The sequence below is a fragment of the Actinomadura rupiterrae genome (assembly GCF_024172125.1).
Classification (GTDB): domain Bacteria; phylum Actinomycetota; class Actinomycetes; order Streptosporangiales; family Streptosporangiaceae; genus Spirillospora; species Spirillospora rupiterrae.
In genome coordinates, this window is the sequence record NZ_JAMZEA010000018.1 from 169236 (window position 1) to 213733 (window position 44498).

The window sequence follows — 44498 nt, forward strand, 5'->3', positions numbered from 1 at the left end:
TCCCCGCCTGGGGTTCCTGATGCGGGGCGGCGCCGCGGCGTCCGCCAAAGACATGTGGACCGTCGGGATCGACCACGCGGGCACCTCGGCCAAGTCGGTCGTCGCGCGCTGGAACGGCAGATCGTGGACTCGGGTGAAGCTCCCCGCGCTGCCCGTGGTGAAGCAGCGCGGAAGCACGCTGTCGGCGATCGCGGCGCGGTCGTCCTCGGACGTGTGGGTCGCCGGGACGCGGTACGCGCAGGTCGGCGCCGATCTGCTGCCCCGCCCGGTCGCGCTGCACTGGAACGGCCGTGCCTGGAAGCGGATCGACCCGCCGGGCGGGAACCCGGTCGTCTCGCTCGCCTCGGACGGGAAGGGCGGCGTCTGGGCGTCCACGACGTTCCGCGTGTACCACTTCGCCGACGGACGCTGGACGGAGGCGAAGCTGCCCGCGCGCAAGGGCAAGGCGCTGCGCGTCGCGCAGCTCTCGCGGGTGCCGGGCGGCGCGTCCGTTTGGGGCTCGGGCGACTACATCTGGGGCGGACGGCCCGATTCGGCCGGGGCCGTCATCCGGTACTGACGGTCTCCCAGGTGTGGCGGTCGAGGTAGCCGCGGTCGTCGTTGGCGTACTCGGTGAAGGCCCGCTGGACGTCGACCAGGAAGGGGATGCGCGTGCGGTAGAGGGCGCCGCGCGCGCCGTCCTTGTACTCCAGCTCGTAGCCGCCGTCCTCCGGGGACACCTGGATGAAGTGGTGGCCGAAGACGACGAGGGCGGCGAACGGGTTGGCGAGGTCCAGCCGGGCCAGGACGTCCCGGACGAGCCCGAGGTCCGGGTCGATCACGATCATGCCGTCGCCGGTGTGCAGCTGCATGCCCTGGTAGACGCCCACCGGCGCGAGGTTGTGGACGAGCTCGCGGACCGGATCCCAGACGACCAGGCCCTGGCCCTGCGCGATGGCGTAGACGTCCGTGGACACCTGGTCGGCGCGGTCGTCGGCCATCGTGACCCGGGCGAACCGGTCGGTCGCGGCGATCCCGACGTCCGGGTGGAGGCGGCCCAGCTCGGTGGCGAACTCGGCGACCGCCGGGGTCGGCTCCGGCTCGGTCTCCTGGATCTGCGCCGCGTCCTCCCGGGTCAGCAGCCGGTCGGAGCGCCAGATCAGCAGCTCGTAGGTCATACGATCATCATCCCAGCTCAGCGCTTCGAGGCGGCGACCGCACGGGCGATCCGCGCGCGGATCCCTTCCAGCGTGGACGGCGAGAACGGCTTCTTGGCGGCGGCGCCCGCGCCGGCGACGTAGTAGGTCAGCGCGGCGGTGCAGATGTCGGCCTTCGCGAGCGGCTGGACGCAGGTGATCGAGCCGCCCTTCAGGAGCGCGAGCACCACCGACACGTACGGCGACGGCGGGCGGTCCGCGGCTGCGACGGCGTTCGGCGCGGTGACCGCCTGGACGCCCGGATCGCCGGTGTCCAGCGGGGTCAGGCCCTTGATGTCGGACGTGCACGGCTCCGTGCGGCGGATCTTCGCGGCGTCCGGCGAGTCCGGGAAGTACAGGCAGACGTGGATCTTGCTCGTGCCGAGGCTGTAGGCCTCGAACGTCTGGACCGATCCCGCGCGGCCCGAGCCGACGCCGGACCCGCCGCCGCCGTTGCCGCTCGACGCCGAGCAGTCCTGCCCGGACGGCCCGATCACGTAGGTGTCCTTCTGGAACCGGTACAGGGCCGCGCCGACCGGCAGCCGGACAGGAACCTTGACCGCCGGAGCCGCGTCCTTCGGGGTCTGGTCGTCGCCGAGCGGCCCGGTGACCTTGCACTGCTTCGACGCGACGAGCTGGACGGTCGGAGTCGGTGTCGGCGTCGGGCGCGGTTTCGGCGCCGGCGAGGACGCGTACTGCCGGACGGCCGCCGCGCCGCCTCCCGCGACCAGGACGGTCGCGACGACGCCCAGCGCGATCTTCGTCGTGGTGGACGCCAGCAGCCCTTGGGACGCCGCGCCCGCCACCGAAGTCCCCGCAGCGGACGCCCCGACCCCAGCACCGGCCGCTCCCCCACCTGAGCCGAGCAGCGCGGCGATCGGGAAAAGCGACGCCAGGGCCGCCGCGGACGCCGCGAGCGCCCGGACGCCCCGTCCCTCCCAATCCGGCCCGTACACGGCGGAGGCGACGGCCTCAAGCTCGCCGACGAAGGCCGAGGCGCTCGGCGGGCGGCGCGCCGGGTCCTTGGCCATGCCGTGCGCGACCAGGTTCCGCAGCGGCTCCGGGACGGCCTCGACGGGCGGCGGCTCGTTCACGTGCGCGTGCTCAAGGACGGTCTGGCCGCCGGCGAAAGGACGACGTCCCGTCACGCACTCGAAGAACACGCAGGTCGCGGCGTACACGTCGGTCGCCGGTGTCGCGACGCCGTGCCGCCACTGCTCGGGCGCCATGTATGCGGGCGTTCCCGCGCCGCCGCTCGCGCGCCCGGCGGTGACCGCGATGCCGAAGTCGATCAGCTTGCTGCGCCCGTCCGGCGGGACGACGACGTTGGCGGGCTTGTAGTCGCGGTGGACGACGCCGAGCCCGTGCGCCGCGGCCAGCCCGAGCAGCGAGCCCTTGAGCACGGTCAGCGCGGCCTCGGGGGCGAGCGCGCCGTGCCGTTCGAGGACGGTCCGCAGCGGGACGCCGTCCACGGCCTCCATCACGATCGCCGCGCCCTCGGCGGTCTCCACGAGCTGGAACAGGCGCGCGACGTGCGGGCTCGCGGCGCGTCCGAGCATGGCGGCCTCGCGCCGGAGCAGCGCGCGGTCCGCGCGGTCGTCGACGTACTTGATCGCGACGAGCGTGCCGCTCGCGTCGTGCCGGGCGAGCACGACCGAGCCCTGCCCGCCCTGTCCCAGCGTCCGGACGGTCGTGAACCCCGGGACGCGCCACCCGTCCATCGCCCGCACACACCCCCGGATCCGATCAATCCGGGCGAATGTAGCGGAACGCGGGCCCGACCCGCCCCGCATCCGCCCAAGCCGTCCCGGCGACCGGGGAATCAGGCCGGGAAGGACAGGTCAGGCGGGCCCGGGACAGCGCGTCCAGGGCAGCCAGGCGGGCCCGGGAAGGTCAGGCGGGGATGGGAAGGTCAGGCGGGGATGGGGACGTCGGAGGGGACGGCCTTGCGGAAGGCGTCCAGGGCGGCGCGGATGGCGGGGCGGCGGGCGGCCTCCTCGCGCCAGACGGCGTAGACGCGCCGGGTGAGCGGCGCCTTGAGGGTGACGACCTCGACCTCGGGCGGGACGTCGCAGCGCCCGAGCCGGGGCAGGATCGCGATGCCGAGCCCGGCCGCGACCAGCGAGAGCTGGGTCGCGAACTCGTAGGCGTGGTGGTCGATGTGCGGCTCGCAGTCGATCGAGCGGAGCGTCCGGTTCAGCCAGTCGCAGCAGATCGAGCCGGGCGTGGAGCTGATCCAGATCTCGCCCGCCAGCTCCTCCAGGTCGATCCCGTTGCAGCCCGCCAGCCGGTGGCCGGGCGGGAGCGCGACGTCCGCGACGTCCGCGCAGATCGCGCCCTTCACCAGGCCCTCGGGCAGCGGGAGCGGCTCGTTGTTCCAGTCCTGGACGACGGCCATGTCGAGGTCGCCGCGCAGGACGAGCGGCATGCTCTCCAGCGGGTCCAGCTCGCTGAGCAAAACGCGGAGGTCGGGATGCTCGGCGCGGAGCGCGCGCATGGCGGCCGGGAACAGCCCGCGGATCGCGGTCGGGAACGCGCCGACCGACAGCTGGCCGACGACCGCGCCGCGGTGCGCCTCCAGGTCGGCCTGGGCCTGCTCGACCAGGGACAGGATGCGCCCGGCGTGCCCGACGAGCAGCTGCGCGGCGTCGGTCAGCCGGACCCCGCGGCCGTTGCGCTCCAGCAGCTTCTGGCCGGTCTCCCGCTCCAGCTTGGCGAGCTGCTGGGAGACGGCGGAGGTGGTGACGTGCAGCACGTCGGCGGCCGCGCTGACCGACCCGTAGGTCGCCACGGAGTGCAGCGCGCGCAGCCTTTCCAGATCAAGCATGAAGCAATGCTAAATCCATCTGTCAAGAAGATCTAGCTTGTCCTAAACACTGAGGTGGCGAACGATCGGGGGATGCGTTCCCGCCACGTCCTGCTCGCCGTCCTGATCGCCGCGGTGTGGGGGTTCAACTTCGTCCCGATCAAGATCGGCCTCGAACACTACCCGCCGCTGTTCTTCGCCGCGCTGCGTTTCACCGTGGCCGCGCTGCCGGCCGTGTTCGTCGTCCGGCGCCCGCCGGTCCCGGCGCGCTGGCTGCTGCTGGTCGGCCTGCCGCTCGGCGTCGGGCAGTTCGGGCTGCTGTTCATCGCGATGCGGATCGGCATGCCCGCCGGGCTGTCGTCGGTGGTGCTGCAACTGTCCGCGCTGTTCACCGCGCTGGTCGCCTGGGCGACGCTACGAGAGCGGCTGAGCGCGGGCCAGATCGCCGGGATGGCGGTCGCGTTCGGCGGGGTCGCGTGGCTCGGCGTGCTCCAGTCCGACGGGACGAGCGGACCGCTCGGCGCGTTCCTGCTGTGCATCGTCGCGGCGTTCATGTGGGGCCTGGCGAACGTGGCGATGCGCCGGATGAACGCGCACGCCACCGCGCCGGTCGACTCGTTCGGCTTCATGGTGTGGGTGTCGCTGGTGCCGCCGCTGCCCATGCTCGCCCTGTCGCTGGCCTTCGAGGGGCCGCACGCGATCGGGCACTCTCTGGCGCACCCGTCCGCGGCCGGGCTGGGCGCGCTGGCCTACATCGCCTACCTGTCCACGCTGGGCGGCTACGGCCTCTGGGGCTTGCTCATGCGCCGGTACGAGGCCAGCACGGTCGGCATGTACTCCCTGCTCGTCCCGCCGTTCGGCCTGGCGGCGGCCGTGGTCGTGCTGCACGAGCACGTGAGCCCCGCGCGGCTGGGCGCGGCGGCGCTGATCGTCGGCGGGGTCGCGCTCGGCGCGGTCCGCATCCGCCCGCGGCGGACGCCGGTGCTCGACCGGACACCCGATCCCGTACCCACGAGGTGACTTCGATGCACGCAACCCATGTCCCGCTGGTCACACCTTTCACACCCGAAGGCGAGGTGGACGTCGCCTCGCTCGAACGGCTCGCGAAGCACGTGCTCGACGGCGGCGCGTCCGGCCTGGTCGCGCTCGGCACCACCGGCGAGCCCGCCACGCTCTCCCCGGACGAGCTGGAGACCGTCCTGCGCGTCGCCCGGAACGTCTGCGACGCCTACGGCGCGCCGCTGACCGTCGGAGCCGGGACGATGGGCACGGACGCCACCATCGCGCAGGCGCGCGAGCGCGCCTCGTACGCGGACCGGCTGCTCGTCGTCGCCCCGTACTACCTGCGCCCGACCGAAGAGGGCGTCGTGCGGCACTTCGCCGCCGTCGCGTCCGCAGTGGACGTCCCGGTGCTCATCTACAACATCCCCTACCGGACGGGCCGGGCCCTCTCCGCCGAAACCATCCTGCGCATCCTCGACCTGGACGGCGTTGTTGGGATGAAGCACTGTCCGGGAGGAATCGACGCCGACACGCTCGTCCTGCTGGCCGAGGCAGGCGAGAAGGTCCTGTGCGGGGACGACGCATACGCCTACCCCATGCTCGCCCTAGGCGCAGGCGGCGTGATCGCGGCTACGGCCAACCTCGTGCCGTCCGCCTACGCGAACCTGGATCTCGCCATGCACGACCGGCTCGTCCCTCTGGTGGACGCGCTGTTCTCCGAGCCGTCCCCGACCGTCCTCAAGGCGTGCCTCGCCGCGCGCGGGATCATCGACGACCCGTCCGTCCGGGCGCCCTTCCTACCCCCGGCCCCCGAAACCGTCGAACGCGCCCTCAAGTCGGCCGTCTAAGCCCGGTCACGCGCGTCCCGAGCAGGGTCGGGGCGTTCTGAACCTGGTTGTGGGCGTCCCAGCGGTACGCCCCCAACCGGCGGGAACTAGGCGGAAGCCTCGGCAGCGGCGCGCGCCGCGTGCGGGAGGGCGTCGACGATCTTGGAGATCGCGGTGTCGTCGTGCGCGGCCGACAGGAACCACACCTCGTACGCCGAGGGCGGCAGGTAGACGCCTCGGTCGAGCATCGCGTGGAAGAACGCGGCGAAGGCGGCGGTGTCCTGCTTCTGGGCGCCGTCGAAGTTCTGCACGACCGGGGCGTCCGTGAAGAAGATCGAGAACAGGTTGCTCGCGTGTTGCAGCCGGTGCGGCACGCCCTCCTTGGCCAGCGCCTCGGACGCCGCCTGCGACACGGCCGCCGCGTTGCGGTCGATCGCCGCGTACACCTCGTCGGTCGCGTTCCGCAGCGTGGCGAGGCCGCCCGCGGTGGCGAGCGGGTTCCCCGAGAGCGTGCCGGCCTGGTAGACGGGACCGGCCGGGGCGAGGCGGTCCATCACGTCGGCGCGCCCGCCGAAGGCGGCGGCGGGCAGCCCGCCGCCCATCACCTTGCCGAACGTCATCAGGTCGCCCGCGACGCCCTCCACGCCGTACCAGCCGGAGCGGGACGCGCGGAACCCGGTGAGCACCTCGTCGATGACCAGCAGCGCGCCGTGCCGCTCGCACAGGCTCTTCAGCAGCGCGTTGAAGCCGCTCGTCGGGGGGACGACGCCCATGTTGCAGGGCACCGCCTCGGTGATCACGCAGGCGATCTCGCCGCCGAAGTCGGCGAACGCCCGCTCGACGCCGATCACGTCGTTGTAGGGCAGCACGATCGTGTCGGCGGTGGTCGCGCCGGTCACGCCGGGGGTGTCGGGGAGGCCGAACGTCGCCGCGCCGGACCCGGCGGCGGCGAGCAGCGCGTCCACGTGCCCGTGGTAGCAGCCGGCGAACTTCACGACCTTGGAGCGGCCGGTGAACCCGCGCGCCAGCCGGAGCGCGGACATGGTCGCCTCGGTGCCGGAGTTCACCAGCCGGACGCGGTCCACCGGCGCCCGCGCGACGATCTCCTCGGCCAGCTCGACCTCGCCCTGCGACGGCGCGCCGTAGGACGTGCCGCGCTCGGCCGCCTTCGCCACCGCCTCCACGACCGCCGGGTGCGCGTGCCCGAGGATCATCGGCCCCCACGAGCAGACGAGGTCGACGTACTCGTTCCCGTCCGCGTCGGTGAGGTAGGGCCCGCGCGCCGACGCGATGAACCGGGGGGTTCCGCCCACCGCCCTGAACGCTCTCACCGGCGAGTTCACGCCGCCGGGGATGACCCGTCCGGCCCGTTCGAACAACTCCTGGGACTTGTCTGCATCGGTCACCCCACCAGTCAACCAGTTGCAGTTCGGTGACGCGTCTTGACCTCGCCTGGTACCGGCCGATATTCCAGCAAAGGCGTCGTCTGCCCCTTGCGGACAGGCGAGAATGCTTCAGGCGGGATGTCGGTGCCGCGAGCGGCGGCACCCCCGGTCTCACAACCGGCGCCGCCGGATCGGAGGGATGGCTCACACCGTGGTCGACGGCTGGACGGTTCCGGGATTCACCCACGAGCGGGACCTTGGCGGCGGCTCCGCGGGGCGCGTGGTGCTCGCCGTGGACGACATGACGCAGACCAAGGTCGCCGTGCGGTACCTCGACAGGCGCCTGGAGTCCGACGAGGCGCTGCTGTCGCGGTACCGGATGGTCGCGCGCAGGCTGTCCCAACTGGAGGATCCGAACGTCGTCGACCTCTACGACTTCGTCGAGAACCCCTCCCCGAGCGGCGGCACGGCGATCGTGATGGAACGCGCCGAGGGGGTCTCGCTGCGCCGCATCCTCGCCGCGCGCGGCCCCTCCGGCCCGCTGGCGGCCCTCTCGGCGCTCGGCGGCGTCCTGCTGGGCCTGGCGGCCGGGCAGACCCGCGAGGTCGTGCACGGCGCGCTGCGGCCCTCCAACGTGATGGTCACGCCGGACGGCGAGGCCCGCCTCACCGACTTCGGCCTGGGTTTCGGTCCGACCGCCGGGCCCGCCTACGCCGCGCCCGAGCTGTGGGAGGACGCGCCGCCGTCGGTCGCGTCCGACCTGTACGCCGCCGCCGCGATCTTCTTCGAGTGCCTGACCGGACGGCCGCCGTTCAGCGCCCGCAGCAATTCCGGCTGGGCCAAGGCGCACCGCGAGACGCCCGTCCCGGTCGACCAGGTCCCGGGTCCGCTGCGGGACGTCCTGGCGCACGGCCTCGCCAAGGAGCCGGAGAAGCGCCCGGCCTCGGCGGCCGACTTCGCCGCCGAGCTGGAGGAGGCGGCAGTCGCGGCGTACGGGCCGTCCTGGGAGGCGCAGGGCCGCGGCCGGCTGGCCGAGCTGGTCAAGGAGACCGCCGACGTCCCCGAGCCGAGCCCGGCCCGGATCCGCATCACCGGCCAGAACCGGGTGTCCGCGCCGTCCGGCGGGGGCGGCGGCGGACGCCGCTGGGCCGTGATCGCCGCGGTCGCCGTGGTCCTCGCCGGAGGCGGAGGCGCCGCCTACTACTTCACCGGCGGCAAGAAGGACACCGCCGACCCGCCGCACCCGTCCCAGGAGGCCCGGACCACGGCCCCCTCGACGCCGCCCGCGCCGCAGGGCCCGGGCGCGACGCTGGCCGCCCAGATCCGGGACGCCACGAACCGCTCGCCCTCCGCGTCGTTCTCGTTCCGCCGGACGGGCCCGGGCGTCAACGTCACCGCGCACGGCACGTTCACGCTCGTCCAGGGCGGCGAGCCGTCCTACATGATGCAGCTCGCCGGGACGGGCGACACCAAGAAGCCCGGCCGGACGGTAGTGATCGGCGACAACGCCTACGTGCGCGCGGGCAAGGGCTGGCGCCTCGCTCCGGTGTCGACCAAGGGCTACCCGCTGCTGGCGGAGCAGATCCGCTCCGCGGGCTCTGTACCGGCCCTGACGGCCCTGCTGGAGAACTCCACGAAGCTCCAGCACGCCGGGGCCGTCTACCAGGGGACGGCCGCGCTGGGCGCCCTCGGGCAGCAACCCGGCTTCGGGAGCCTCTACGCCGACCTGGCACGTGCCACAGGCGCGCAGGAGGTCACGTTCTTCCTGCGCCTGGACAAGGCCAACCGGCCCGTCCAGCTGAAGCTGCGCGCGGGCGCTAAGCCGCACTGGCTGCTGACGTCCTACGGCGACTGGGCGCGCAAGCCCCCGATCGCCGCCCCGAAGCCGACCGCCTGACCGTCCGATGAGAAGCGTCCTGATGAGACGGACGTCGCTGTTGCGCGCGCGACGGACGTCGCTCGCGTGCGCGCGCGGGGCGACGTCGGCACACGCGCAGCGGACGTCGCCGCCGGGCACGCGGCGCACGGCGCTGGCGTGCGCGCTCGGCGCGGTCGCGCTCACCGCCGGGCTCGCCGCGCGGGCGGCCCGGCGGCGGCTGGTCGTGGTCACGGTCGAGGGGCGCAGCATGGCCCCGACCTTCCAGGACGGCGACCGCGTGCTGGTCCGCCGCCGCACCCTCGCGGACGTCCGGAACGGCGACATCGTCGTCCTGGAGCCGCCGTCCACGGGCGAGTACCTCGCCGCCCCGCCGCCGGGCGCGGATGGTCCCGCCCGGACGATCTGGAACGTCAAGCGCGTCGCCGCCCTCCCTGGCGACCCCATACCGGACGGCGTTCCGGCCGATGCTGGAACGGTCCCGCCCGGGCGGCTGGCGGTGTTCGGGGACAACCCGGACAGCATCGACTCGCGGCAGCGCGGCCTGTACTCCGGCGAGCGGCTGCTCGGCGTCGTCCTGCGACGCCTGGGCGGCGGCTGAGCGACGGCCTGCTGAGCGGCGACCCGGGCTGCGGCCCGCAGGCCGCCTGAGAGCGGCCAAACCGGCAACTGTCACCAAGATCCACTCGCCGCTGATCGCAGAAGTCACAACGCGGAACCGGCCTCTTGAGCCCTTGATCGCCGCCGGTTAGCTTCTGGGCAAGCGAGCGCTGGGCGGGTTCCGGAACCGCGTGCGAAGCGCTCGACCAGTCCCGCGCCCGGAGCGATCCGGCGTCTATGGAGGTGTTCTCCATGGTCCGTGCCCTCACCCGACTGAGCGACCGCATGCTGGACAGGGTCCTGCCGTCCACCAAGGCCAAGGCCGAGGCCTGCTGGTGGACCTCGACCGGCATGCACTGCTGCATCTACGCCGGTCACACCTACTGCACCTGATCAGGCACCTCACCCACCTGATCAAGCACCGCGCCCGGTCGGCATCGCGCCCGACCGGAGACCTCACCCGATCGACCAACCCCCCTGCACCGGAGGTGCCTTTCCATGGTCCGTTCCCTCACACGCCTCAGCGACCGCGTGCTCGACCGGCTCCTGCCGTCCACCTCGGCCAAGGCCGACACCTGCTGGCGGTCGACGACCGGCGCCTGGTGCTGCATCGTCGCCGGCCACACCTACTGCCGCTTCTGACACCGCCGCTTCTCACGCGGCGTCCGAAGCCGTACGCGAACCGCCGCTGACGCGGCCGTGACATGAAGGGAGCGACGCTCGTGACCCCGTCGCCGGTGACCGTGCCGCTGCGGCGGCGGCTCGCGAGCGTCGCCTTCCTGACGTGGCGGGCGGATCCGCGCGCCACGCCGGTGGCCGTCGCGCTCGCGGTGCTGGCGGGCCTCGCTCCGGTCGCGACCGCGTGGCTGACCAAGCTCGTCCTGGACGCGCTGTCCGCGGGCGAGGGCCGCTCCACGCTGCTCCCCCTGGCCGCCGGGCTCGCCGCGTGCGGGTTGTCGATGACGGCCCTGCCGCACGCGTCCACCTACGTCCAGAAGCAGCTGAAGCGGTCCGTCCGGGCGCTGGCGTCGGACCGGCTGTTCCGCGCCGTGAACGCCGACGCGGGCCTGCGCCGATTCGAGAGCCCCGGGTTCCAGGACACGCTCCGCCTGGCCCGCGAGTCCAGCGAGAACGCCCCGGAGCGGCTGGTCTCCGGCGCGCTCGCGATCGCGCAGTCGGCGCTGCTGCTGTCCGGGTTCGTCGGGACGCTGCTGGTGGTCAACCCCTGGCTGGTCGCGGTGATCTTCCTGGCCGCGCTGCCGTCCGCGTGGATCCAGCTCGGGCTGAGCCGCGAGCGCGCCCGCACGATGTGGGGCATCAGCCCCGGGCTGCGCCGCCAGATCTTCTACGGCGAGCTGCTGACCAGGCCGGAGGCCGCCAAGGAGGTGCGGCTGTTCGGGCTCGGCGGCTTCTTCCGCGGCCGGATGCTGGGCGAGCTGCGCGCCACCGACGCCGCCGAGCGCCGCGTGGACGTCGCGACGCTGCGCCGCCAGGGGCTGCTGGCCCTGCTCGGCGGCGCGGTCGCGGCCGGCGGGCTCGTGTGGGCGGTGCTGGCCGCCGCCTCGCACCGGATCTCGCCCGGCGACGTGACGATGTTCGTCGCGGCCGTCGCCGGGGTGCAGACCGCGCTCGCGCAGATCGTGGACCGCTGGGCGGACGCCCACCAGGCGCTCCTGCTGTTCGGGCACTTCGTGACCATCACCGAGGCCGAGCCGGACCTGCCCGTCCGCGCGGACCCGCGTCCCGTCCCGGAGATGCGGCGCGGCGTCGAGCTGCGGGACGTGTGGTTCCGCTACGCCGAGGACCAGCCGTGGGTGCTGCGCGGGATCGACCTGGTCGTCCCGCACGGGAAGAGCCTGGCGCTGGTCGGCGTGAACGGCGCGGGCAAGAGCACCCTCGTCCGGCTGCTCTGCCGCCTCTACGACCCCGACCGCGGCTCCCTCACCTGGGACGGCACGGACCTGCGCGATCTCGACCCCGCCGAGCTGCGCGACCGCGTAGGCGTCGTCTTCCAGGACTTCATGGAGTACGACCTGACGGCGTCCGAGAACATCATGCTCGGCGACCTCGCCGCACAGGACGATCCGGAGCGGATCCAGGCCGCCGCGCGCCGCGCCGGCGTCCACGAGGCTCTCAGCGACCTTCCCCAGGGCTACGACACGATGCTGAGCAAGATCTTCGCCGGGAGCGGCGACGCGTCCGGTGCGGCGCTCTCGGGCGGGCAGTGGCAGCGGCTCGCGCTGGCCCGCGCGCTGCTGCGGGACGACCGGGACCTGCTGCTGCTCGACGAGCCCAGCTCCGGCCTGGACGCCGAGGCCGAGCACGCCGTGCACGCGTCGCTGCGCGCGCACCGGGCGGGCCGGACGAGCGTGCTGATCTCGCACCGCCTCGGCGCGGTGCGCGAGGCCGACCTCATCGTCGTCCTGGCGGACGGGCGGATCGCCGAGCGCGGCACGCACGACGAGCTGATGGCGCTGGACGGCGAGTACGCGCGCCTGTTCACCCTCCAGGCGAGCGGCTACGTCTCAGGAACCGACCACGCGGCCGCGGCGGGCCGGTGAGGCGGCGGCCAGGCAGGTGAGGCGGTAGGCCGCTGCGGCGGGCGGCTAGAGGGTCTCGCAGGCGTCGGCGAGGACTTCGAGGAGGCGCAGGGGGTCGGGGAGCGGGGCGTTCTCGGGCGGCCGGATCCAGCCGACCGTCCGGCCATAGGTAAGGACGGACTGCGGCGCGACCACGTAGCTGTCGCGGCAGTGCCAGCGCATGCCGGGCGTCTCGGTGACGGTCTCGGGCGAGCAGTCGAGGTGGCAGGACCACCATTCGTCCTCGTCCACGGGGGCGCCTCGGGTGGCGACGAAGAACAGGTAGCGCTCGTCGGCGACGCTGGCGACCGGGCCGACCGCGAGGCCCTCGGCCTCAAGCCGGGCCAGGGCCTTCGCCCCCGCCTCGGACGGGACGTCGAAGACGTCGAAGACGCGCCCGGTCGGAAGGATGATGTTGGCGTCGGGCCGCTCGGTCCACCACCGGTCGATCACGGCGGGGTCGACGCTGGCCTGGATGGCCCACGTGGCGGCGACGGGATGGGCGGCCGGGTCGGGACAGCCGACGCGGTCGCAGGAGCAGGCGCGGTCGCGGCCCACATGGGCGCCGGGTACGCAGGGCCAGCCGAGGGCGGCGTACGCGTGCGCCGCCTCCTTCATGGGGCGCGGCCGTTCGCGGGTCCGTTTGCTCCTGCCGCCCGAGACCGCAAGCACGATGACGCCCCCCATCACCACGGGACCGGATCACCGGCCCCATCCGGCTCTCTTGATAGTCGATGATGCCGGTCGGGGGATCGCGCGGACACGGCAACCCCCCGGAAACGGTCCCAAGTGACTAGGAGGAAGTGATCCCCGGCAATTGATCACCTACCTCGCGGCCGGTTCCGGCCCCCGCCGGCCGGGCTCAGCCCAGCTTCCGGGCGACCTCGGTCGCGTAGTAGGTGAGGATCATGTCGGCGCCGGCCCGGCGGATCGCGGTCAGCGACTCCATGATCGTGCGGTCCCGGTCCAGCCAGCCGTTCGCGGCGGCGGCCTCGATCATCGCGTACTCGCCGCTGACCTGGTAGGCGGCGACGGGCACGTCCACCGCGTCCCGGACGCGCCGGACGATGTCCAGGTACGCCCCGGCGGGCTTCACCATGACCATGTCGGCGCCCTCGTCCAGGTCGAGGAAGGCCTCGCGCAGGGACTCGTCGGCGTTGGCCGGGTCCTGCTGGTAGGAGGCGCGGTCGCCGAACTGCGGCGCGCACTCGGCGGCCTCGCGGAACGGGCCGTAGAAGGCGGACGCGTACTTGACCGAGTAGCCCAGGATCGACACGTTCTCGTGGCCCGCCGCGTCCAGCGCGGAGCGGATCGCCTCGACCTGGCCGTCCATCATCCCGGACGGCGCGATCACGGCGGACCCGGCGGCGGCCTGCGAGACCGCGACCGACGCGTACCGCTCCAGCGTCGCGTCGTTGTCGACCTCGCCGGACGCGGTGAGGACGCCGCAGTGGCCGTGGTCGGTGAACTCGTCCAGGCACGCGTCGGTCATGATCACGGTCGAGTCGCCGAGGTCGGCCACCAGGTCGCGGACCGCCGACTGGACGATCCCGTCGGACGCGTCGGCGCCGGAGCCCACGGCGTCCTTCAGGATCGGGACGCCGAACAGGATGATGCCGCCGACGCCCGCCTCGACCGCCTCGTGCGCGGCCTTGCGCAGCGACTCGCGGGTGTGCTGGACGACGCCGGGCATGGACCCGATCGGCTGCGGCTCGGCGATGCCCTCCTTGACGAACATCGGCAGGATCATGTCGGCCGGGGCGAGCCGGGTCTCGGCGGTCAGCCGGCGCAGCGCGGGGGTGCGGCGCAGGCGGCGCGGCCGGGCGACGGGGAACTGGGCGGACATATCGGTCATCTCCAGACGAACGAAAACGGCGGGCGCGCCGGGGTCACCGGGCGCCCGCCGCGGGGTCACTACTTGCGGCGGCGCGCGCCCCGGCGCATCTGGCTGGGCTTGCGCAACGGGTCGCCGTTCTCGATCTGGGCGGCCCTCCGACTCGCACCGTACTCCGCGAGGGCCTCGGCCAGCGCGGAGACCGACGGCTTGGGCGACATCACGTCCACCCGCAGGCCGTACTCCTCGGCGGTCTTGGCCGTCTGCGGGCCGATGCACGCGATGACGGTCACGTTGTGCGGCTTGCCGGCGATGCCGATGAGGTTCTTCACCGTGGACGACGAGGTGAACAGCACCGCGTCGAACCCGCCGCCCTTGATCGCCTCGCGGATCGGCGCGGGCGGCGGCGCGGCCCGGACGGTCCGGTAGGCGGTCACGTCCTCGCACTCCCAGCCGAGGTCGGTCAGGCCCGCGATGAGCGTGTCGGTGGCGATGTCGGCGCGCGGCAGCAGCACCCGGTTGATCGGGTCGAGGTCCTCGTCGTAGGGCGGCCACACCTCGACCAGGCCCTCGGACGACTGCTGCCCGGACGGCGTGAGGTCGGGCTGGACGCCGAACTCGGCCAGCGCCCGCGCGGTCGCCTCGCCGACGGCCGCGACCTTCAGCCCGGCGAACGCGCGCGCGTCGAGGCCGTAGTCCTGGAACTTCTCCTTCACCGCGCGGACGGCGTTGGTGGAGGTGAACACCACCCACTCGTACCGGCCGGTGACCAGGCCCTTGACCGCGCGCTCCATCTGCTGCGGGGTGCGCGGCGGCTCGACCGAGATCGTCGGCACCTCGTCCGGGACTGCGCCGTAGGAGCGCAGCTGCTCCGACAGCGAGGCGGCCTGCTCCTTGGTGCGCGGCACCAGCACCCGCCAGCCGAACAGCGGCTTGGCCTCGAACCAGCCGAGCCGGTCCCGCCACCTCACCACGTCCCCGACGATGATCATCGCCGGTACCTCCATGCCCTTGGCCTCGGCGGCCAGGCGCTTGAGGTCGGAGACCACGGTCTCCTGCTCGGTGGTGGTGCCGAGCATGGTCATCGCGGCCGGGGTGGAGTCGGGGCGGCCGACCGCGATCAGCGACTTGCAGACCTCGGCGACCGAGTGCTCCGCGCCGGCGATCACGAGCGTGGCGCCCTGGTCGGAGAACTCCGCCCAGTCGACACCGCCCTCGGACGCGTCGATGAACCGCACCTCGCGGTGCTTGTCGTCGGTCAGCGGGATGCCCGCGTACCCGGGCACGCCGGTCAGCGACGACACCCCGGACACGATCTCGAACGCGACGCCCGCCTTGTGCAGGGCCTCGCCCCAGGACGCCATCTCGCAGGCCAGCGCCGGGTCGCCCAGGAACAGCCGGACCACCCGGCGGCCCGCGCGGGCGTGCTTCACGGCGAGCTTCACCGGGTCGGCGACCTCGGCGGAGTCGAGCAGCTCGGCGTCCGCGCGGCGGTGCTCCAGCACCTCCGGGTGGACCCGCGCGACCGGCGCGATCACCACGTCCGCGCCGCCGAGCACCTCCACCGCGCGCAGGGTGAGCAGTTTCGGGTCGCCCGGTCCGGTGCCGACGAGGAACACCCGGCCGGCGTCCGGGTCGGTCACGGGACGGCCGGGGACGTTAGCGGGGCTCACGAATCGCCCTCCCCCATCAGCTGGTCGGCCCCCCGCCCGAGCAGCGCCTCGGCGAGCGCGCGGCCCGTCTCGGCGGCCCGGTCGGGGTGGCCGCTTGCGGACAGCCGCACCTGCCGCGTGCCGTCGTGCGCGACGACGGCGGCGGTCACGTGCAGCGTGCTTTCGTTGACGACGGCGTGCGCGCCCACCGGGGCCGAGCAGCCGCCTTCGAGGACGGCGAGCACCGTGCGCTCGGCGGTCGCGGCGGCGCGGGTCTCGGCGTCGTCGATCGCGGCGAGCAGGGCGACCAGCTCCGGGTCGTCCGCGCGGCACTCCAGCGCCAGCGCGCCCTGGCCGGGCGCGGGCAGCATGGCGTCCGGCTCGAACACCTCGGCCACGTCGTCCAGCCGCCCGATGCGCTTCAGCCCGGCGTAGGCGAGCACGACGGCGTCCAGCTCGCCGTCGGTGACCTTGCGGAGCCGAGTGTCGGCGTTGCCGCGGATCGGCACGACCTCGATGTCCGGACGCAGCGCGCGCAGCTGTGCGACGCGGCGCGGCGAGCCCGTGCCGACGCGCGCGCCCGTGTGCAGGTCGGCCAGCTTGCGCGGGCCGCACAGCGCGTCGCGCGGGTCGTCGCGGCGCGGGACGGCGGCGAGCGCGATCCCCTCGGCGGGCCCGGTGGGCAGGTCCTTCAGGCTGTGCACCGCGAAGTCCACCTCGCCGGCCAGCAGCCTCTCCCGGAGCCCGTTGACGAAGACCCCGGTCCCCCCGATCTGCGCGAGCAGTGCCTTGGATACATCACCCTCGGTCGTTACCCCGACTAGCTCGACGCCATGCCCGGTGGCCTGCGTCAATGCGTCGGCGACCAGACCGGACTGGGTGGTGGCCATCAGGCTCCTGCGCGTGCCGAGCCGCAGTCGCCGGTCCGATTCCGTCACGTCTGGCTTCCTTCGATGTTGTCGGCGCGCACCACGGCCTCGGGCTTGCTCGGGTCGAGGCCGAACAGCTCGCGCAGCGCGTCGGCGTAGGCGTCCCCCCCGGGCGCCGCGGCCAGCTCCTTCACCCGGACGGTCGGCTGGTGCAGCAGCTTGTCGGCCACCCGCCGGACGGTCTGGGCGATCTCCTTGTAGGCCCGCTCGTCGATGTCGGGCAGCCGTCCCGCCAGGCGCGCCAGCTCCGCGTCCACCACCTCGGTGGCCTTGGACCGCAGCGCCACCACGGTCGGCGCGACCGCCGCCGCTCGCGCCGCCGACAGGTACGCCGAGACCTCGTCGCAGACGATCCGCTTGACCTGCTCGACCGCCTCCGGGCCGACCGCCTTGGCCGCCTCCTGCGCGACCCGCAGGTCGTCCAGCCCGGCCAGCGCGACGCCGGGCACCTCGCGGACGCCCGGGTCCACGTCATGCGGCAGCGCCAGATCCAGGAAGAACCGCCGCTCGGGGCGGGCGCCCGCGCCGGTCAGCATGCCGGCGGTGATCACGCGGCCGGTCGCGCCGGTGCAGGAGACGACCAGGTCGGCCTCGGCGAGGGCGGCGGTCAGCTCGTCCATCCGGATCGCGCGGGCCGGGACGTCCAGGGACGCGGCGAGCCGGACGGCGTTCGCGTGCGTCCGGTTCGCGATCACGACCTCGCCCGCGCCGGCGCGGCTCAGCGTCGCGGCGGCCAGCGAGCTCATCGAGCCCGCGCCGACGACCAGCGCGCGCTTGCCGGGCAGCGGGCCCAGGTGCTTCTCGGCCACTTCGAGGCCGACGCTGACCAGGGACGCCCCGGCCTGGTCGATCCCGGTCTCGTGGTGCGCGCGCTTGCCGACCCGCAGCGCCCGCTGGAGCAGGTCGTGCAGGTCGCGGCCGACGGTGTGCTCGTCCTGGCCGAGCTTGAACGCCTGCCGGATCTGGCCGAGGATCTGCCCCTCGCCGACGACCATCGAGTCCAGGCCGCTCGCGACCGCGAACACGTGCTGGACGGCCCGCTCCTCGTAGTGCACGTAGAGGTGCCGCGACAGCTCCTCCAGCGGGACGCCGCTGTGCAGCGCGAGCAGCTCCGACACGGCCGTGACGCCGCCGTGGAAGCGGTCGACGACCGCGTAGACCTCGACCCGGTTGCACGTGGAGACGATCGCCGTCTCGGACACGTGCCCGCAATCGCGCACCGAGTGCAGCAGTTTCAGCAGGTCGTCGCCCGACACCGCGGCGCGCTCCAGCAGCGCCACCGGTGCACTGCGGTGGCTGAGGCCCACCACCAGCACGCTCATCGGCCGGTTCCCCGCTCTCGTTCGCTCATCGCCTGCTCGTCCATCGCACCCCGGGCCACTGGCCTACCGGTCGTGGCACGCTCGTCCGTCCGCACCATCGTCCCCGACCGGAGCGCCCGGCGGGCGGAGCCGGTCCCATCGCGCATCACTCGGCCGCCTCCACGTACTGCACGGGCTCGCGCGGCGTGCCGTTCAGCCCGCGCGGCGCGCCGTCCAGGCCGCCGAGGCCGTCCGGACCGCCCGCCTTGCGCTGCTCGTGGAAGGCGAGGATCTGCAGCTCGATCGACAGGTCCACCTTGCGGACGTCCACCCACTCGGGGACGGTGAGCACGACCGGCGCGAAGTTCAGCACGCTGGTCACGCCCGCCGCCACCACCCGGTCGCAGACGCCCTGCGCCGCGCCCGCCGGTGTCGCGATCACGGCGATGGACACGCCGTGCTCGCCGATGACGTCCTCCAGGCGGTCGATGTGCTGCACCGCCATGCCGGAGATCTCCTGCCCGACGATCCCCTCGTCGGCGTCCAGCAGACCCGCCACGCGGAAGCCGCGGGAGGCGAAGCCGCCGTAACCGGCGAGGGCGCGGCCCAGGTTACCGACCCCGATGATGGCCACGACCCAATCCTGGGTCAGGCCCAGTTCACGGGAGATCTGGTAGACGAGGTACTCGACCTCGTACCCGACCCCGCGGGTGCCGTACGAGCCCAGGTGGGACAGGTCCTTGCGCAGCTTCGCCGAGTTCACCCCGGCGGCGGACGCCAGCTCCTCCGAGGAGACGGTGGCGACGCCCCGGTCCTGGAGCGCGTGCAGCGCCCGCAGGTAGACCGGCAGCCGGGCCACGGTGGCCTCCGGGATGCCCCGGGGCCGGGTGGCGTCCACGCGGTCGCGGTGGCGGGTCTGTCGAGGTGTCACGGCCTGCTCTTCGGGGGCTCGACGCTGAGTCCGGTCCGGTCACGGCGTGTCCGGGCCGGAAGCGACGGGAACCGTGCCCGGGACCCGAGGCTGCCTTCCAGATTAAGCCTTTGTGAATACACGCACAAAGTCACCCCCGGCTCGGCGGGCCCGCCGTTCCGGCGCTTCCGGGCGCGTCATCGCACGTCAGCGACTGCCGATTGGGCCTTTCCGGCCGGTCGGGCCCCAGTTTTCCCCGCGGACGAGTGTGACTGACGGAACACCGCATTCGGCCGTCTGACACATTCGCGCCTCAGCGGGTAGCGCGATTTCGCCGATTCCGGATGGTCAGGCCCGGCGCCTCTTGGCGATGGCCGCGCGCAGCCGCGCCTCGTCCACCCGCCAGAAGTCCACCTGGACGCCGTCGACCAGCGTGACCGGGATCTGCTCCCAGTACTCGCGCTGAAGCTCCTCGTCCTGGGTGATGTCGCGCTCCTCGAAGCGGACGCCCTCGTCCGCGACGACCCGCTCGATCACCCCGCGCGCGTCATCGCACAGGTGGCACCCCGGCTTCCCGAGCATGGTCACCACGACCTCGCTCACCGGCGCGACGTGTCCCTCGCTCATCGGCGCGACGTGTTCCTCGCTCATCGGCGCGACGCGTTTCCCGCTCATCGGCGCGGCCTTGCATTGGGCGGGCCGGGCGGGGTCGGGGCTCCGCCGGGCGGCAGCGGGGCGGGGCCGTCGCCGCCGGGCAGCGGGAGGATCTTGGCGGCGCCGAGCCGGATCTCGATCACGTTCGTCGCCAGCACGTGCGGGCGCGAGTCGGCCTGGAAGCGGCGCTGGTGCGGCAGGTTCTGGTGCGCGGAGAACGCGGCCTGGTTGCGGAACAGCTGGTAGAAGATCCGCTGCGTGGGCGCGTTCACCACCTGGTGCGAGGTGAAGACCAGGTTGTCCGGCTCGGAGCCGCGGGCGGCGGCGATCAGGTCGGCGGCGAGCCGGTCGAACGCCTCCTCCCGGCCGTCCAGCAGGGTGTAGACGGTGATCTGGCCGCAGACCTGGGACGTGTCGGGCGGACCGGCGGCGGCAGCGGCCGCGGCGGCCATCACGTCGTTCAGCGCGTTCGGCCCGTTCAGGCCGCCGGGACCGGCCGGCGGACCGGCGGGCGGCGGCGCCGGGACGGGCGGCTGCTGCGGCATCGGCTCCGGCGGGCGCCGCCGGCGTCCGGCCGGACGGTCCGGGGCGGCGGTCATCGCGTTCGCCGAGACGGCCCGCGCGGGCGGCTCGTCGTAGCCGGTCGGGTGCTCGTCGTAGCCGTCCTCGCCCTCCTCGAAGACCGGGAGGGTGCGCATCGAGCCGTACCAGACCAGCCCGGCGGCGGCGCCGAGCGCGATCACCGCGGCGGGCGCGGGCAGCAGCCCGCGGGTGCCGCTGACGACCAGCACCCCGGCGAGCGCGACCAGCGCGATCGGGATCATCAGCTCCTGCGCCTCGACGTCCCGCCGGGACGCCAGCCACGCGGTGAAGCCCGCGCAGCCGACCAGCGCCAGCACCGACACCACGTGCGCGCCGTCGATCAGCAGCAGCGGCAGCGCGTCGTAGGTCTTGGACGGCTTGGGCAGGTCCTTGGTCAGCGCGGTGACCTTCAGCGGGTCGACCAGCAGGATGACCACGGCGACCAGCGTGTAGGAGACCGCGAACAGCCAGGCTACGAACCGCACCTGCACGAGCCGGGCGATCAGTTCCACCATGCCGAGCGCGAGCCAGACGGGCGCGAGCAGGGCCGCGCCGAGTTCCTCGACCCGGAAGACCGGCCCGTTGAACTTCATGAGGAAGCCCGCCGTCATGGCCAGCAGCGCCAGGGACAGCCCCACCGAGGTGACCGACCACGCGATCAGGTAGAGCATGCGGTCCGTGTAGGCGCGCTTGACCAGCAACCCGGTGGCGATTAAGGCGCCGAGGGTCGCCAGCAGGGCGAGGAGAGCGTTGACCATCGCGCCCCATGGTGCCCGATGCGGAGGGATGAGAGGTAACCCGGGCGCCGATTCGGGCCGCAGCCGCCCGTTTCGGTACTACCGGGCACCCCATCCGGAACCCCCACAAGCCCCTCCGGCCCTACCGCCCGTCCCTCCGCCCCCCTCATCCCTCGGGATGCGGGGGGTGGGGGGTGGGGGTTCGATGTGGTGGTGGGGGCGGGGTGGGGGCATTGCCTCGTATACCGGGGCGTATCTACAGTGGCCTTTCACGCCTGGGGTCGCGTCCGCACCGAGGAGAACTGCATGAGCAGCTTGACCCTCGACATCCGGTCCGTACCGTTCACCCGTCCTTCCCTCCGGCGCGCGCCCGCCACGTCCCGCCGTGCCGGCCGCGACATCCGCGAGGTCACCGGCGTGGACGATCCGGCCAAGGCCCTGGTGCTCCGCGCCCGCGAGGGGGATGCCGAGGCGTTCGGACGGCTCTACGACCGGTACCTGGACCTGGTCTACCGGTACGTCTACTACCGGGTCGGCTCGCACTCCCTCGCCGAGGACCTGTGCAGCGAGACGTTCCTGCGCGCGTGGCGGCGGATGGCCGACTTCAACTGGCAGGGCAAGGACTTCGGCGCCTGGCTCGTCACGATCGCCCGGAACCTGGTCGCCGACCACTTCAAGTCCGGCCGGTACCGGCTGGAGGTCTGCACGGCCGACCTGCTCGAACCGGAGCGTCCCCAGGAGGGTCCCGAACGGGCGGTGCTGGACTCGATCACGCACCGGGCCGTCCTCGCTGCCGTCCGGAGGCTCGGCGAGGAGCAGCGCCAGTGCGTGGTGCTGCGCTTCCTGCACGGGCTGTCGGTGGCCGAGACGGCCGTGGTCATGGGCAAGAAGACCGGCGCGGTCAAGGCGCTGCAGTACCGCGCCGTCCGGTCGCTCACCCGGATGCTGCCCGAAGACCTGCAGGGCTGAGCGTGCGGCGGGTTGAATACGCTCGGGTCATGCGGCGAATCTGGCAGCGTGACTTCTGGCAACGCGAGGACGAGGACCACGTGAGCGCGGGCGAGGCGGCGGCGGCCGCGGCGGCGCCCCGCCCGCCCGCCCAGGCCGACCTGCGCGGGGCCGCGTTCTTCGACGTCGACAACACGATGATGCGCGGCGCGTCCATCTACTACTTCGCCCGGGGCCTCGCCGCGCGCAAGCTGTTCACGCTGCGCGACCTGGCCACCTTCGCGCTCGGCCAGGCCGCCTTCCGGGTCCGCGGCACCGAGAACGCCGACCACATCTCCACCGCCCGCGAGGCGGCGCTCGCCTTCGTCGCGGGTCAGAAGGTGTCCCACATCGTCCGGCTCAGCGAGGAGATCTACGACGAGGTGATGGCCGACCGGATCTGGAGCGGCACCCGGTCCCTCGCCCTCCAGCACCTGGACGCGGGCCAGCAGGTCTGGCTCGTCACCGCCACCCCGGTCGAGGTCGCCCGGACGATCGCGCACCGGCTCGGCCTGACCGGCGCGCTCGGCACCGTCGCCGAGACCGAGGCGGGCGTCTACACCGGACGGCTCGTCGGCAACCTGCTGCACGGCAGCGCCAAGGCCGAGGCGATCCGCGCGCTGGCCCAGCGCGAGGGCCTCGACCTGGCCTACTGCTCCGCCTACAGCGACTCGGTCAACGACCTGCCGATGCTGACCGCGGTCGGCCACCCGCACGCGGTCAACCCCGACTCCGCCCTGCGCGAGCACGCCAGGGAGCACGGCTGGCCGATCCACGACTTCCGCACCGGCCGCAAGGTGACCATGGTCGCGCTGCCCGCCGCCGCCGGAGTGGGCGCTCTCGCGGGCGGTGTCGCCGCGGGCATCGCCCTCCGAAAGCACTACCGCTCCTGACTCAGCGCTTGAGAATCCCGCGCGCTTCGAGACTCGCCAGGGTGTCGGACGGCACGGGGCAGCCGGTGATCTCGATCTCTTCGAGCGCCGGAAGGCCGAGCAGCGCGTCCAGGTTCACGAGCGAGCGGCAGAAGTCGAGCCGGACGCCGCGCAGGGACGGCAGGTCCGCGAGTCCGTCGAGGGTCCGGAGGTCGTCGAACGAGCCGATCTCCAGGTGCTCCAGCGCGCGCAGTCCGGCGAAGACGCCCAGGTCGTCCAGCTGGGAGAGGCCCCGGACGCTCAGCTCGCGAAGCCCCGGCAGGGCGTGCAGCGCGGAGAGGTCCCGGACGGTCCGGGCGTAGGCCAGCTCGACCCTGGAGATCGACGGGTGCCCTTCGAGCCCGTCGAGCGAGCCGAGCCGCTGGTAGCCGTTGATCTTGATCTCGGTGAGCGCGGGCAGCCGCGAGAGCGGGCGCAGGTCGGGAAGCGCGGCGTTCGGCAGCGCCAGCTCGGTGAGGCGGGGATGGTGCCCGAGGCCGTCCAGGCTGGTCAGGCCCTCGGACGCGGTGAGCTTGAGGCTCCGCAGCGCGGACATCCCGTCGATGCCGTCCAGGCTCTTCAGGCTCGGGCAGTGCAGCCCGAGATCGGCGAGCGCGTCGAGATCGCGCAGACCGGCGACCGAGCCGACCTGCTTGCAGTAGACGTTCAGCGTGACCAGCTCGCGCAGCCCTGAGAGCGGCGTGACGTCGTCGATGCGGTGGCACCAGGTCAGATCGAGGTGCCGGAGCTCCGGGAACGCCGCGCCGAACCCGGCGACGCTCCGCACCCCGGAGCTCATCAGGTTGAGGACGCGCAGGTTCCGCAGGCCGAGCAGCGGCGAGACGTCCGAGACGCCCTGGCAGTCCTTGAGGTTGAGGTTCCGCAGCCTCGTCAGGCCCGCCAGCGGGGACAGTTCGGTGACGGCCTTCGCGCCCTCAAGATCGAGCTCCTCAAGACCGGCCAGCGCGGCCAGCTCCGAGAGGTCCCGCAGCTTCTTGCACTCGTCCAGCTTCAGCGTGCGCAGGCCTGTCAGGTGCCGGACGCCTTCCAGCGACGTGCGCTTGCGCAGTTCGAGGTGGTCGCGGCCTTCGCGGACGAAGGCGGGACCGAGGACGAGTCCGGCGAACTCGTCCGGGTCCGGCGCCTTCGTCCACAGCTTGAGGAGCTTCTCGGTCGGGACGGCGGCGGCCTCGGCGAACTCGTCCGCGAGTTCGAGGGCGTCGCCGCCGCCGTACTGGACGAGTTCCCTGACCGCCTTCCAGGCCACCGCAGCGGACGCGGCGGGAAGCTTCGCCCGCAAGGCGATCAGGTCAGGGACGGGAGCGGGGGAGGTCATGCGCCCGAACCCTAGCGATCACGAGTGACACCCGTCCGGCAGCCCGCTCAGGCCGCGTACAGCCCGCGGGTCAGCTCTTGTAGAGGCCGCGGGCGGCCAGGTCCGCCAGCGTCGCGCGCGGGATCGCGTCGCAGTCGGAGATCCCGACCTTTTCGAGCGCCGGAAGCGCGGGAAGCGTACCCAGGTCGACGAGCGAGGGCAGACCGTGGAGTCGCACGCAGCGCAGGGACGGCAGGTCCGCCAGGCCGCCGAGCGCGCGCAGGTCCTTCATGAACACGATGCTCAGCTCCTCCAACTCGTGCAGCCCGGAGAACGCAACGAGGTCGGTGAGCTGGTCGAGCCCCTGGACAGTCAGCTCGCGGAGCGTCGGCATCGCCGCCAGAGCCGAGAAGTCCGTCATGTCGGTCGTGTAGTGCAGCCCGACCTCCGTGACGGACGGGTGCCCTTCGAGGCCGTCCAGGGAGGTGAGCCTGGTGTGCCGGTCGAGCGAGACGCGGGTGAGGGCGGGGAGCCGGGACAGCGGGCGCAGGTCGGGGAGGGCCGCGCCCGGCATGCCCAGGTGGGTGAGGCGCGGATGGTGGCCGAGCCCGTCCAGGCTCTTCAGCTTGGTGGCGCCGCTGAGCCACAGCCGCTCCAGCGCGGGCATCGTGTCGATCCCGTCCAGCGCGGTCAGGCGAGGGCAGTGCAGCGTCAGCTCGCGGACGGAGCCGAGATCGCGCAGGTCGGCGAGCGAGTGGACCTTGGTGGCCTGGAGGTCCAGCTCCTCCAGCGCGCGCAGCCCGGACAGCCCGGTCACGTCGTCGATGGACCGGCAGTTGCTCAGGCTCAGGAACCGCAGTTCGGGGAAGGCCTCGCCGAACCCGTCCACGCTGGTCACGCCGGAACTGCTGAGGTCGAGCCAGCGCAGCTCGCGCAGTCCGAACAGCGGGGAGATGTCGCGGATCCTGCGGCAGGACGCGAGGTCCAGGGACCGCAGCGCCTTCAGGCCCGCGAGCGGAGACAGATCGGTGAGGGCGGCGGCGCCCTGGAGGTCGAGGCGGCGCAGCTCGGTCAGGCCCGCCAGCTCGGAGAGGTCGGTCAGCGCCTTGCAGCCGGTGAGCACCAGCCTGCGCAGGCTGGTCAGGTGCCGGACGCCTTCCAGCGAGATGACCTTGCGCAGTTCGAGGTGGTCCCGTCCCTCGCGGACGAACGCCGGGGCGAGGACGAACTGGGCGAACCTGTCCGCGTCGGGCGCCTTCGGCCAGAACCGGAGCAGCTTGTCGGTCGGGACGGCGCCGGCCTCGACGAACTCATCTGCCAGTTCGAGGGAGTCGTCGTCGCCGTAATGGACGAGTTCCCGGGCCGTCTTCCAGGCCACCGCCGCCGAGGCGGTCGGGAGCTTGGCGCGGAGGGCGGTCAGGTCGGGTGTGGGAGCGAAGGCCATGCCCCGGCACCATAGTGATCATGTCCGACATGCACGGTGGGAACGGCCCGAGCCGTCCCCACCGCGCAAGGGGCGTGTCAGGCGGTCCAGGACGGGTCGCGGCCGTTGACCCCGGCGAGCCGGTCGATCAGCGGGGCGTCGCCCGCGACGTCCACCGGCGGCCCCCACAACCCGGCGATCGGTGCCTGCGGGATGAACGCCGAGGCGTGCTCGTAGCAGGCCCGCAGCGTCTCCTCGGGCATCTCGAAACTCCGCCCGGTCGCCTTGGCGAAGTCCCAGGTGTGCACGACGATCTCGTTGAGCGCGATCATGCCCCACACCGCGTTGGGCTGCTTCACCCCCGCGCCCTCGGAGTACCCGGACCAGGCGCCCTCGCGATTCCACGCGGCGGCGAGGTCCCGCACGTGCGCGGCGACGCCGTCCGGGCCGTCCGCCTCCGCGGGCGTCTCGCCGTCCGCCCGGGCCATCGCGGTGAAGTTGCGCGCCGCGAAGTCCACATGGCCGATCAGCCCGGCGACCGTGTACTCGGAGCAGGGGGTCGCGGCGTCCAGCTCGCCGTCGCCGAGGGCGGAGAGCATGCGCGCCATCGCGTCGCACGCCGGCGTCAGGTCGATCATCAGCCTCTCCTCACGTAAACCAGCACGTTCGAAGAAGAGACCAGCGGCGCCGCGAAAACCGTTCGGTCGGGCGCGACCGGATTTCCGAGGCGGCCGTCAGAGGAGCGGAGCTGCCGTCAGAGGAGTGGGGCAGCCGTCAGAGGAACGGGTGGCCTCGGCGGAGCAGGGTCTCGTAGAGCATCTGCTGGACGGTCTCGCGGACGTGGTCGGTGAGGTTGAACACGGTCAGCGGGTCGTCGGCGGCCTCGGGGCCGTACTCGGAGAGCGGCATCGGCTCGCCGAACCGGATCACCCACTTGGACGGCAGCGGGACGAGCCCGGCCGCGCCCAGCAGCGGGAACGTCGGGGTGATCGGGAAGTACGGCAGGCCGAGCAGCCGGGCCAGCGGCTTCAGGTCGGCGATCTTGGGATAGATCTCCTCCGCGCCGACCACCGCGGTCGGGATGATCGGCACGTCGGCGCGCAGCGCGGTCTCGACGAAGCCGCCGCGGCCGAACCGCTGCAGCTTGTAGCGGTCGGCGTAGGGCTTGCCGATGCCCTTGAAGCCCTCCGGGAACACGCCGACCAGCTCGCCCTTGCCGAGCAGCCGCGCCGCGTCGGCCGGGCAGGCGAGGGTGTGGCCGGCCTTGCGGGCCAGGTGCGCCAGCACCGGGACCTGGTAGACCAGGTCGGCGCCGAGCAGCCGGAGCGGGCGGTGGAGGTGGTCGTGCGTCGCGACCGACAGCATGATCCCGTCCAGCGGGACGGTGCCGGAGTGGTTGGAGACCAGCAGCGCGCCGCCCTCGGCCGGGACGTTCTCCAGGCCGACCAGCTCGACGCGGAACCAGCGCTCGTACAGGGCGCGGGCCATCGGCAGCAGGACGTTCGCGTTCAGCTCCGGGTCGAAGCCGAACTCGTCCACCTCGTAGTCGCCGGTGATGCGGCGGCGCAGGAACGCCAGCCCGGACGCCACGGCGCGCTCCACGGGATGCCGGCCGGAGCGCGGCGGGGCGGAGGCGGATGTATCGGGCATACCGGACGCGTCGGGGCCGGGATCGCCGGGGCGGATCGGGATGACCCGCGCGCCGTCCACCTCGTCCACCCTCTCCTGGTGGTGGGCGTTCATGCCGGTCACTCCTCCCTCGCGAGGACGGTCAGTCGCGTCCGATCGCCGCCGCCAGCCGGTCGAGCAGGGCGAGCGGCGCACCGCGGCCGAACCCGGAGGCGAAGTCGGCAAACGCCTCCTCTGAACCGTACTTGGGACGCCAGGCCAGCTCCGCGGTGAGCCTCCCCGTATCGAGGACGCGGCCGTGCATGAGCCAGCGGAGCAGCTCCGGGGAGAACGCGGGCATCCCGCCGAACCGGCGGCCGAGCCCGCCGAACGCCGACATCGACTGGGCCGGGACCGGGACGTGCGGGCGCCCCGCGCGGCGCAGCGCCTGCGACAGCAGCATCACGCCGTCCCCCGCGACGTTGAAGCGGCCGGGATGGTCCTCGACGGTCATCCGGCGCAGCACCTCGACCCCGTCGTCGGGGTGCACGAACTGGAGCCGGGGGTCGAACCCCAGCACCGTCGGCACGACGGGCATGGCGAGGTACCGGGTGAGCGGGGAGTCCACACCCGGGCCGAGGAAGTTGGCGAACCGCAGCACCGAGACCGTGAGGTCGGAGCGGCGCCGGGTCAGCCCCCGGACGTAGCCCTCGATCTCGGCGGTGTCCTTGGCGTAGCCGTGCGCGGGCGCCTCGACCGCCTCGTCCTCCTCGGTGAAGACCGCCGGGTCCTTCGGGGACGAGCCGTAGACCGCGGCGGAGGAACGCACCACCAGCTTGCGCATGTCGGGCGAGCGCTGGCACGCGGCGAGCAGCTGCATCGTCCCGATGACGTTCAGCTCCTTCGCCTTGGCCCGCGGTCCGCCCTGGCCGGTGACCAGGCTGAGATGGACCACGGTGTCCACCCCGGCGGACGAGATGACCTTGGCGATGCCGGGCGTGCGGATGTCCACCCGCACGAACTCGGTGCGGCCCAGCGGCGCCGTCGGCGGAACCGTGTCCACGCCGATGACGCGCTCGATGCCCGGGTCTGCTTGGAGGGTGTTCGCGACCCGCGCCCCCAGGAAACGGGAGACGCCCGTGACGAGGACGACACGGGCCGCGGTGGAGGGCATGGAGGACACTGTGCGCCCCACCCCTTACGGCTTTGTTGCCGGCGTCTTGTTTACTTCTTGTTGCGGCGCTGGATGCGCGTCTTCTTCAGAAGCTTGCGGTGCTTCTTCTTCGCCATCCGCTTGCGACGCTTCTTGATGACAGAGCCCACGGGACCTCGCTCGGCAAATCGGTGCGGTACAGGAGACGGGCCAGGTGCGAGGCGGGGCTCACGATGGGCGAGCCACCTTGCGCGCATGGTCCGTCGCCCAAGGGTACCGCTGAGCCGAAGCCGGTCCGTCCAGGGCACTGCCCGGTCCCGGCGCTTCCACACATCCGCACGTCCGAGCGGGTCGGAGAGGTCCGGCGGCAGGTCGTGGCACGCGATCGCCACAGGGGCCGGGTCGTACCGGCGTCGTCCGTGGGACACGCGGGGGTCGCTCGCGCGTCACCCGGCCGGCGGACGGCCGCAACCGGCAGCAGGACGGCGGGGGCTCAGGGAAGGGCGAAAGGAAGGCAGGACGGCCGGGGCCTGCGGGAGCCCCGGCCGTCCTTGTCGTCGTCCTCCCCGATCGGATGCCCCGCTATCCGGCTTCGATGAACGCGTCGCGCAGATAGTCGTGTACAGCCTGTTCGGGCACGCGGAACGAACGACCCACGCGGATGGCGGGGAGTTCGCCCGAGTGGACGAGGCGGTAGACGGTCATCTTGGACACCCGCATCACCGCCGCCACTTCGGCGACGGTCAGGAACCTGACCTCACTCAGAGGTCGCTCGCCTGAGCTCATCGGACGCCCTCTTCCACACGTGCCGCGCACCGGCCCTTTGGGTGACTTTGATCACGCACGTGTTCTTCCCCCAGCGTAAATCGTGTACCGACAGTCGCAAGAGGGGAGTTCCACCCATTTGCACCACCCGACCTGACGCCGAGGCCACAGTGCTGTTCCGGACGCAGCGCCATCGGGACGGCACCGAGCGTGCAGCGATCTCTGTTCGAGTCCCCGGAACAGGCATTGACCTGCGACTCCGTCGATCGTCGCGGCCCCGGACGCCCCGGTGGCCACGGATCTGGCCCCTCGTCACACGCAGTGACACGCGGTCATCCCGGAAATCCGGTTCCGGACCTCACTCCAGACCGGCGCGGGCCAGGAGGTAAGCCGTCAACGGGGCGTAATGGTGCGGCGATACGCCGTCGTCCAGCGGTACCACGACCTGGATCTTGCCCTCGGCCCGGCCCGCGAACAGCGCGGGGTCGTTACAGTCAGCGAAACCGACCGTGTCGATGCCCGCCTCGCCGGCCGCGCCCGCCCAGCCGTGATCGGCGATGGCCAGATCCGGCCAAAAATCAGGTTTAGGCCACACGCCGCCTTCCGAGGCGATAGCGGAACCTTCCCCGGCACCACCGGAAGCGGGCTCTTCCCCGGCACCACCAGAAGCGCGCTCTTCCCCACCCTCACCGGAAGCGGGGGGCTCCCCTGCCTCGCCGGAAGCAGCGCGCAGCTCGTCGAGCATCGCGTTCATCGGGGCGGCGTCGTGGGTGTGGACGGTCCGTCCGGTGCCGTCCTCCAGCATCGCGACGCCCGCGGGCGCGTAGGTGATCCGGCGGAGCTCGCGGCGGCCGTAGCTCTCGATCTCGTACGTCCAGCCGCCCGCCGGGGTGAGGACGCGGCAGCCGCGGTCGGCCAGGGCCTCCGCGACGGCCTGGTAGACGGGCGTCAGCGTGGCCGGATGGCCGGTCGCGAGCAGGACGGTCTCGCGCCGCTCGGCGGCGAGGCCGATCCGGTCGCCCATCGCCTCCAGCGCGTCGAGGGTCAGCTCGGGGTCGATCGTGTCGTCGCCGTAGAGGTGCAGCGGGTTCGGGTCGACGCCGCACTGCTCGACCATGGCCTCCAGCACGTCCCGCTCGGTCCACGGCCCGGCCAAGTGCAGCCCGAACAGGTAGTAGGGGTTGCGGGCGGCCATCCGCCGGTAGTGCAGCAGGTTGTTCTGGCGGGGGGTCGCGACGTCCCCGGCGATCATGGTCCGGACGAGCTGGACGCGCAGTTCCTCGCGGGTCGGGACGTCGGCCATCACAGGTCCAGCATCGGGTCGAGGCCGTGCTCCGGGAACACCGCGCGGCGCGTCGCGAGCACCGCCTGGTCCACCGGGTTCGCCGGGTCCATGCCCTCCGACCAGGGATGGAACTCGACGGTCGGGTGGCCGTCGGTCATCCGGCGCGGCGCGATCTCGTCCACCCGGCCGCGAACGAACTCGCGCCAGTGCTCCGGTGTCGCCGTGTCAGGCGGGATCGGCCGTCCGGCGGCCTCGGCGATCAGGTGCGTCCAGGTCCGCGGGACGACCTGGACCAGCTCGTACCCGCCGCCGCCCGTGGCGAGCCAGCGCCCGCCCGCGACCTCGTGCGCGAGGCGGTGCAGCCTCTCGGCGGCGGTGCGCTGGCCGTCCACGGTGAGGACCAGGTGCGCGAGCGGGTCGAGCGCGTGCGCGTCCGCGCCGTGCTGGGTCACCAGGATCTGCGGCTGGAACGCCCGCAGCAGCGCGGGGACGACCGCGTCGAAGGCCCGCAGCCAGAGCGCGTCGCCGGTGCCGGGCGGCAGCGCGACGTTCACGGCCGTGCCCTCGGCGCCGGGCCCGCCGCTCTCGTTGGGGAACCCGGTGCCGGGGAACAGCGTCCGGGGCGTCTCGTGCAGGCTGATCGTCAGCACCCGCGGGTCGTCGTAGAACGCCGCCTGCACGCCGTCCCCGTGGTGGACGTCGGCGTCCACGTAGGCGACGCGCTCGGCGCCGTTCTCCAGCAGCCAGGCGATCGCGATCGCCGGGTCGTTGTAGACGCAGAACCCGCTGGCGGCGCCGGCGAGCGCGTGGTGCAGCCCGCCGGACACGTTCACCGCGTGCCCGGTCCCGCCCGTCCAGACGGCCTTCGCACCGGCGACCGACGCGCCCGCGACCAGGGCGGACGCGTCGTGCATGCCGAGGAAGACCGGGTTGTCGTCGGTGCCGAGGCCGTGCGCGGGCTCCGGCAGGCCGGTCTCGCCCGCGTGCCGGACGGCCGCGATGTAGGCCTCGTCGTGGACGAGCCGGAGCAGCTTGTCGTCCGCCGCGTCGAATTCGGAGACCCGCACGTCCGGCGCGTCCAGCAGGCCGAACTCGCGGGCGAGCGCGATGGTCAGCTCGACCCTGACGGGGTTCATGGGGTGCCCCGGGCCGAAGTCGTAGGAGGTGAGCCGTTCGTCCCAGAAGACCGTGAGGTCGCACCTGCCGGTGGCCGAGGGGCTGGTCATGGCTCTCACGGTAGCGGCACGCCCCGTGGCCCGGATCACCCGGGACGGGCGCCCGGAGCCGTACGGCGGGCAGCCGTCGTCTACCCAGCGCGTCCGGACGACTCCGGAGACGCACCCCTACCCCGCACATCGTCGGGAAACGTGTCGGAGCGCGACAAAGTTGTGACGTGAACTACATGCCGTATCGGGCATCTAGGTAACACGCCGAAAAAGGCGTAACACATCGAAAACATGACGGACGGGGTGTTCATGGACCCGAAGTCACCCGACGAGCCGACGGCGGAGGTGACCCCTCTGCCCGTGCCCGCCACCGCGCCCGCCGATCCGGAGCGCTGGACGCACGACCACCGGCCCAGCATCCGCAGCCGGGCGCTCTCCCAAGCCCTCTACCTGGGGCTGCGGCCGTTCATCCACCGCGTGCCGGGCCATGCCGCGGGCCTGCGCGCCGCCCGTTCCACCGTGGACGCGGCGTCTCTCCTCATGCGCGCGGGGCAGCGCGCCCGCGTCCTGCCCCTGGTCGACCCCCGCGTCGAGACCGGCACGGACGCGCCGCCCGTGGTCGGCGAGTGGGTCGTCAGCCGCTCCCCGGCCGGCGCGTCCACGTCCCGCGGCGCGATCCTCTACCTGCACGGCGGCGGCTACGTCGTGTGCTCGCCGCGGACGCACCGCCCGATCACCTCGCGGCTCGCCGTCGAGACCGGCCTGCCCGTGCTGGCGCCGCACTACCGGATGGCGCCCGAGCACCCGTTCCCCGCGCCGCTGGAGGACGCGCTCGCCGCGTACCGCTGGCTGCTGGACCGGGGCGTCCCCGCGTCCGGGATCGTCCTCGCCGGGGACTCGGCGGGCGGCCACCTCGCCGCGTCGCTGACCGGCGAGATCATGCGCACTGGGCTCCCGCGCCCGGCCGGGACCGTCCTGTTCTCCCCCTGGGTGGACCTGACCTGCGAACTCTCCACGCAGGAGCAGCGCGTCGCGCGCGATCCGTACATCAGCGCGTACGCGGCCCGCAGGCTGGCGCGCGTCGTCGTCGGCCCGACGGGCTTCGACGATCCGCGGCTCGCGTTGCTCGCCTGCCCCTGGGCGGACGCCCCGCCGTTCCTCGTCCAGGTCGGCGGCGCGGAGGTGCTGCGTCCCGAGGCCGAGGCCCTCGCGGACGTCCTGGACCGGGCGGACGTGGACTGCGAGCTCCAGGTCTGGACCGGCCAGATGCACGTCTTCCAGATCCTGAACCGGGTGCTGCCCGAGGCCAGCGCCGCGATGAGCGAGGCGGCCCGCTTCGTCACGCGCGTCACGCGGACCGAGCCGGTCGCGGCGTCCGCCGTCGCCTGATCAGGGGCGGCGCCCCCGCCGCCGCCTCCCGATCACGCGGCCCCTGCTCAGCGAACCCCCGCACCTCTGTGCCCTGCAGGCGTGCCCGGCCACCGGCCGCCTGGTCAGCGGACGCGTTCCGGGACGCGCCGTTCGGCCGCCGGACGCGACGGCCGGACGGTCAGGAAGCCGATCACCGCCGCGACGGCGGCGATGCCCTCGCCCACCAGCGACTCGGTCTTCTGCGCGTACCAGATCGGCTCGTGCATGTTGGGAAGCGGGCCGAGCGCGCCGACGTCCACGTAGTAGTAGAGGAGCAGCGCGCCCACGGCGCTCGCGGCCACGAGGAAGGCGACCGCGTACGTCCAGCGGCGCGCGTGGAACAGCACGAGCAGCGCCACGACCCCCGCGACGACCGCCTGGGCGTAGAAGATCTTGTCCGCGTGGATCGACCCGCCGGGCACGTACTTCATCTGCGGCGCGTAGCGCCAGTGCACCACGGCGTCCACGATGAGTCCGGCGGCGACCAGCACGCGAAGCACGTATCTCATACCTTCGACACGGACGCGGGTGATTCAAGGTTCAATCCGCCTGCTCGGACGGGGTTCGTGCCACCCCGCGAGTCCGTATCGCCCCCCGGCCCAGTCTACGCCGGGGCCTCCGACCGGATGGTCAGCCGGCGGCGAGCTCGCGGCCGCGGTTGCGGGCGGCCTCGATCGCCTCCAGCACGGCCGCGCGGACGCCGTGCTTCTCCAGCTCGCGGATCGCCGCGATGGTCGTCCCGCCCGGCGAGGTCACGGCCTCGCGCAGCAGCACCGGGTGCTCGCCCGAGTCGCGCAGCATGACCGCCGCGCCGACGGCCGACTGGATCACCATCTCCAGCGCCGCGGCGCGCGGCATGCCGAGCAGGATGCCCGCGTCGACCATGGCCTCGACCAGGTAGTAGAAGTAGGCAGGGCCGCTGCCGGACAGCGCGGTCGCGCCGTCCTGGAGCGACTCGGGGATGCGCAGCACCTTGCCGACCGGGCTGAGCAGCTCCTCGGCGAGCTTGAGGTGCTCCTCCCCGGCGTGCGAGCCGGGCGAGATCACGCTCATCGCCTCGTCCACGTGGACGGGCGTGTTCGACATGACCCGGACGACCGGGACGCCGTCGCCGAGCCGGTCCTCGACGTACCCGGTGGTGATCCCCGCCGCCATGGACACCACCAGCGTGCCGGCCGGGACGTGCGGGCCGATCTCGTCCAGCAGGGCGCCCATGTCCTGCGGCTTCACCGCGAGGACGAGCACGTCGGCGGTGCGCGCGGCCTCCTTGTTGGCGACGCACTCGACGCCGTACCGCTCGGTCAGCAGCGCGGCGCGCTCCGTGCGGCGGGCGGTCGCCCGCAGCTCGGCCGGGCGGCGTCCGGCCCGCAGCACGCCGGACAGCAGCGCCTCGCCCATCTTGCCCGCACCGAGAATCGCGATCATTCTGCACACCTAAGCCGTGGGACGTCTGGGGAACGCGTCCCAGCGTAGCGAGGGCCTCCGTGCGACCGCCGGAGCCGTCCGCACTCCGAGACGCGGCGGAGGCGGGGGGTGTGTCAGGACTTGGTGGCGATCGACCGGAAGAGGAACCCCAGGTGGGAGGGCTTCTCGGCGAGGCGGCGCATGAAGTAGCCGTACCACTCGCGGCCGAACGCCACGTACACCCGGACGCGCGCGCCCTCCCCCGCGAGGCGCCGCTGCTCCTGCGGCCGGATGCCGTAGAGCATCTGGTACTCGTACCCGGACGGGTCGCGGTCGTGCAGCGAGGCGAGCGCGCCCCCGATCTCGATCAGGCGCGGGTCGTGCGTGGCGATCATCGGGTAGCCCTGGCCCGCCATCAGCACCCGCATGCAGCGGACGAAGGACTTGTCGATCTCGACGCCGCTGGTGAACGCGACCGACTCCGGCGCGCTGTAGGCGCCCTTGCACAGCCGGACGCGCGAGCCCGAGTGCGCCAGCTCCGCGCAGTACTCCTCCGAACGCCGCAGGTAGGACTGGATCGCGACGCCCGTCTCGGGGTACTCGCGGCGCAGCTCGGCCACGACCCGCAGGGTCGAGTCGACCGTCTCGTACTGCTCCATGTCGAGCGTGACGGTCGTGTTCGCCTCCTTGGCGGCGGCGCAGACCCGGCGCGCGTTCTCCAGGGCGAGGTCCTCGTCGAGGGCCTGGCCCACGGCGCTGAGCTTGAGCGACACCTCGGCCCGGTCGGCGAGTCCGCCGGTGCCCAGGCGGCCGAGCAGCTCGGCGTAGTGGTCCACGTTCGCGGCGGCCTGGTCGCTGTCGAGGGTGTCCTCGCCCAGCGCGTCCAGGCTGACCAGCAGGCCCTGCCCCGCGATGTCGCGCGTGGCGAGCAGCGCGTCGTCGATCGTCTCGCCCGCGACGAACCGCCGGACGAGGCCGCGCGTGCCGGGCGCGCTCCGCACGACCTTGCGGGCGGCGCGGCTGTGCGAGGCGGCGAGCAGAGCGTGGCGGAGCACGGGCCTTCCTTCCGGACGAGCGCGCGACGGCCTCCGTCCCGTCCCGCGTCGTCCAGGGTCATACCCAGCCGCGCGGAACGATCACCGCTCCGTGCCCGCCCGGGGTCAGGCGGTGCGGCGGCGGAGGGTGGCCGCGCCGAGGGCGAGGGCGCCCAGCGTGAAGGCGGCGATCACCACGACGTCCCAGAGCAGCGAGCTGGAGAAGGACGCCTCGCGCGAGACCCGCTGCATGCCGTCCACCGCGTAGGACAGCGGCAGCACGTCGGAGATCACCCGCAGCCAGGTCGCCATGCCGTCCCGCGGGATGAACAGCCCGCACAGCAGCACCTGCGGCAGCACGAACGCGGGCATGAACTGGACGGCCTGGAACTCGGTCCGCGCGAACGCGCTGGCGAACAGCCCGAGCGCCATGCCGAGCAGCGCGTCCAGCACGGCGACCAGCACCAGCGACCAGACCGGGCCGGACAGGTCCAGGCCGAGCCAGGTCAGCGAGATCAGCAGCACCACGCCGACCTGCGCGAGGGACAGCAGGCCGAACGCCAGGGCGTAGCCGAGCAGCAGGTCCAGCTTGCCGGTCGGCATGGTCATCAGCCGTTCCAGCGTGCCGCCGGTGCGCTCGCGCAGGGTGCCGACCGAGGTCACCACGAACATGATCACGAATGGGAACAGGCCGAGCAGCAGCGGGCCGATCCGGTCGAACAGGACGGGCTGGTCGAACACGTACCGGAGCAGGATCATCAGCAGGCTCGGCACGCCGATCAGCAGCGCGAGCGTGCGGTGGTCGTGCCGGAGCTGGGCCAGGATCCGCCGGGTGGTGGCGAGGGTGATCGAGAGGCTCATGCCGGGCTCCCCGCGTGCTCGTGGATCAGGTGCAGGAACGCCGCCTCCAGGTCGGCGGTCCCGGTGAGGCGGGTCAGCTCGTCCGGCGCGCCGTCGGCGAGGAACTCGCCCTCGCGCATGAGCAGCAGCCGGTCGGTGCGGACGGCCTCGTCCATGACGTGGCTGGACACCACCAGCGTCCGGCCGCGCCCGGACAGCTCGCGGAACAGCTCCCACAGCTCCTCGCGCAGGACCGGGTCGAGGCCGACGGTCGGCTCGTCCAGGACGAGCAGCTCGGGGTCGCCGAGCAGCGCGACGGCGAGGTTCGCGCGGTTCAGCTGCCCGCCCGACAGCGTCGCGACGACCTGGTCCCGGTGGTGGCCGAGGCCGACCTCGTCGATCACCCGGTCCACGTCGGTGCGCGGCGCGCCGAGGACGGCCGCGAAGTACCGCATGTTCTCCCGGACGGACAGGTCGGCGTAGACGGCGGGCGTCTGCGTGGCGTACCCGACGCGGCGGCGCAGCCCCTTCGACCCGGCCGGTTCGCCGAGGACGGTGACCGTCCCGGCCTTGACGATCTGCACGCCGACCAGGCAGCGCATCAGCGTCGTCTTGCCGCATCCGCTCGGCCCGATCAGGCCGAGCACCGATCCGCGCGGCACCTCGAACGAGAGGTCGCGGAGCACGGTCCTGCCGCCGCGCTCGACCCGGAGGCCCTGCACGGAGACGGCCGGTACAGAACTCATCATGTGTTGAATTTACGTCCGCGCGACGGCAGGGTCAAGGACCGGGGGCTTCACGCAGGGGAGCGAACCTGTCCGGGACCGGACAGGCCAGGGTCGATCAGGCGGGGCCGTTCGGCTGGGCCGATCAGGCGGTGGGGCGGTCGTCTCCGGCGGGCTCGTCGCCGAGGTAGCGCTGGAGGGTGGGGGCGAGCAGCTCGACCAGCTCGTCGGTGCTCGCGGAGGCGATCGGCTCCATCCGGACGACGTGCCGGACGATCATCACGCCGATCAGCTGGCCGACCGCGGCCTGCACCCGCAGCCTGGAGACGCCGCGGATCGCCGTCGCCCGCTCCAGCAGCGCCGACGAGACGAACTCGCGCACCAGCCCGGCGGCGCGCTCGTTGGTCATCGCGCTGCGCAGCATGGCGAGGATGGGGGCGCGCTTGTCCGGGTCGTCCCAGACGCCGATGAACACGCGGGCGAGGGTCTCGCCGATCCGGTCCGGATCGCCGGACAGGATGCGCGGCAGCAGCTCGGCCGGGTTCACCGGGAACCGCATCGCCTCGACGAACACGCCCTCCTTGCCGCCGAAGTAGTGGTGCACGAGCGCCGGATCGACCCCCGCCGCGCGCGCGATCCCGCGCAGCGACGCGCCGTCGAACCCCTTGTCGGCGAACATCTCGCGGGCGGCGGCGAGGATCTGCTCGCGCGTGTCGGTCCGTCCGGCCGGGCGGCCGGGCGACCGCCGCGCGACCGACTCGCCGGCGGCCGGGCCGGTCACCGCGCCGGCCGCGGGGTGACCTCGCCGCTCGCGCTGACCTCCCAGGAGCGCTCGGCGGCGGCCAAGTGGAGGCGGGCGAAGGCGAGCGCCTCGGCGAGGTCCTCCATGCGGTCGGCGCGGCTGGACGCGCGGCGCGTGTTGACCTCCAGGACGATCTGCCCGCGGAAGCCGTCCTCGGCGAGCTTCTCCAGCACCGGGCCGCAGGGCTGGTTGCCGCGCCCGGGCACCAGGTGCTCGTCCTTGTTCGTGACGCCGACGCCGTCGGCGAGGTGGACGTGCTGCAGCCGGTCGCCCAGTTGGACGGCCATGTCGAGCGCGTCCGACTTGGACACGGCGGTGTGCGAGAGGTCGAGCGTGACGAACGGGTACGGCTGGTCGACCGGGTTCCAGTCGGGGGCGTACATCGCCGCCTCCGCGCCGCGCGCCTTGATCGGGAACATGTTCTCGACCGCGAACCGGACATCGGTCTCGTCCTGCATGCGGGCCAGGCCGTCGATGAAGTCGCGCGCGTACTCGCGCTGCCAGCGGAACGGCGGGTGCACGACCACGACGTCCGCGCCGAGCTCCTCGGCCACGTCCTTGGACTTGATCAGCTTGCCCCACGGGTCGCGGCCCCAGACCCGCTGGGTGAGCAGCAGGCACGGCGCGTGGATGGATCTGATCGGCACCTGGTGGTAGTCCGACAGGCGGCGCAGGACGCTCAGGTCCTGCGAGGACGCGTCGGTCGACACCATGACCTCGACGCCGTCGTAGCCGAGCAGCGCGGCGATCTCGAAGGCGCTCGGCACCTTCTCGGGGTACACCGACGCGGTCGACAGGGTGATCGGCGCGTCCGGGACGCGGATCGCCGGAGATGCGGTGCCGTTGTGCTGCGGGGTCAAGGCTCCCTCGCCGTCTCGGTTCGCACGGGTCCCGGGCGGCGGGCGACGGGCGCCGCCGGGTGCGTTCGCCGCCAGCCTATGCGCCCGGGGCCCGCCCTCAACCCTCGCCCTCACGTGATCCGCGTTTCCCGACATCCCGGGTGACTACCCTCTGCTCCCGTGGTCGAGATCGCACCGGGCGCCGTGCCGAGCCCCAACATCTGGAACTCCCCCTCGGTCTACGAGATCGAGAACCGCGCCGTGGACCCGGACGGCGCCATCGAGGCGGCGATGCGCGGCATCGCGCCCTGGGCGGGCCGCACGGTCCTGGACCTCGGCTGCGGCACCGGCTTCCACCTGCCCCGGTTCGCCGCCGAGGCGTCCCGGGTGGTCGGCGTGGAGCCGCACGCGGGCCTCGCCGCCGCCGCGCGCCGCCGCGTCCGCGACCTTCCGGACGTCACGGTCCGTGTGGGCGCGGCGCAGGCGTTGCCACTTCCGGACGCGTCGGTCGACATCGTCCACGTCCGGTGGGCGTACTTCTTCGGGCCCGGCTGCGAACCGGGCCTCGCCGAGCTGGACCGGGTCGTCCGGCGCGGCGGGACGGTCTTCATCGTCGACAACGACGCGACCCGCTCGACGTTCGGCGGCTGGTTCCGGCGCGGGCTGCCGTCCTACGACCCGGACGCGGTCGAGCGGTTCTGGACGCGCCGGGGCTTCCAGCGCGAGCCGCTGATGATCCGCTGGGAGTTCGAGAGCCGCGCCGACCTCGCGGCCGTCCTGCGCATCGAGTTCCCCGAACGCCTCGCCGCCGGGTTCGAGCGCGAACACTCCGGCCTCACCGTGGACTACGCCGTGAACCTGTGGTGGCGGCACAACTGACTGACTGGTAGGTCACAACCACTTCCGCCTACTAGACGGCATATACAACAATTGTCCTGGCCCGCCACCCCTCCGGCCCCAGGGAGTCCGATGACCCGCGCCGTCAGCACCACCCTCACCGCGACCGCCGTCGGCGCGGGATCCGTCGCGCTGCTCGGCGCCGGCGTCGCCGCGCAGCGCCGCGCCGTCCGCCGCCTCAAGAGCCGCACCGACCCGTACGCGTCCGAGCCGTTCGGCTCGCTGCGCGGCCGGCCCACGCCGGTCCGCGCGTCCGACGGCACCCGGCTCTACGCCGAGGTGGACGGCGACGACCGCACCGACCTCGCGATCGTCTTCTCGCACGGCTGGACCCTCACCCAGGACTCCTGGCACTTCCAGCGCCGCGCCCTGCGCGGCCTCGGCCGGCTGGTCTTCTGGGACCACCGCGGGCACGGCCGCTCCGACGGCGGCGCCCGCGACGACTACGGCCTGCCCCGCCTCGCGCACGACCTCGCCGACGTGATCGAGCAGACCGTCCCCGAGGGCACCCCGGTCGTCCTGGTCGGCCACTCCATGGGCGGCATGACCATCCAGCGCTTCGCCGACGAGTACCCCCACCTGCTCGGCGACCGCGTCGTCGCCGCGGCGGTCTGCAACACCTCGTCCGGCGGCCTGGGCCAGGTCACCCTCGGCCTCCCCGCCCTGGTCGCCCGCCTCACCCAGGTCACCCTCCCCCGCACCCTGCGGATGGTCGGCGCCAGCTCGTCCCTCATCGAGAAGGTCCGCCACCTGGGCCGCGACGGCGTCCTGCTCTTCGAGGACTACGCCGCCTTCGGCCCAGGCGCCAGCCCGGCCGCCGTCGCCTTCGCCGAGCAGATGGCCACCGACACCCGCATGGACGCCCTCATCGACTTCTTCCACTCGATGATCACCACCGACGTCATCTCCGAGTGCGCCCACCTCGCCAAGATCGACACCCTCGTCATCGGCGCCGAGAACGACATGCTCACCCCCGTCGGCCACTCCCTCACCCTCGCCGACCGCATCCCCGGCGCCCGCCTGGAGGTCATCCCCACCGTCGGCCACATGGCCATGCTCGAAAGCCCCAGCGCCGTCTCCGACCACCTGGGCGACCACATAGCCCGAACCCGCAAGTCCCTCAACCTCTGAGGCCCGCTTGCAAGGCCCGCGTCCGGGCTCGTCGGATCAGGTGTTCTTGATCTTGCCGAGAGCTGAGAGGACGCGGGTGGCGGTGGCCTGCATGCCGGTTTGGTTGGGGTGGTACGGGGCTGCGGGGTGGGAGGGGAGGACGCCCTCTACCCAGCGGTTCGCGGGTGGGGCGCAGACGTCGTGGCCCTTGGAGCCGGCGTAGGTGTCGACGAAGGTGGCGCCGTTGGCCGCGGCCGTGGTGGCGAGCATGGTGTTCAGGTGGCGTTCGGTGGTGTTCAGGAACGGGACGTCGCCGGTGGCCACCGGGACGCTGGGCCAGCAGCCGACGGCGTCCGGGAGCAGGCGCAGGTAGCCGACCAGCAGGACGCGGGCGTGCGGAGCCTTCGCGTGGATGCGGCGCAGGACGGCCGCGACCTTCGGGGCCGTCGCCTGGATGCGCTTGTCGAGCGTCTTCTTGTAGAGGGCCGCGCAGGGGGCGCCGCTCGGCGCGGTGAGGCTCGCGGTCGCGCAGGTGAGCGCGATCTTGCCGAAGCCGACGTCGTTGCCGCCGATGCCCAAGGTCACAAGGTCGGTGGACGAGGTGACCGAGTCGAGCTGCGCGGGGTTCACGCCCAGCGTGGTGACCTGCGGGTGGGTCATGTGGGTGGTCTCGGCTCCGCTGCAGCTCACGTCGGTGAGGCGGGCCTTCAGGGACGCGGCGACCAGGGACGGGTAGTCGTGGTCCGAGCGCAGGCAGCCCGGCAGGCCGCGCTGCGCCGGGATCAGCGGCCCGGCCGTGAAGGAGTCGCCGAGCGCCACGTAACGAAGCTCCTGGGCGGCCTTGGCGGGGCGCGGTTCGGCGGCCTTGGCGACGGCGGTGGTCGGTGGGTTGGGGCGGGTCGTGGCGGCTGCGGCGGGCAGGGGTGTGGCGGCGGTGATCGTCAGTGCTAGGGCGGTCGCGAGTGTGCGCATGTCCCGGTCCTTTCGCGGTGGAGGCCTTGGTCGGCGCTCCCCCGGGCCGGGCCTCGCGTGGTCAACGTAGGGGGTCCGGGCGCGGGCGTCACCGCCCGGACACGGGAAGTGACGAAAGTCTGGCCAGGTCGTGGCGGGTGGCAGGGCGACTGTCGGTGCCGGGCCGTACGCTTCGGCGCATGGCGAAGGCGAAGACGGCGCGGGCGGCCTACCACTGCTCCGAGTGCGGGTGGCAGACGTCCAAGTGGGTGGGGCGCTGCGGCGAGTGCCAGGCGTGGGGCTCGATCGTCGAGGCCGCGTCCGCCACGCCGGCGCGGGTCGTCTCGGCCGGTCCGGTGTCGGCTCCGGCGCGTCCGATCGGGCAGGTGGACGTGCGGTCCGCGCGCACCCGGCCCACCGGGCTGGACGAGCTCGACCGGGTGCTCGGCGGCGGCATCGTGCCGGGGGCGGTGCTGCTGCTGGCGGGCGAGCCGGGCATCGGCAAGTCCACGCTGCTGCTGGAGGTCGCGGCGCTGGCGTCCGCTCCGGCGCTCGCGTCCGTCCCGCCGCAGGCGCGTACGGGCAAGGGCTCCGCGCAGGATCCGCTGGCCTCCAACCGCGCCGGGACGGGCCCGCTCGAGAACGGCGAGGTGCGCGAGCGGACGCCCGTCCTGTACGTGACCGGGGAGGAGTCGGCCGAGCAGGTGCGCCTGCGGGCCGACCGGGTCGGCGCGATCACCGACGACCTGTACCTGGCCGCCGAGACCGAGCTGTCGGCGATCCTCGGGCACATCGACGCGGTCGAGCCGGTGCTGCTGGTGGTCGACTCGATCCAGACGATCGGGACGTCCGAGGTGGACGGCGCGCCCGGCGGCGTGACCCAGATCCGGGAGGTCGCGGCCAACCTGATCCGGGTCGCCAAGGAGCGCGGCATCACGGTCGTGCTGGTCGGGCACGTCACCAAGGAGGGCGCGATCGCCGGGCCGCGGCTGCTGGAGCACCTCGTCGACGTCGTCCTCTACTTCGAGGGCGACCGGCACAGCCGGCTGCGCATGATCCGCGCGGTCAAGAACCGGTACGGCCCGACCGACGAGCTGGGCTGCTTCGACCTGTCCGAAGTCGGCCTCGTCGGGCTGCCCGACCCGTCCGGACTGTTCCTGACCCGGCGCGAGGAGCCGGTGCCCGGCACGTGCGTCACGGTGACGCTGGAGGGGCGGCGCCCGCTGGTCGCGGAGGTGCAGGCGCTGGTCGCCAAGTCGCACCTGCCGTCCCCGCGCCGCGCGCACTCCGGGCTGGACGCCTCGCGCGTCGCGATGGTGCTGGCCGTCCTCGCGCAGCGCTGCAAGATCTCCATGCACGAGCAGGACGTGTACGTCTCCACGGTCGGCGGCGTGCGGCTGACCGAGACGTCCGTCGACCTCGCGATGGCCCTGGCCGTCGCCGGTTCCACCGTCGAGCAGTCGCTGTCGCAGACCCTTATCGCGCTCGGCGAGGTCGGGCTGGCGGGCGAGGTGCGCGTGGTGCCGGGCGTCCAGCGGCGGCTCGCCGAGGCGGCGCGGCTCGGGTTCCGGCACGCCGTGGTGCCGCGCGGGTCGCTGGAGCTCGGCGACGGGTCGCCGCTCAGGCGCGCCGACCCCCAGCTGAGCGATTTCGAGGGTATGAAGGTGATGGAGGTGGACAGCCTGACCCAGGCGCTCCAGGTGTCCTTCACCGCGCCCTGACAGGCCCGCCTCACCGAAAAGTTCCGTCCGCGTCACGCTTGCGACCAGGGGAGGGGCCGTCCGCGCGGCCCGCTCGGTAAACTGACGCCGGTAAGCGACCTCCGGGGGCCAGGTGCCAGCAATCGACAAGGGTCATGACGAACGACGCCGAGCCACGCTCGCCGCGGTGGCCCCGGGCACCCAGATCCGGGACGGCCTGGAGCGCATCCTGCGCGGCCACACGGGTGGGCTGATCGTGCTCGGCTACGACACGCTGGTGCGGGAGATCTGCACCGGCGGCTTCGAGCTGGACGTGGAGTTCTCCGCGACCCGGCTGCGCGAGCTCGCCAAGATGGACGGCGCGATCGTGCTGGACGACACCCGCGACCGGATCGTCCGCGCCGCCGTCCACCTGGTGCCCGACTCCACCATCCCCACCGAGGAGTCCGGCACCCGGCACCGCACGGCCGAGCGGGTCGCGCGGCAGACCGGCCACCCGGTGATCTCGGTGAGCCAGTCGATGAACATCATCGCGCTCTACCTCGACGGGATCCGCTACGTCCTGGAGGACTCGGCGGCCATCCTGTCCAAGGCCAACCAGGCGCTCGCCACCCTGGAGCGGTACAAGCTGCGGCTGGACGAGGTGTCCGGCACGCTCTCCGCCCTGGAGATCGAGGACCTGGTCACCGTCCGGGACGTGTCGGCCGTGGTGCAGCGGCTGGAGATGGTCCGCCGGATCGCCGACGAGATCGAGGGCTACGTCGTCGAGCTCGGCACCGACGGCCGGCTGCTCTCGCTCCAGCTGGACGAGCTGGTCTCCGGCGTCGACGTGGACCGCGAGCTGATCGTCCGCGACTACCCGTCCGCCGAGGCCCGCGCGGTCGGCGTCGGCACGGTCCTGGCGAACCTGGACGTGCTGTCGGCGAACGAGCTGCTCGACCTGACCACGGTCGCCGAGGTGATGGGCTTCGCCGGGCCGGACTCGCTCGACCTGCCCGTCTCCCCCAAGGGCTACCGGCTGCTCGCCAAGGTCCCGCGGCTGCCGAGCCTGGTCGTCGAGCGGCTGGTCGAGCACTTCGGCGGCCTGCAGAAGCTGCTGGCCGCCTCCATCGACGACCTCCAGGCCGTCGGCGGCGTCGGCGAGTCCCGCGCCCGCAGCGTCCGCGAGGGCCTCTCCCGCCTCGCCGAGTCCTCCATCCTCGAACGCTACGTCTGACCCGAAGCCCTGCCCGCCCCGGCGCGGGCAGGGCTTCCGGGCACGCGCGGGCTGCGGGGCGTGCCGGCTGCGGGCGTGCGGGCTGCCGTGCGTCGGGGGCTGGGCTGC

The 44498-nt window shown here is 73.1% G+C and carries 44 protein-coding genes (1 of these 44 only partly in view); 15 read left to right on the forward strand and 29 right to left on the reverse strand.

What is annotated here, in order from left to right; all coding sequences use genetic code 11:
- Window positions 1-559, forward strand: partial view of a hypothetical protein gene (locus FHU30_RS43615; RefSeq protein WP_253883601.1) — the 3' portion only. The gene continues 491 nt to the left of window position 1, outside the view; the window shows 559 of its 1050 coding nt (coding positions 492-1050); its start codon lies off the left edge, out of view; it ends in the stop codon at window positions 557-559.
- On the opposite strand, the gene FHU30_RS43620 is transcribed toward FHU30_RS43615, so the two are convergent.
- The 3 genes from FHU30_RS43620 to FHU30_RS43630 form a co-directional block, all read right to left on the reverse strand.
- Window positions 546-1157, reverse strand: a complete 612-nt coding sequence (locus FHU30_RS43620) for a hypothetical protein (protein WP_253883602.1) — start codon at window positions 1155-1157, stop codon at window positions 546-548. The two genes, FHU30_RS43615 and FHU30_RS43620, sit on opposite strands and share 14 nt — an antisense overlap.
- A 17-nt stretch (window positions 1158-1174) precedes the next feature.
- Complete coding sequence (locus FHU30_RS43625) at window positions 1175-2896, reverse strand: serine/threonine-protein kinase (RefSeq protein ID WP_253883603.1); 1722 nt, start codon at window positions 2894-2896, stop codon at window positions 1175-1177.
- Window positions 2897-3087: 191 nt separating this feature from the next.
- Window positions 3088-4002: a LysR family transcriptional regulator gene (locus FHU30_RS43630; RefSeq protein ID WP_253883604.1), complete on the reverse strand. Its 915-nt coding sequence runs from the start codon at window positions 4000-4002 to the stop codon at window positions 3088-3090.
- 72 nt (window positions 4003-4074) lie between these two features.
- Between FHU30_RS43630 and FHU30_RS43635 the strand changes: the two genes are divergently transcribed.
- Window positions 4075-5001 carry an EamA family transporter gene (locus FHU30_RS43635; protein ID WP_253883605.1) on the forward strand — a complete coding sequence of 309 codons (927 nt, stop codon included), beginning with the start codon at window positions 4075-4077 and terminating at the stop codon, window positions 4999-5001.
- Between the two features lie 5 nt (window positions 5002-5006).
- The gene (locus tag FHU30_RS43640; protein WP_253883606.1) at window positions 5007-5831 is read left to right on the forward strand and encodes a 4-hydroxy-tetrahydrodipicolinate synthase family protein; all 825 of its coding nucleotides are present in this window, start codon (window positions 5007-5009) and stop codon (window positions 5829-5831) included.
- Window positions 5832-5917: 86 nt separating this feature from the next.
- On the opposite strand, the gene hemL is transcribed toward FHU30_RS43640, so the two are convergent.
- Complete coding sequence (hemL, locus tag FHU30_RS43645) at window positions 5918-7216, reverse strand: glutamate-1-semialdehyde 2,1-aminomutase (protein ID WP_253883607.1); 1299 nt, start codon at window positions 7214-7216, stop codon at window positions 5918-5920.
- Window positions 7217-7394: 178 nt separating this feature from the next.
- On the opposite strand from hemL, the gene FHU30_RS43650 reads away from it, so the two are divergent.
- The 5 genes from FHU30_RS43650 to FHU30_RS43670 all read left to right on the forward strand — a co-directional run bounded on the left by FHU30_RS43650 (window position 7395) and on the right by FHU30_RS43670 (window position 12232).
- Entirely contained in the window at window positions 7395-9092 is a 1698-nt protein-coding gene (locus FHU30_RS43650; RefSeq protein WP_253883608.1) for a protein kinase domain-containing protein, read from the forward strand.
- A gap of 22 nt (window positions 9093-9114) precedes the next feature.
- The gene (locus FHU30_RS43655; protein WP_253883609.1) at window positions 9115-9672 is read left to right on the forward strand and encodes a S26 family signal peptidase; all 558 of its coding nucleotides are present in this window, start codon (window positions 9115-9117) and stop codon (window positions 9670-9672) included.
- Between the two features lie 251 nt (window positions 9673-9923).
- Window positions 9924-10064 carry a hypothetical protein gene (locus FHU30_RS43660; protein ID WP_253883610.1) on the forward strand — a complete coding sequence of 47 codons (141 nt, stop codon included), beginning with the start codon at window positions 9924-9926 and terminating at the stop codon, window positions 10062-10064.
- Window positions 10065-10169: 105 nt separating this feature from the next.
- Window positions 10170-10313, forward strand: a complete 144-nt coding sequence (locus tag FHU30_RS43665) for a hypothetical protein (protein ID WP_253883611.1) — start codon at window positions 10170-10172, stop codon at window positions 10311-10313.
- 80 nt (window positions 10314-10393) lie between these two features.
- On the forward strand, window positions 10394-12232 hold the full coding sequence (locus FHU30_RS43670; RefSeq protein ID WP_253883612.1) for an ABC transporter ATP-binding protein: 1839 nt from the start codon (window positions 10394-10396) through the stop codon (window positions 12230-12232).
- Between the two features lie 45 nt (window positions 12233-12277).
- Here FHU30_RS43670 and FHU30_RS43675 read toward each other — a convergent pair whose 3' ends face one another.
- From FHU30_RS43675 to FHU30_RS43710, 8 genes are all read right to left on the reverse strand, one after another.
- A complete protein-coding gene (locus tag FHU30_RS43675; RefSeq protein ID WP_253883613.1) occupies window positions 12278-12868 on the reverse strand; it encodes a bifunctional DNA primase/polymerase in 591 nt (196 codons plus the stop codon).
- 244 nt (window positions 12869-13112) lie between these two features.
- Window positions 13113-14096, reverse strand: coding sequence for a porphobilinogen synthase (gene hemB, locus FHU30_RS43680; RefSeq protein ID WP_253883614.1), 984 nt, complete (start codon window positions 14094-14096; stop codon window positions 13113-13115).
- A 68-nt stretch (window positions 14097-14164) separates the two neighbouring features.
- Window positions 14165-15757 (reverse strand): bifunctional uroporphyrinogen-III C-methyltransferase/uroporphyrinogen-III synthase, encoded by a 1593-nt coding sequence (locus tag FHU30_RS43685; RefSeq protein ID WP_253883615.1) that lies wholly within the window; start codon window positions 15755-15757, stop codon window positions 14165-14167.
- Window positions 15754-16626, reverse strand: coding sequence for a hydroxymethylbilane synthase (hemC, locus tag FHU30_RS43690; RefSeq protein ID WP_253883646.1), 873 nt, complete (start codon window positions 16624-16626; stop codon window positions 15754-15756). The genes FHU30_RS43685 and hemC overlap by 4 nt, the downstream gene beginning before the upstream one ends.
- A 44-nt stretch (window positions 16627-16670) precedes the next feature.
- The gene (locus FHU30_RS43695) at window positions 16671-17987 is read right to left on the reverse strand and encodes a glutamyl-tRNA reductase (protein ID WP_253883616.1); all 1317 of its coding nucleotides are present in this window, start codon (window positions 17985-17987) and stop codon (window positions 16671-16673) included.
- Window positions 17988-18132: 145 nt separating this feature from the next.
- Entirely contained in the window at window positions 18133-18897 is a 765-nt protein-coding gene (locus FHU30_RS43700; protein WP_253883617.1) for a redox-sensing transcriptional repressor Rex, read from the reverse strand.
- 327 nt (window positions 18898-19224) lie between these two features.
- Complete coding sequence (locus FHU30_RS43705) at window positions 19225-19503, reverse strand: glutaredoxin family protein (protein ID WP_253883647.1); 279 nt, start codon at window positions 19501-19503, stop codon at window positions 19225-19227.
- A gap of 44 nt (window positions 19504-19547) precedes the next feature.
- Window positions 19548-20870: a putative quinol monooxygenase gene (locus FHU30_RS43710; RefSeq protein ID WP_253883618.1), complete on the reverse strand. Its 1323-nt coding sequence runs from the start codon at window positions 20868-20870 to the stop codon at window positions 19548-19550.
- Between the two features lie 285 nt (window positions 20871-21155).
- Here FHU30_RS43710 and FHU30_RS43715 point away from each other — a divergent pair, with 285 nt between their 5' ends.
- Window positions 21156-21818, forward strand: coding sequence for a sigma-70 family RNA polymerase sigma factor (locus tag FHU30_RS43715; protein ID WP_253883619.1), 663 nt, complete (start codon window positions 21156-21158; stop codon window positions 21816-21818).
- Window positions 21819-21847: 29 nt separating this feature from the next.
- On the forward strand, window positions 21848-22729 hold the full coding sequence (locus tag FHU30_RS43720) for an HAD family hydrolase (RefSeq protein WP_253883620.1): 882 nt from the start codon (window positions 21848-21850) through the stop codon (window positions 22727-22729).
- Window position 22730: 1 nt separating this feature from the next.
- On the opposite strand, the gene FHU30_RS43725 is transcribed toward FHU30_RS43720, so the two are convergent.
- The 9 genes from FHU30_RS43725 to FHU30_RS43765 all read right to left on the reverse strand — a co-directional run bounded on the left by FHU30_RS43725 (window position 22731) and on the right by FHU30_RS43765 (window position 31522).
- A complete protein-coding gene (locus tag FHU30_RS43725) occupies window positions 22731-24083 on the reverse strand; it encodes a leucine-rich repeat domain-containing protein (RefSeq protein WP_253883621.1) in 1353 nt (450 codons plus the stop codon).
- Between the two features lie 70 nt (window positions 24084-24153).
- Complete coding sequence (locus FHU30_RS43730; protein WP_253883622.1) at window positions 24154-25506, reverse strand: leucine-rich repeat domain-containing protein; 1353 nt, start codon at window positions 25504-25506, stop codon at window positions 24154-24156.
- 77 nt (window positions 25507-25583) lie between these two features.
- A complete protein-coding gene (locus FHU30_RS43735; protein ID WP_253883623.1) occupies window positions 25584-26123 on the reverse strand; it encodes a TIGR03086 family metal-binding protein in 540 nt (179 codons plus the stop codon).
- 136 nt (window positions 26124-26259) lie between these two features.
- Window positions 26260-27228 carry a lysophospholipid acyltransferase family protein gene (locus tag FHU30_RS43740; protein WP_308211505.1) on the reverse strand — a complete coding sequence of 323 codons (969 nt, stop codon included), beginning with the start codon at window positions 27226-27228 and terminating at the stop codon, window positions 26260-26262.
- Between the two features lie 28 nt (window positions 27229-27256).
- Window positions 27257-28267 (reverse strand): NAD-dependent epimerase/dehydratase family protein, encoded by a 1011-nt coding sequence (locus FHU30_RS43745; protein WP_253883624.1) that lies wholly within the window; start codon window positions 28265-28267, stop codon window positions 27257-27259.
- A 50-nt stretch (window positions 28268-28317) separates the two neighbouring features.
- Window positions 28318-28416, reverse strand: a complete 99-nt coding sequence (locus tag FHU30_RS43750) for a 30S ribosomal protein bS22 (protein ID WP_018654693.1) — start codon at window positions 28414-28416, stop codon at window positions 28318-28320.
- A 412-nt stretch (window positions 28417-28828) separates the two neighbouring features.
- The gene (locus tag FHU30_RS43755) at window positions 28829-29032 is read right to left on the reverse strand and encodes a helix-turn-helix domain-containing protein (protein WP_026414196.1); all 204 of its coding nucleotides are present in this window, start codon (window positions 29030-29032) and stop codon (window positions 28829-28831) included.
- A 337-nt stretch (window positions 29033-29369) separates the two neighbouring features.
- A complete protein-coding gene (locus tag FHU30_RS43760; protein ID WP_253883625.1) occupies window positions 29370-30314 on the reverse strand; it encodes a phosphatase in 945 nt (314 codons plus the stop codon).
- Entirely contained in the window at window positions 30314-31522 is a 1209-nt protein-coding gene (locus tag FHU30_RS43765) for an acetoin utilization protein AcuC (protein WP_253883626.1), read from the reverse strand. Before FHU30_RS43765 ends, FHU30_RS43760 begins: the two co-directional genes overlap by 1 nt.
- Window positions 31523-31753: 231 nt before the next feature.
- Between FHU30_RS43765 and FHU30_RS43770 the strand changes: the two genes are divergently transcribed.
- Entirely contained in the window at window positions 31754-32851 is a 1098-nt protein-coding gene (locus tag FHU30_RS43770) for an alpha/beta hydrolase (protein ID WP_253883627.1), read from the forward strand.
- Window positions 32852-32955: 104 nt separating this feature from the next.
- On the opposite strand, the gene FHU30_RS43775 is transcribed toward FHU30_RS43770, so the two are convergent.
- The 7 genes from FHU30_RS43775 to FHU30_RS43810 form a co-directional block, all read right to left on the reverse strand.
- Entirely contained in the window at window positions 32956-33381 is a 426-nt protein-coding gene (locus FHU30_RS43775; protein ID WP_253883628.1) for a hypothetical protein, read from the reverse strand.
- A gap of 121 nt (window positions 33382-33502) precedes the next feature.
- Window positions 33503-34297: a pyrroline-5-carboxylate reductase gene (proC, locus tag FHU30_RS43780; protein WP_253883629.1), complete on the reverse strand. Its 795-nt coding sequence runs from the start codon at window positions 34295-34297 to the stop codon at window positions 33503-33505.
- 113 nt (window positions 34298-34410) lie between these two features.
- The gene (locus FHU30_RS43785) at window positions 34411-35331 is read right to left on the reverse strand and encodes a proline dehydrogenase family protein (protein ID WP_253883630.1); all 921 of its coding nucleotides are present in this window, start codon (window positions 35329-35331) and stop codon (window positions 34411-34413) included.
- 105 nt (window positions 35332-35436) lie between these two features.
- Window positions 35437-36171: an ABC transporter permease gene (locus FHU30_RS43790; protein ID WP_253883631.1), complete on the reverse strand. Its 735-nt coding sequence runs from the start codon at window positions 36169-36171 to the stop codon at window positions 35437-35439.
- Window positions 36168-36899 carry an ABC transporter ATP-binding protein gene (locus FHU30_RS43795; RefSeq protein ID WP_253883632.1) on the reverse strand — a complete coding sequence of 244 codons (732 nt, stop codon included), beginning with the start codon at window positions 36897-36899 and terminating at the stop codon, window positions 36168-36170. Before FHU30_RS43795 ends, FHU30_RS43790 begins: the two co-directional genes overlap by 4 nt.
- Window positions 36900-37020: 121 nt before the next feature.
- A complete protein-coding gene (locus tag FHU30_RS46765; protein ID WP_308211506.1) occupies window positions 37021-37656 on the reverse strand; it encodes a TetR/AcrR family transcriptional regulator in 636 nt (211 codons plus the stop codon).
- Window positions 37653-38537 (reverse strand): sugar phosphate isomerase/epimerase family protein, encoded by an 885-nt coding sequence (locus FHU30_RS43810; RefSeq protein ID WP_253883633.1) that lies wholly within the window; start codon window positions 38535-38537, stop codon window positions 37653-37655. The genes FHU30_RS46765 and FHU30_RS43810 overlap by 4 nt, the downstream gene beginning before the upstream one ends.
- Before the next feature lie 159 nt (window positions 38538-38696).
- On the opposite strand from FHU30_RS43810, the gene FHU30_RS43815 reads away from it, so the two are divergent.
- Together FHU30_RS43815 and FHU30_RS43820 are read left to right on the forward strand one after the other, a co-directional pair.
- Window positions 38697-39395, forward strand: a complete 699-nt coding sequence (locus tag FHU30_RS43815; RefSeq protein ID WP_253883634.1) for a class I SAM-dependent methyltransferase — start codon at window positions 38697-38699, stop codon at window positions 39393-39395.
- A gap of 90 nt (window positions 39396-39485) precedes the next feature.
- The gene (locus tag FHU30_RS43820; protein ID WP_253883635.1) at window positions 39486-40544 is read left to right on the forward strand and encodes an alpha/beta fold hydrolase; all 1059 of its coding nucleotides are present in this window, start codon (window positions 39486-39488) and stop codon (window positions 40542-40544) included.
- Window positions 40545-40580: 36 nt separating this feature from the next.
- Here FHU30_RS43820 and FHU30_RS43825 read toward each other — a convergent pair whose 3' ends face one another.
- On the reverse strand, window positions 40581-41495 hold the full coding sequence (locus FHU30_RS43825) for an SGNH/GDSL hydrolase family protein (protein ID WP_253883636.1): 915 nt from the start codon (window positions 41493-41495) through the stop codon (window positions 40581-40583).
- Between the two features lie 179 nt (window positions 41496-41674).
- On the opposite strand from FHU30_RS43825, the gene radA reads away from it, so the two are divergent.
- A complete protein-coding gene (gene radA, locus FHU30_RS43830) occupies window positions 41675-43195 on the forward strand; it encodes a DNA repair protein RadA (protein WP_253883637.1) in 1521 nt (506 codons plus the stop codon).
- A gap of 112 nt (window positions 43196-43307) precedes the next feature.
- The gene (gene disA / locus FHU30_RS43835; RefSeq protein WP_308211507.1) at window positions 43308-44390 is read left to right on the forward strand and encodes a DNA integrity scanning diadenylate cyclase DisA; all 1083 of its coding nucleotides are present in this window, start codon (window positions 43308-43310) and stop codon (window positions 44388-44390) included.
- Window positions 44391-44498 lie beyond the last annotated feature (108 nt).

What these genes read in the sequence shown, in the direction of transcription:
- FHU30_RS43765 (WP_253883626.1), bottom strand. Translation starts at nt 31,522, where the DNA reads ATGACCAGCCCCTCGGCCACCGGCAGGTGCGACCTCACGGTCTTCTGG.
- FHU30_RS43795 (WP_253883632.1), bottom strand. Translation starts at nt 36,899, where the DNA reads ATGATGAGTTCTGTACCGGCCGTCTCCGTGCAGGGCCTCCGGGTCGAG.
- proC (WP_253883629.1), bottom strand. Translation starts at nt 34,297, where the DNA reads ATGATCGCGATTCTCGGTGCGGGCAAGATGGGCGAGGCGCTGCTGTCC.
- FHU30_RS43790 (WP_253883631.1), bottom strand. Translation starts at nt 36,171, where the DNA reads ATGAGCCTCTCGATCACCCTCGCCACCACCCGGCGGATCCTGGCCCAG.
- FHU30_RS43720 (WP_253883620.1), top strand. Translation starts at nt 21,848, where the DNA reads ATGCGGCGAATCTGGCAGCGTGACTTCTGGCAACGCGAGGACGAGGAC.
- FHU30_RS43705 (WP_253883647.1), bottom strand. Translation starts at nt 19,503, where the DNA reads ATGAGCGAGGGACACGTCGCGCCGGTGAGCGAGGTCGTGGTGACCATG.
- FHU30_RS43740 (WP_308211505.1), bottom strand. Translation starts at nt 27,228, where the DNA reads ATGAACGCCCACCACCAGGAGAGGGTGGACGAGGTGGACGGCGCGCGG.
- FHU30_RS43735 (WP_253883623.1), bottom strand. Translation starts at nt 26,123, where the DNA reads ATGATCGACCTGACGCCGGCGTGCGACGCGATGGCGCGCATGCTCTCC.
- FHU30_RS43635 (WP_253883605.1), top strand. Translation starts at nt 4,075, where the DNA reads ATGCGTTCCCGCCACGTCCTGCTCGCCGTCCTGATCGCCGCGGTGTGG.
- FHU30_RS43745 (WP_253883624.1), bottom strand. Translation starts at nt 28,267, where the DNA reads ATGCCCTCCACCGCGGCCCGTGTCGTCCTCGTCACGGGCGTCTCCCGT.
- FHU30_RS43640 (WP_253883606.1), top strand. Translation starts at nt 5,007, where the DNA reads ATGCACGCAACCCATGTCCCGCTGGTCACACCTTTCACACCCGAAGGC.
- FHU30_RS43625 (WP_253883603.1), bottom strand. Translation starts at nt 2,896, where the DNA reads ATGGACGGGTGGCGCGTCCCGGGGTTCACGACCGTCCGGACGCTGGGA.
- FHU30_RS43775 (WP_253883628.1), bottom strand. Translation starts at nt 33,381, where the DNA reads ATGAGATACGTGCTTCGCGTGCTGGTCGCCGCCGGACTCATCGTGGAC.
- FHU30_RS43820 (WP_253883635.1), top strand. Translation starts at nt 39,486, where the DNA reads ATGACCCGCGCCGTCAGCACCACCCTCACCGCGACCGCCGTCGGCGCG.
- hemB (WP_253883614.1), bottom strand. Translation starts at nt 14,096, where the DNA reads ATGTCCGCCCAGTTCCCCGTCGCCCGGCCGCGCCGCCTGCGCCGCACC.
- FHU30_RS43710 (WP_253883618.1), bottom strand. Translation starts at nt 20,870, where the DNA reads ATGGTCAACGCTCTCCTCGCCCTGCTGGCGACCCTCGGCGCCTTAATC.
- FHU30_RS43770 (WP_253883627.1), top strand. Translation starts at nt 31,754, where the DNA reads ATGACGGACGGGGTGTTCATGGACCCGAAGTCACCCGACGAGCCGACG.
- FHU30_RS43630 (WP_253883604.1), bottom strand. Translation starts at nt 4,002, where the DNA reads ATGCTTGATCTGGAAAGGCTGCGCGCGCTGCACTCCGTGGCGACCTAC.
- radA (WP_253883637.1), top strand. Translation starts at nt 41,675, where the DNA reads ATGGCGAAGGCGAAGACGGCGCGGGCGGCCTACCACTGCTCCGAGTGC.
- FHU30_RS43620 (WP_253883602.1), bottom strand. Translation starts at nt 1,157, where the DNA reads ATGACCTACGAGCTGCTGATCTGGCGCTCCGACCGGCTGCTGACCCGG.
- FHU30_RS43725 (WP_253883621.1), bottom strand. Translation starts at nt 24,083, where the DNA reads ATGACCTCCCCCGCTCCCGTCCCTGACCTGATCGCCTTGCGGGCGAAG.
- FHU30_RS43715 (WP_253883619.1), top strand. Translation starts at nt 21,156, where the DNA reads ATGAGCAGCTTGACCCTCGACATCCGGTCCGTACCGTTCACCCGTCCT.
- FHU30_RS43730 (WP_253883622.1), bottom strand. Translation starts at nt 25,506, where the DNA reads ATGGCCTTCGCTCCCACACCCGACCTGACCGCCCTCCGCGCCAAGCTC.
- FHU30_RS43650 (WP_253883608.1), top strand. Translation starts at nt 7,395, where the DNA reads ATGGCTCACACCGTGGTCGACGGCTGGACGGTTCCGGGATTCACCCAC.
- hemC (WP_253883646.1), bottom strand. Translation starts at nt 16,626, where the DNA reads ATGGCCACCACCCAGTCCGGTCTGGTCGCCGACGCATTGACGCAGGCC.
- FHU30_RS43675 (WP_253883613.1), bottom strand. Translation starts at nt 12,868, where the DNA reads ATGAAGGAGGCGGCGCACGCGTACGCCGCCCTCGGCTGGCCCTGCGTA.
- FHU30_RS43660 (WP_253883610.1), top strand. Translation starts at nt 9,924, where the DNA reads ATGGTCCGTGCCCTCACCCGACTGAGCGACCGCATGCTGGACAGGGTC.
- FHU30_RS43760 (WP_253883625.1), bottom strand. Translation starts at nt 30,314, where the DNA reads ATGGCCGACGTCCCGACCCGCGAGGAACTGCGCGTCCAGCTCGTCCGG.
- FHU30_RS43695 (WP_253883616.1), bottom strand. Translation starts at nt 17,987, where the DNA reads ATGAGCGTGCTGGTGGTGGGCCTCAGCCACCGCAGTGCACCGGTGGCG.
- FHU30_RS43755 (WP_026414196.1), bottom strand. Translation starts at nt 29,032, where the DNA reads ATGAGCTCAGGCGAGCGACCTCTGAGTGAGGTCAGGTTCCTGACCGTC.
- FHU30_RS43655 (WP_253883609.1), top strand. Translation starts at nt 9,115, where the DNA reads ATGAGACGGACGTCGCTGTTGCGCGCGCGACGGACGTCGCTCGCGTGC.
- FHU30_RS43665 (WP_253883611.1), top strand. Translation starts at nt 10,170, where the DNA reads ATGGTCCGTTCCCTCACACGCCTCAGCGACCGCGTGCTCGACCGGCTC.
- FHU30_RS43825 (WP_253883636.1), bottom strand. Translation starts at nt 41,495, where the DNA reads ATGCGCACACTCGCGACCGCCCTAGCACTGACGATCACCGCCGCCACA.